55 protein-coding genes and 1 tRNA gene (2 of these 56 cut by a window edge) are annotated in these 56097 nt (G+C 63.4%); 16 read left to right on the top strand and 40 right to left on the bottom strand.

Annotated elements, in window-relative coordinates; translation table 11 throughout:
* On the top strand, positions 1–639 hold the 3' portion of the coding sequence (gene fliR, locus JJB74_RS20630) for a flagellar biosynthetic protein FliR (protein ID WP_200594996.1). 150 nt of this gene lie to the left of the window's left edge; the window shows 639 of its 789 coding nt (coding positions 151–789); the start codon falls outside the window, past its left edge; it ends in the stop codon at positions 637–639.
* 12 nt (positions 640–651) lie between these two features.
* Positions 652–1095 carry a hypothetical protein gene (locus JJB74_RS20625; RefSeq protein ID WP_200594995.1) on the top strand — a complete coding sequence of 148 codons (444 nt, stop codon included), beginning with the start codon at positions 652–654 and terminating at the stop codon, positions 1093–1095.
* Here the strand turns inward: JJB74_RS20625 and flgL are convergent.
* The 7 genes from flgL to flgF form a co-directional block, all read right to left on the bottom strand.
* Complete coding sequence (flgL, locus tag JJB74_RS20620; RefSeq protein ID WP_200594993.1) at positions 1082–2281, bottom strand: flagellar hook-associated protein FlgL; 1200 nt, start codon at positions 2279–2281, stop codon at positions 1082–1084. The two genes, JJB74_RS20625 and flgL, sit on opposite strands and share 14 nt — an antisense overlap.
* 20 nt (positions 2282–2301) lie before the next feature.
* The gene (gene flgK / locus JJB74_RS20615) at positions 2302–4215 is read right to left on the bottom strand and encodes a flagellar hook-associated protein FlgK (RefSeq protein WP_200594991.1); all 1914 of its coding nucleotides are present in this window, start codon (positions 4213–4215) and stop codon (positions 2302–2304) included.
* 229 nt (positions 4216–4444) lie between these two features.
* Complete coding sequence (flgJ, locus tag JJB74_RS20610) at positions 4445–5389, bottom strand: flagellar assembly peptidoglycan hydrolase FlgJ (RefSeq protein ID WP_200594990.1); 945 nt, start codon at positions 5387–5389, stop codon at positions 4445–4447.
* A 13-nt stretch (positions 5390–5402) separates the two neighbouring features.
* Positions 5403–6509, bottom strand: coding sequence for a flagellar basal body P-ring protein FlgI (locus JJB74_RS20605; RefSeq protein WP_407672391.1), 1107 nt, complete (start codon positions 6507–6509; stop codon positions 5403–5405).
* 8 nt (positions 6510–6517) lie between these two features.
* Positions 6518–7213: a flagellar basal body L-ring protein FlgH gene (locus tag JJB74_RS20600; protein ID WP_200594989.1), complete on the bottom strand. Its 696-nt coding sequence runs from the start codon at positions 7211–7213 to the stop codon at positions 6518–6520.
* Positions 7214–7230: 17 nt separating this feature from the next.
* Complete coding sequence (gene flgG, locus JJB74_RS20595) at positions 7231–8013, bottom strand: flagellar basal-body rod protein FlgG (protein ID WP_200594987.1); 783 nt, start codon at positions 8011–8013, stop codon at positions 7231–7233.
* Positions 8014–8309: 296 nt separating this feature from the next.
* Positions 8310–9041: a flagellar basal-body rod protein FlgF gene (flgF, locus tag JJB74_RS20590; RefSeq protein WP_200594985.1), complete on the bottom strand. Its 732-nt coding sequence runs from the start codon at positions 9039–9041 to the stop codon at positions 8310–8312.
* Between the two features lie 44 nt (positions 9042–9085).
* Between flgF and JJB74_RS20585 the strand changes: the two genes are divergently transcribed.
* Positions 9086–9367: a hypothetical protein gene (locus tag JJB74_RS20585; protein WP_200594983.1), complete on the top strand. Its 282-nt coding sequence runs from the start codon at positions 9086–9088 to the stop codon at positions 9365–9367.
* Between the two features lie 633 nt (positions 9368–10000).
* On the opposite strand, the gene flgE is transcribed toward JJB74_RS20585, so the two are convergent.
* From flgE to flgB, 4 genes are read right to left on the bottom strand one after another with little or no spacing between them, the layout of a single operon-like run.
* The gene (gene flgE, locus JJB74_RS20580) at positions 10001–11236 is read right to left on the bottom strand and encodes a flagellar hook protein FlgE (protein ID WP_200594981.1); all 1236 of its coding nucleotides are present in this window, start codon (positions 11234–11236) and stop codon (positions 10001–10003) included.
* A gap of 53 nt (positions 11237–11289) precedes the next feature.
* Positions 11290–11982 carry a flagellar hook assembly protein FlgD gene (gene flgD, locus JJB74_RS20575; protein WP_200594979.1) on the bottom strand — a complete coding sequence of 231 codons (693 nt, stop codon included), beginning with the start codon at positions 11980–11982 and terminating at the stop codon, positions 11290–11292.
* Between the two features lie 14 nt (positions 11983–11996).
* Entirely contained in the window at positions 11997–12401 is a 405-nt protein-coding gene (gene flgC, locus JJB74_RS20570) for a flagellar basal body rod protein FlgC (RefSeq protein ID WP_200594977.1), read from the bottom strand.
* 2 nt (positions 12402–12403) lie between these two features.
* On the bottom strand, positions 12404–12835 hold the full coding sequence (flgB, locus tag JJB74_RS20565) for a flagellar basal body rod protein FlgB (protein WP_200594975.1): 432 nt from the start codon (positions 12833–12835) through the stop codon (positions 12404–12406).
* 220 nt (positions 12836–13055) lie between these two features.
* Between flgB and flgA the strand changes: the two genes are divergently transcribed.
* The 3 genes from flgA to JJB74_RS20550 all read left to right on the top strand — a co-directional run bounded on the left by flgA (position 13056) and on the right by JJB74_RS20550 (position 14593).
* Positions 13056–13700 (top strand): flagellar basal body P-ring formation chaperone FlgA, encoded by a 645-nt coding sequence (flgA, locus tag JJB74_RS20560; protein ID WP_234484401.1) that lies wholly within the window; start codon positions 13056–13058, stop codon positions 13698–13700.
* 110 nt (positions 13701–13810) lie between these two features.
* Complete coding sequence (flgM, locus tag JJB74_RS20555; RefSeq protein ID WP_200594972.1) at positions 13811–14110, top strand: flagellar biosynthesis anti-sigma factor FlgM; 300 nt, start codon at positions 13811–13813, stop codon at positions 14108–14110.
* A 15-nt stretch (positions 14111–14125) separates the two neighbouring features.
* Positions 14126–14593, top strand: a complete 468-nt coding sequence (locus JJB74_RS20550) for a flagella synthesis protein FlgN (protein ID WP_200594970.1) — start codon at positions 14126–14128, stop codon at positions 14591–14593.
* A gap of 112 nt (positions 14594–14705) precedes the next feature.
* Here the strand turns inward: JJB74_RS20550 and JJB74_RS20545 are convergent, their stop codons facing one another.
* A complete protein-coding gene (locus JJB74_RS20545) occupies positions 14706–15182 on the bottom strand; it encodes a hypothetical protein (RefSeq protein ID WP_200594968.1) in 477 nt (158 codons plus the stop codon).
* Between the two features lie 189 nt (positions 15183–15371).
* On the opposite strand from JJB74_RS20545, the gene JJB74_RS20540 reads away from it, so the two are divergent.
* Positions 15372–16886: a DUF1800 domain-containing protein gene (locus JJB74_RS20540; RefSeq protein ID WP_200594967.1), complete on the top strand. Its 1515-nt coding sequence runs from the start codon at positions 15372–15374 to the stop codon at positions 16884–16886.
* Positions 16887–16897: 11 nt separating this feature from the next.
* Positions 16898–18076, top strand: coding sequence for a DUF1501 domain-containing protein (locus JJB74_RS20535; protein ID WP_200594966.1), 1179 nt, complete (start codon positions 16898–16900; stop codon positions 18074–18076).
* 192 nt (positions 18077–18268) lie between these two features.
* Here the strand turns inward: JJB74_RS20535 and JJB74_RS20530 are convergent, their stop codons facing one another.
* On the bottom strand, positions 18269–19231 hold the full coding sequence (locus JJB74_RS20530; RefSeq protein ID WP_325170147.1) for an ankyrin repeat domain-containing protein: 963 nt from the start codon (positions 19229–19231) through the stop codon (positions 18269–18271).
* Here JJB74_RS20530 and JJB74_RS20525 point away from each other — a divergent pair.
* On the top strand, positions 19212–19592 hold the full coding sequence (locus JJB74_RS20525) for a hypothetical protein (RefSeq protein WP_200594962.1): 381 nt from the start codon (positions 19212–19214) through the stop codon (positions 19590–19592). The genes JJB74_RS20530 and JJB74_RS20525 overlap by 20 nt on opposite strands.
* A complete protein-coding gene (locus JJB74_RS20520; protein WP_200594961.1) occupies positions 19593–19880 on the top strand; it encodes a hypothetical protein in 288 nt (95 codons plus the stop codon). It abuts the gene before it with no gap.
* Positions 19881–20195: 315 nt separating this feature from the next.
* Here the strand turns inward: JJB74_RS20520 and JJB74_RS20515 are convergent, their stop codons facing one another.
* The gene (locus JJB74_RS20515) at positions 20196–21605 is read right to left on the bottom strand and encodes an ankyrin repeat domain-containing protein (protein WP_200594959.1); all 1410 of its coding nucleotides are present in this window, start codon (positions 21603–21605) and stop codon (positions 20196–20198) included.
* Between the two features lie 274 nt (positions 21606–21879).
* Here JJB74_RS20515 and JJB74_RS20510 point away from each other — a divergent pair, with 274 nt between their 5' ends.
* A complete protein-coding gene (locus JJB74_RS20510; protein ID WP_200594958.1) occupies positions 21880–22776 on the top strand; it encodes a hypothetical protein in 897 nt (298 codons plus the stop codon).
* Between the two features lie 87 nt (positions 22777–22863).
* On the opposite strand, the gene motD is transcribed toward JJB74_RS20510, so the two are convergent.
* From motD to rimP, 22 genes are all read right to left on the bottom strand, one after another.
* Positions 22864–23640 (bottom strand): flagellar motor protein MotD, encoded by a 777-nt coding sequence (gene motD / locus JJB74_RS20505; protein WP_200594956.1) that lies wholly within the window; start codon positions 23638–23640, stop codon positions 22864–22866.
* Between the two features lie 18 nt (positions 23641–23658).
* Positions 23659–24399 (bottom strand): flagellar motor protein, encoded by a 741-nt coding sequence (locus JJB74_RS20500; protein WP_200594955.1) that lies wholly within the window; start codon positions 24397–24399, stop codon positions 23659–23661.
* On the bottom strand, positions 24381–25115 hold the full coding sequence (locus tag JJB74_RS20495; protein WP_200594953.1) for an RNA polymerase sigma factor FliA: 735 nt from the start codon (positions 25113–25115) through the stop codon (positions 24381–24383). The genes JJB74_RS20500 and JJB74_RS20495 overlap by 19 nt, the downstream gene beginning before the upstream one ends.
* Positions 25116–25118: 3 nt before the next feature.
* Complete coding sequence (locus tag JJB74_RS20490) at positions 25119–25961, bottom strand: MinD/ParA family ATP-binding protein (RefSeq protein ID WP_200594952.1); 843 nt, start codon at positions 25959–25961, stop codon at positions 25119–25121.
* Positions 25954–27438, bottom strand: coding sequence for a flagellar biosynthesis protein FlhF (gene flhF / locus JJB74_RS20485; RefSeq protein ID WP_200594951.1), 1485 nt, complete (start codon positions 27436–27438; stop codon positions 25954–25956). Before flhF ends, JJB74_RS20490 begins: the two co-directional genes overlap by 8 nt.
* The gene (flhA, locus tag JJB74_RS20480; RefSeq protein WP_200594949.1) at positions 27435–29531 is read right to left on the bottom strand and encodes a flagellar biosynthesis protein FlhA; all 2097 of its coding nucleotides are present in this window, start codon (positions 29529–29531) and stop codon (positions 27435–27437) included. Before flhA ends, flhF begins: the two co-directional genes overlap by 4 nt.
* A gap of 307 nt (positions 29532–29838) precedes the next feature.
* A complete protein-coding gene (gene flhB, locus JJB74_RS20475; RefSeq protein WP_200594948.1) occupies positions 29839–30999 on the bottom strand; it encodes a flagellar biosynthesis protein FlhB in 1161 nt (386 codons plus the stop codon).
* Between the two features lie 133 nt (positions 31000–31132).
* Entirely contained in the window at positions 31133–31453 is a 321-nt protein-coding gene (locus tag JJB74_RS20470) for a hypothetical protein (RefSeq protein WP_200594946.1), read from the bottom strand.
* A 472-nt stretch (positions 31454–31925) separates the two neighbouring features.
* Positions 31926–33113, bottom strand: coding sequence for an EAL and HDOD domain-containing protein (locus tag JJB74_RS20465; protein WP_200594945.1), 1188 nt, complete (start codon positions 33111–33113; stop codon positions 31926–31928).
* Positions 33114–33149: 36 nt separating this feature from the next.
* The gene (cheZ, locus tag JJB74_RS20460) at positions 33150–33818 is read right to left on the bottom strand and encodes a protein phosphatase CheZ (RefSeq protein ID WP_200594944.1); all 669 of its coding nucleotides are present in this window, start codon (positions 33816–33818) and stop codon (positions 33150–33152) included.
* A 1-nt stretch (position 33819) separates the two neighbouring features.
* Positions 33820–34218 (bottom strand): chemotaxis response regulator CheY, encoded by a 399-nt coding sequence (gene cheY, locus JJB74_RS20455; protein WP_200594943.1) that lies wholly within the window; start codon positions 34216–34218, stop codon positions 33820–33822.
* A gap of 104 nt (positions 34219–34322) precedes the next feature.
* Positions 34323–35435, bottom strand: a complete 1113-nt coding sequence (locus JJB74_RS20450; protein WP_200594941.1) for a protein-glutamate methylesterase/protein-glutamine glutaminase — start codon at positions 35433–35435, stop codon at positions 34323–34325.
* 13 nt (positions 35436–35448) lie between these two features.
* On the bottom strand, positions 35449–36714 hold the full coding sequence (locus JJB74_RS20445) for an EAL and HDOD domain-containing protein (RefSeq protein ID WP_200594940.1): 1266 nt from the start codon (positions 36712–36714) through the stop codon (positions 35449–35451).
* A gap of 46 nt (positions 36715–36760) precedes the next feature.
* Entirely contained in the window at positions 36761–38524 is a 1764-nt protein-coding gene (locus tag JJB74_RS33960; protein WP_200594938.1) for a methyl-accepting chemotaxis protein, read from the bottom strand.
* Between the two features lie 10 nt (positions 38525–38534).
* Complete coding sequence (locus JJB74_RS20435) at positions 38535–39026, bottom strand: chemotaxis protein CheW (RefSeq protein WP_200594936.1); 492 nt, start codon at positions 39024–39026, stop codon at positions 38535–38537.
* A 181-nt stretch (positions 39027–39207) separates the two neighbouring features.
* Positions 39208–39699 (bottom strand): chemotaxis protein CheW, encoded by a 492-nt coding sequence (locus JJB74_RS20430; protein WP_200594935.1) that lies wholly within the window; start codon positions 39697–39699, stop codon positions 39208–39210.
* Between the two features lie 244 nt (positions 39700–39943).
* Positions 39944–41779, bottom strand: a complete 1836-nt coding sequence (typA, locus tag JJB74_RS20425) for a translational GTPase TypA (protein ID WP_200594933.1) — start codon at positions 41777–41779, stop codon at positions 39944–39946.
* 261 nt (positions 41780–42040) lie between these two features.
* Entirely contained in the window at positions 42041–42958 is a 918-nt protein-coding gene (gene truB, locus JJB74_RS20420) for a tRNA pseudouridine(55) synthase TruB (RefSeq protein WP_200594931.1), read from the bottom strand.
* Positions 42948–43337: a 30S ribosome-binding factor RbfA gene (rbfA, locus tag JJB74_RS20415; RefSeq protein ID WP_200594930.1), complete on the bottom strand. Its 390-nt coding sequence runs from the start codon at positions 43335–43337 to the stop codon at positions 42948–42950. Before rbfA ends, truB begins: the two co-directional genes overlap by 11 nt.
* A 181-nt stretch (positions 43338–43518) precedes the next feature.
* Complete coding sequence (gene infB / locus JJB74_RS20410; RefSeq protein ID WP_200594929.1) at positions 43519–46395, bottom strand: translation initiation factor IF-2; 2877 nt, start codon at positions 46393–46395, stop codon at positions 43519–43521.
* A gap of 45 nt (positions 46396–46440) precedes the next feature.
* Positions 46441–48000, bottom strand: coding sequence for a transcription termination factor NusA (gene nusA / locus JJB74_RS20405; protein WP_200594927.1), 1560 nt, complete (start codon positions 47998–48000; stop codon positions 46441–46443).
* Positions 47997–48479, bottom strand: coding sequence for a ribosome maturation factor RimP (gene rimP, locus JJB74_RS20400; RefSeq protein ID WP_234484399.1), 483 nt, complete (start codon positions 48477–48479; stop codon positions 47997–47999). Before rimP ends, nusA begins: the two co-directional genes overlap by 4 nt.
* 12 nt (positions 48480–48491) lie before the next feature.
* On the opposite strand from rimP, the gene JJB74_RS20395 reads away from it, so the two are divergent.
* A complete protein-coding gene (locus JJB74_RS20395) occupies positions 48492–48845 on the top strand; it encodes a hypothetical protein (RefSeq protein ID WP_200595027.1) in 354 nt (117 codons plus the stop codon).
* Positions 48846–48855: 10 nt separating this feature from the next.
* Here JJB74_RS20395 and rluB read toward each other — a convergent pair whose 3' ends face one another.
* The 3 genes from rluB to JJB74_RS20380 all read right to left on the bottom strand — a co-directional run bounded on the left by rluB (position 48856) and on the right by JJB74_RS20380 (position 51505).
* A complete protein-coding gene (gene rluB, locus JJB74_RS20390; RefSeq protein ID WP_200594924.1) occupies positions 48856–50376 on the bottom strand; it encodes a 23S rRNA pseudouridine(2605) synthase RluB in 1521 nt (506 codons plus the stop codon).
* Positions 50357–51109: an SMC-Scp complex subunit ScpB gene (scpB, locus tag JJB74_RS20385; RefSeq protein WP_200594922.1), complete on the bottom strand. Its 753-nt coding sequence runs from the start codon at positions 51107–51109 to the stop codon at positions 50357–50359. The genes rluB and scpB overlap by 20 nt, the downstream gene beginning before the upstream one ends.
* Positions 51110–51428: 319 nt before the next feature.
* Positions 51429–51505: transfer RNA gene (locus tag JJB74_RS20380), tRNA-Met, on the bottom strand.
* Between the two features lie 239 nt (positions 51506–51744).
* Here JJB74_RS20380 and JJB74_RS20375 point away from each other — a divergent pair.
* On the top strand, positions 51745–52317 hold the full coding sequence (locus JJB74_RS20375) for an NUDIX hydrolase (RefSeq protein WP_200594919.1): 573 nt from the start codon (positions 51745–51747) through the stop codon (positions 52315–52317).
* A 42-nt stretch (positions 52318–52359) separates the two neighbouring features.
* On the opposite strand, the gene JJB74_RS20370 is transcribed toward JJB74_RS20375, so the two are convergent.
* Positions 52360–53562: an ammonium transporter gene (locus tag JJB74_RS20370; RefSeq protein WP_200594918.1), complete on the bottom strand. Its 1203-nt coding sequence runs from the start codon at positions 53560–53562 to the stop codon at positions 52360–52362.
* A gap of 177 nt (positions 53563–53739) precedes the next feature.
* On the opposite strand from JJB74_RS20370, the gene aat reads away from it, so the two are divergent.
* From aat to JJB74_RS20355, 3 genes are all read left to right on the top strand, one after another.
* Complete coding sequence (aat, locus tag JJB74_RS20365) at positions 53740–54474, top strand: leucyl/phenylalanyl-tRNA--protein transferase (protein WP_200594916.1); 735 nt, start codon at positions 53740–53742, stop codon at positions 54472–54474.
* A gap of 73 nt (positions 54475–54547) precedes the next feature.
* Positions 54548–55276: an arginyltransferase gene (locus tag JJB74_RS20360; RefSeq protein ID WP_200594914.1), complete on the top strand. Its 729-nt coding sequence runs from the start codon at positions 54548–54550 to the stop codon at positions 55274–55276.
* A 111-nt stretch (positions 55277–55387) separates the two neighbouring features.
* On the top strand, positions 55388–56097 hold the 5' portion of the coding sequence (locus tag JJB74_RS20355) for a quinone-dependent dihydroorotate dehydrogenase (RefSeq protein WP_200594913.1). 334 nt of this gene lie beyond the right edge of the window; 710 of the gene's 1044 nt are visible here — the first part of the coding sequence; its start codon is at positions 55388–55390; its stop codon lies off the right edge, out of view.

The following is a 56097-nucleotide window of genomic DNA, read 5'->3' as shown; positions in this document are numbered from 1 at the left end:
TCGGCCATCGTCGCGCCTGGCCTGCCGCCGATTGCCTATGCCGATCCGATGTCCTTGTCCGGCATGCTGATCCTCGCGCAGCAATTCCTGATCGGCCTGGCGATGGGCTTCGCGATGCGCTTGATCTTCACCGCGGTGGAGCTGGCCGGCGAACTGGCCAGCATGACCATGGGCCTGGGCTTCGCCAGCTTCTTCGATCCGCAGTCGCAGGGCCGCACCGCAGCCATCAGCTCGCTGCTGTCGCTGTTGACGCTACTGGTGTACCTCGCTTCGAATCTGCATCTGGCGCTGCTGTCGGCACTGGTGGACAGCTTCATCAGCGTGCCAATCACCAGCTCGCCGATTGGCGTCTCCGCCTTTCGTCTCATCGCCGGCTGGGGTGGCCGCATCTTTTCCGCTGGCGTGCAATTGTCGCTGCCGGTGGTTGCCGCGCTCCTGATCGTCAACATGGCACTGGCGGTACTGTCGCGCGCGGCGCCACAGCTCAATCTGTTTGGCGTGGGCTTTCCAGTAACGCTGTCGGTAGGATTGCTGATGCTCGCATTCGCACTACCCTACCTCGCGTTGCCGCTGGATCGCATGTTTGCCGATGGCTTCGGCATGATCCGGCAATTGACCGCAGCACTGCCCAAGACTTGAGGCGGGGCCGCCATGGATTTCGATGCGGTTCATTCCGATTGGAACGCATCCCCGCATCCAAGCACTAAAAGCCGCTCTTTCCCATTACGGCTTCTTTCTGAAGGATTCCATGTCCAATCACATCCCCCGATTGCCAATCGACGTCAACAGCCAACCAGCATTACCGCAAGCGATTCCCAGGACGTCGAAAGGGACTACTCCTTCGATAAGCTTTGCGCGATGCCCATTCCTCCATGTACCGCGAGCGAATATGCAGCCCTCAAGGACAACTTGTTCGTCAACGGCCCTATCGTCTGTTTATCTGATCAGGTCAAGGCAGGTGCGCTGGCGATGGAATTTCTCAGGAATGGCAAGACTACGGTCATGAATGGGCCGTGCAAGCGCTCCCGCCGGCATCAGTCATGGAATCCCTGGTATAAGCCGACACCGTGTCGGCACCGCCTTACAGGTAATTGAACAGCGACAGCCCGGTCACCTTCACGAAGCTTTGCTGAGAAGCCTGCAGCGTGGTCTGCTTCTGCGTGAACTCCGAGATCGCCTTCACATAGTCAACGTCCTGCACCGCCGACAGTTCCTGCGAGTAGTTCAGATCGCGCGCGCTGCCAAAGTCATCGAGATTATCGAGTTCCTTCATGCGCGAGCCCACGGAGGCGCGCGCCGTCAGCACGTTATCCAGCGCATGGTCGATGTTGGAAGTTGCCAGCGACAGGTTCTGTTCCATTGGTGTGGCGCCGCTGGCAACGGACTTGCCGGTCTGCAGCGCGCCAATCAGATCGCTGACGGTTTTGAAGATGCTCTGCGTTGGCTGCGGCTTGACCGTAATGCTGTCACCGTTGGCGGGGGTGCCGGTCGGCGTCAGTTGCAGGCCGTCGAAGGTAATCGGCTGGCCAGCCGCATAGGCGGCGTTCACTAGCGGCGTGCCGGCATGAGCGGGATCGAGCGTTGCGTCAAAGACCGAGTAATTGCCGCCGCTAAACACGATCTCGTAGTTATGGCCGGTCAGCTTGGCAGCGTCGACCACGGCCAGCGATGACACCGTCGCGCCGCCGCTGGCGCTGGTGGTATTGACCCCGGTGGCCGGGATGTTCATGAAAAGCGCGTCGCCGCTGTCGCCCACGGCAATCTGCCGATTCGTGCTGACCTGCAGTGCCTTGTCGCCAGTGTCGCCGACATATTGCGTGGCGCCGCCGCTGCCGGTGAAGGGCTGGCTGCGGTCGCGATAGCCGGCGAACAGGTAGTTGCCGGTGCTGCCCTGGCTGTTGGCCAGGGACACGAGCTGCTCGAGCTGATTCTGCAGAGAAGTGGCGATATCGCGGCGCGAGGCATCGTCGAGCGCGCCGCTACCCGCGGCGATCGCATTGTCGCGGATGTCCTGCAGCAGGCTGGTAACGCTGGTCAGCGAAGTCTCTTCTTCCTGCAGCGCATTGCGCGCGCTGGTGCGGTTGGTCGTCAGCTGCGTGTTCTGGCCCTGCCCCGCGGACAGATCCAGCGCGCGGCCGGCGCCGAGCGGATCGTCGGATGGCGACACGATGCGCTTGCCGGTGGAAAGCTGTTGCTGAATCTTCGACAGATCGGAAGTCAGGTCGCTGATGCGCGAGGTGCCGCTGGAGAAGATCGTGGAGGTGGCGATGCGAAAGCTCATGGGGGTTCTCCGCGCTGGCGCTAGTTGCCGCCCAGCGACATCAATACCTGGAACATGTCGTCGGCGGCCTTCATGACCTTGCCGGCGGCCTGGTAAGCCTGCTGGTACTTCAGAAGATTCGACGCTTCCTCGTCGAGGTTCACGCCCGAGACGCCCTGCTGCGCGGCCAGCGCCGAATCGTATTGCGCATCGGCTGCCGCGCTGGCGGTCTGCACTTCTCTGGCCTTGTTGCCGACCTGGCTCACCAATTGCGAATACGCGCCCTGGAAGCTGACGCCGCCGGTGGTGCTGGTGTTCTGCAGCTTGGCCAGCGCCAGCGCGTTGCGGTTGTCGCCGGTCTTGTCGGCGCCGGTCGGGCCAATAGCGAAGTTGTCGCCCGCGGCCGGATTGCCGCTGATCTGCACCGTCCAGCCGTTGTAGCTGATGTCGCTGCCCGCGGTATAGGTCTGGTTCGCTGCCGGCAGGCCGGGGCCGGTGCCATTGACGGTATAGGTCGTCGGCGAGGTGAAGCTGATCGTCACCGGATTGCGCAGCGTGCCGCTGGGGTCGCCTGACACGGTGCCGGCCGAGATCGTGCCGGTGCCGGTATTGGCGGACGCTGCTGTGACACTGACCGCGCCGGCGGCGGCGAACTTGGCCGGGTCCGAAATCGCAACCGAGATGCCGCCCGCGGCAGAGGCGCCGGCGATCGTCGGCCGGACCAGAAAGCTGTCGCCCGCGGCGAAACTGCCGGTGGAACCGAGGCCGAAGGTCACGCCATCCAGGCTGGTCGGCGATCCGGTGTAAGACTTGTTGTCCGACAGGCGCAGCACGGTCCAGGTCGCCGGTGGGCCACTCGAATCGATCTTCAACTGGTAATCGCTGCCGGTGAGCTGGCTGGGATCGTTGATCGTGGCCGTGGCGGTGGCGGTCTTGTCGGCATTGTGGCTGCTGGCGGTCACCACCGGCTGGGCGACGGTGAAGATGTCGCCGCCGGGCTGGCCATAGGCATCGTTGCCGAGCCGGTTCTGCGCATTGAGCGCGGATCCGACCGTGATGGCGATGCGCCCGAGCGCGTTCTGCGCCGTATCCAGCGTCTGCGCGCGAAAGGCCACGATGCCGCCGAGATTGCCGCCGGTGAGGCTGTTCTCGGCGAGCTGCACCGTCTGGCCATTGCCGCTGGTGTAGGCCACTTCCATGCGCGAGCTGTCGGTGTCCGAAGGGGCGAGCGACAGGTTGTAATTCTTCGCGCCGACAACGATCGGCTGACCGTTGCCGATCATGACGTTGTAGGTATTGCCCTGCTTGACGACGCTGACCTTGATCTCCTGCGCCAGCTGGGCCACCGCCTGGTCGCGCTGGTCGAGCAGATCGTTCGGCGAATTGCCGTTGGCCTCGGCTTTCTCGATGTTGTCGTTCAGCTTGGCAATCTGCTGCGCATAGCCATTGATGTTGGACACGCTGCCCTGCATCGCGCCGTTGATGCCCTGACGCATGTCGGCAAGCTGGGTGTTCATGTCCTGGAAGCGACCGGCCAGGCTGTTGGCCGAAGACAGCGCGGCCTGGCGCGCCGCGGCCGAACCCGGATCAGCGGCCATGCCCTGCATGCTCGAAAAGAAATCCTGCAGCACCGGCGTCAGTCCGCTGGTGGAATCGGCCAGCATGTTGTTGACCTGCGAGATCTGCGCCGAATAGGTATTGCTCTGGCCCTTGCTGATCTGCGCATTCAACACCGCGCTGCTGAGGAACTGGTCATAGACGCGCGCGATGCCGGAGACCTGCGTGCCCTTGCCGACATAGCCGAAACCGGTGTCCTGGCCGACCGCGGCCTGTTGCGTCACCACCTGGCGGGTATAGCCGGCGGTGTTGGCGTTGGCGATGTTGTGGCCGGTCGTGACCAGGCCCGCCTGCGCGGCGTTCAGGGCGCTTTGTCCGACGCTCAGGATGCTGGACATGGATGTGGCTTCCTCGTGTGTGTGATGGTGATTACGGCCGCGCGCGGCGGAACTTTAGGGAAGCGTTGGTTGGGCTCGTAGGTTGGGCTGGCAAGCCCAACGGGAGTCCGCACAAGGGCGAGCTTCATGTCGGGCTTGCCAGCCCAAGCTACCGAAGGAAACTCAACGGGAGTCCGCACGCCATCGACCTTCATGTTGGGCTTGTCAGCCCAACCTACGCATCTCGGCTTCACGCCGACAATGACCCCTTGATGATCCGCGACAGCTTCGCCGCATACTGCGGATCGGTCGCATAGCCGGCGCGCTGCAGTCCCTGCGCAAAGCCGGTGGCGTCGCCGCCGGCGGCAATGACGTTCTGGTAGCGCGGATTGTTCTTCAGCGTGCTGGCGTAATCGCGGAAGGAATCGGCGTAGGAATCGTAGGCGCGAAAGCTTTCCATGCGCTTCTGCGGCACGCCGTGCACATATTCGGTGGTTGCCACCTGCACCGTCTTGCCCTTCCAGCCCGGGCCGGCCTTGATGCCGAACAGGTTGTGGCTGCTGCTGCCGTCGGGATTGCGGATCTCGCGCTTGCCCCAGCCGGTTTCCAGAGCCGCCTGGCCGAGCATGAACTTGGCCGGGATGCCGGTGCTGCGGCTGGCTTCCTCGGCATGCGACATCAGCTTGTCCTGGAACTGCGCCACATGCGCTGGCCGCGGCGGATAAGGCTTGACGCTGTTTGGCGGTAGCGCGGCGGACGCATTGCCCGATGCGGTCTTGCCTGGCGGCGGCGTATCCGACAGCCCGGTCGTGGCCGAGCTTGTGGCTGCGTCAGCCGCATTGCCCGCCGCATTGGCCGCGCCGCCAGCCTTCACCGCATCCGGCGACATGCCGGCATTGTTGGCCAGCTGGCGCATCAGCGCATCCGCCAGGCCCAGGCCGTTGCCGGCGAACTTGTCGCTGATCTTCTGGTCCAGCATCGAGGTGTACATGCGGCTCTGCTGGCTGTCGAAAGGACTGTCCTGAGGCGTCGCGTCGCGCATGCTCTTCAGGACCATGTTCATGAACAGCGCTTCGAACTGATGCGCGGCGGTCTTCAGCGCTTCCGGCGAGTTCTGCTGGGCCGAGCGGCGCAGCGCCGACAGGTCGGCGGTGTCGGTGCTGCCGGCGGAGATGCGGGTGGGATCGATGTTCATGGCGGCACGGGGCTCAGATGATTTCCAGGTCCGCGCGCAGCGAGCCGGCGGCCTTCATTGCCTGCAGAATCGCCAGCAGGTCCTGCGGCGTGGCGCCGATCGCGTTCAGCGCTTTGACCACCTCGGCCAGGGATGCCGAGCGCTTCAACAGCACTACCTTGCCCGGGTCCTTGGTGATTTCGATCTGCGAGTTCTGCACGCCCACGGTCTGGCCGTTGGACAGCGGCGCCGGCTGGCTGACGCTGTTGTTGGTGTTGATCACCACCGACAGATTGCCGTGCGCAACCGCGCAGGTATCCAGCGTCACCGCCTGGTTCATCACCACCGAGCCGGTGCGGGCATTGACGATGACCTTGGCCGCAGTCTGCGCCGGCACCACGTCCAGGCTTTCCAGCGCGCCGAGGAAAGCCACGCGCTCGCTGCTGCCGCCGGGGCTGCGCACGCGGATCACGCGACCGTCCTGGGCCTGCGCGGTGTCTTCACCGAAGCGGCGGTTGATGGCGTCGACCACCTTGCTGGCAGTGGAGAAATCGCTTTCGTTCAATTCCAGCGTGATGCTGTTGTTCGCGCCCAGCGAATTGGCCACGGCGCGTTCCACGGTGGCGCCGCCGGAGATGCGGCCCACCGACAGATGATTGATCTGCGCGCTGCTGCCCGCGGCCGCCGCGCCCACGCCGCCGACCAGCACATTGCCCTGCGCCATGCCGTAGATCTGGCCATCGGCGCCCTTCAGGGGCGTCATCAGCAGCGTGCCGCCGCGCAGGCTCTTCGCATTGCCCATCGAGGACACCGTCACATCCAGGGTCTGGCCCGGCTGCGCGAACGGCGGCAGCGCGGTGGTCACCATCACCGCGGCCACGTTCTTCAATTGCAGCGTATTGGTCGGCGGCAGGTTCACGCCCATGTTCTGCAGCATGCTGATCACGCTTTGCACCGTGAACGGTGTCTGCGTGGTCTGGTCGCCGCTGCCGTCGAGGCCGACAACGAGGCCATAACCGATCAGCTGGTTCTGGCGCACGCCGCCGATGCTGGCCAGATCCTTCAGGCGCTCGGCATGCGCGAGCCCGGCGTTGAGCAGAACGGCGCACAGCAGCGCCCGGAAGAGGAATTTCATAGGCATGGCAAATCTCAGAACGGCAGCACCGACAGGAAGAAGCGGCCGAGCTGCGACACGACTTCGACCGGATCGATGCGGGTATTGGTGCGGTATTCCACGCGCGCGTCGGCGACCTGGGTCGAGGACACCTGGTTGCCGTTGACGATGGTGTCCGGGTTGACCACGCCGGAGAAGCGGATGTACTCCGCGCCCTTGTCGAAGGCCACCTGCTTTTCGCCGGACACCGCGAGGTTCCCGTTCGGCAGCACTTCGTTGACGGTGACGGTGAGCGTGCCGGTGAAGGTATTGCTGGAGCTGGAAGCCGACTTGTCCTCGTACTTGTTGTTGGTGTTGGCGTTCACACCCATGTCGCCGGTCACGGCCGCGCTCAGGCCAAGCAGGTTCTTCACGCCGTAGCTGGCATTGCTGGCCTTGTCGCCGGTGGCGCTGCCGGTCTTGCCCGCGCTGGTTTTCTCGTTGATGACGATGGTTAGCACATCGCCGACCATGCTGGCGCGGCGGTCGCCAAACAGCGGCCGGTAGGAAGCGGCCTGGAAGATCGCGCCATTGGCAACCGGCACCACCGGCGCGGTCTGCGGCCGGGTGCTGGTCGGACGCTGCACGATGGTCTCGGGCACCGAGGTGCAGGCCGACAGCGCCGCAAGCGCTGCGGCGGCGATCAGAACGAGTTGCGCGAGACGGGCGGTATGGCTGGTACGGATGGACATGCTGGCTTCCTGTGTCATCACAGCTGCGTGAGCTTTTGCAGCATCTGGTCCGAAGTGGTGATGGCCTTGCTGTTGATTTCGTAGGCGCGCTGGGTCTGGATCATGTTCACCAGCTCTTCGGCCACATTCACGTTCGAGGTCTCGACATAGCCCTGCGACAGCATGCCGGCGCCGTTGGTGCCGGGCGTGTTGGTGCTCGGATTGCCCGATGCCGTGGTCTCGACATACAGGTTCTCGCCGCGCGACTCCAGGCCGGCCGGATTGATGAAGGTGGCCAATTGCAGGCTGCCGACCTGCACCGGGCTCGCGCTGCCGGGCTGCGTCACCGACACCGTGCCGTCGCGCCCGATGGTCAGGCTTTGCGCATTGGCCGGAATCGTGATCGCCGGCTGCACCACGAAGCCGCTGGAAGTCACCAGCTGTCCCTGGCTGTCGGTCTGGAACGAGCCGTCGCGGGTATAGGCGGTGGTGCCGTCGGGCAGCGTCACCTGAAAGAAGCCCGCGCCCTGGATCGCCACGTCCTTGTCATTGCTGGTCTGCTGCAGATTGCCTTGCGTGTGAATGCGCTCGGTAGCGACGGTGCGCACGCCGGTGCCGATCTGCAGGCCCGACGGCAGCTGCGTCTGCTGCGAGGAATTCGCGCCGGGCTGGCGCAGGTTCTGGTACAGCAGGTCCTCGAACACCGCGCGCGAGCGCTTGAAGCCGCTGGTCGATACGTTCGCCAGGTTGTTGGCGATAGTGTCCATCTGCGTCTGCTGCGCATCCAGGCCAGTCTTAGCGATCCAGAGTGATTTGATCATGGTGAGCGTCGCGGCATCGCCGCCTTGTTCGATTGACGCTCATTTTGACCGGTGTTGCACTCCGGCAAAATGGGGAGCTGATGGGGAATTGCCTGTTACTTCGGGGGATGATGGGCGGCGTGAGGGAAGCGTAGAAGCGTAGGTTGGGCTGACGAAGGAAGCCCAACATGCCCGCGGTCCGCAGGCCGTCGACATTGGCTCGCAGGCTGGGCTGCAAGCCCCACATGCTCTTGACCTGCGGGCGCCCGACGTTGGGCTTGCAGCCCAACCTACGAGCACTACGCATGATGCGCGGATCAGCTCAAGGCGAGCAGCTGGCTGGCCTTGGTCTCGTTGCTCTCGGCGTTCTTCATCAGGTTCATCTGCATTTCGAACTGGCGCGACAGGCTGATCATGTTGACCATGGCATCGGCCGCGTTGACGTTGCTGCCTTCCAGGGCGCCGCCGATCATCACCACGTTGGCGTCGGCATCCACCGCGCTCGCATCCCTGGTGCGGAACAGGCCATCGTCGCCGCGCGCGAGATTGTTTTCCGGCGGATTGACCAACTTGATGCGGCCGAGGATGGTCGGCGGCTGGTTTGCGGCGATGCCGGTAATGGTGCCGTCTTTCGCAATCGACACGGCGGTGTTGGGCGGAATGCTGATTGGGCCGCCGTCACCGAGCACCGCATCGCCGCGCTGGGTCAGCAGCTGGCCGTTCTCGGATAGCTTCAGGCTGCCGTTGCGGGTATAGGCTTCGCTGCCGCTGGCGGTCTGCACCGCGAACCAGCCCTTGCCTTGCACCGCCACATCGAGCGTGCGGCCGGTCTGCTGCACCGAGCCCGGCGTGAAATCGGTGCCGACCGTGGCGTCGACCACGAAGGACTGGGTCGGCAGCGGATTTCCCTGCACCGGCACCGCGCGGAAGGCATCCATCTGCGCGCGGAAGCCGGTGGTGGTGGCGTTGGCGAGGTTGTTGGAGACGTTGGCCTGCTGGTCGAGGATGTGTTTGGCGCCGGTCATGGCGGTGTAGATCATGCGGTCCATACTTTGCTCCCTATCCTGATGTCTTTGATGCCAGGCTGTTCGCCTTGTTGTCGCGGCTCTTGCTGTTGCTGTTGCTGTTGCTGTTGCTGTTGCTGTTGCTGTTGCTGTTGCTGTTGCTGTTGCTGTTGCCTTTAATCCCGTTGATCGCGCCGTGGCGCCGGGCCCTGAAGCGGATAAGGTGCGGCGTCTGTCTGAGCGAAGCGCAGCGTAGCGAGTTTAGCCGCGCCCCGCTTCAGGGTTCGGCGCCACGGGAACCCCGCGCAGCGGGGCGCGATCTCCGGGTCGCCTTTTCTTGGTTACTTCTTTTGGCGAAGCAAAAGAAGTGACCCGGCTGCCGGGCCGGGACCCGGCTAGTTCGCCAAGCAAGATGGCCATATTGGGGCACCGGGCCTCAGCCTCCGAGCAAGCGAGCCTTTCAATCCAAGCCTCAATCACGCGAGGACCAAGGCAAGAGCATGCCCCTTCAACCACATCACTCCGGTGATGCAATACGTCCATCCACTCCTTGACCTAGCCGGGTCTCGCCCCGGCAGGCGAGTCACTTCTTTTGCTTCGCCAAAAGAAGTAACCAAGAAAAGGCGACCCCGGAGATTGCGCCCCGCTGCGCGGGGTCCCCGTGCCGTCGATGCCCGGAGCGGGGCGCGGCTAAACTCGCTACGCTGCGCTTCGCTCAGACAGACGCCGCACCTTTTCCCGCTCCGGGCATCGCCGTCACGGCGCAATCAACGGGGGTTAAAAGCAACGGCAACGGCAACGACAGCGGCAACTGCAACTGCAACTGCAACGACACTACAACAACAACTGCGAATACCTTACCTTGCGGTCAGCAGCTTCGCGTGAAGTGCAAATACCACCAGCCGCTATCGCCACCACCGCGTGGGCTGCGCCCACCCTACGAAACTTGCATGGGCTGCGCATCAACTCGCATGCCCTACCCCTTTGCATGCCCTACCCTTTCATTACCTCAGATTCACCAGCGTCTGCATCACCTGGTCCTGCGTCTTCACAGTCTGCGCATTGGCCTGATACACCCGCTGCGCAGTAATCATGTTCACCAGCTCGGCAGTGAGGTCGACGTTGGAATCCTCTACCGCGGAAGCCTGCAGCTTGCCGAAGGTGCCCGAACCTGGCGTGGCTACCAGCGGCTGGCCGGAGGAAGAGGTCTCGGCCCAGACGTTATTGCCCAGCGGCTGCAGGCCGTTGACGTTGGTGAAGTTGGCCAGCACCACCTGCCCCAGCGTGGCCGACTTGCCATTGCTGTAGCGGCCGGTAATGGTGCCGTCGTCGCCGGTGGTGAAGCCGGTCAGGTGGCCGGCTGCATAACCGTTCTGGGACAGCGAATTGACGGTAAAGGCGGAGCCGTATTGCGTAGTACCGGTGAAATCGATCTGCGGCGAGAAGGCCGCCGCGCCACCGGAAGCCGGGATCGGCGCGGAGAACGGCAGCGTGGCCTTGCTCGCCGCGGTCAGCGCGCCGGTGGTGTCGAAACTCAGCGTGCCGATCTTGCCGCCAGCCGGCGTGGTCACCAGCGGCACATCGTCCGCTACCGCATACACATCCCAGTTGCCGCTGCCGGCATTCACATAGAAGGTCTGCAGCACATGCGAGTTGCCAAGGCTGTCATAGACCGAGACCGAGGTCGCATTGTTGTAGCTGGTCGGGTCGGTCGCCGAAAACGGCGTGGTGGCGGGAATGGCCTGGGTGGAATCGAGATTGAGGGCCTGATTGACCGACTTCGTCACCGCCGGCGGCAGGTCGGCGGTGGAGATCTGCAGCTTCTGCGGCGAGCCGGTGGACAGCACGCCGGCAGCGTTGGCGACATAGCCGGTCAGGTTCGCGCCCTGGGCATTGACGACGTAGCCGTTCTTGTCGAGCTGGAACTGGCCGTTGCGGGCATAGGTCACCGTGCCGTTGCTGTCCATGCGGAAGAAGCCGTTGCCGTTGATGGCGATGTCCAGCGGATTGTCCGAGGCGGTGATGTTGCCCTGATTGAATTCCTGCACCACGTCAGAGATCTTGGTGCCGATGCCGATGTCGGATGCGCCGCCGCCATTGAGCGAGGTCGCATACACATCGGCGAACTGCGCCTGCGCCGCCTTGAAGCCGACGGTGTTGGCATTCGATACGTTGTTGCCGATGACCTCCAGGCTCTTGGAGGCCGCGTTCAATCCGGACAAGCCCTGCTGAAAACTCATGTGTCGCTCCGTTTATCTGTTCGTGTGCCGCGCGTGTGCTGCTCTTGCCGCGATTACAGGATCTGCCGCACGTCGGACATGGCCGCGCTCGATCCGCTGGTGAAGTTGAGCTTGACGCCCGCCGTGCCGGTCGACACGCTGCCCACCGTCGCATACGACAGCGCGGTCGGCGCGATCGATTTGCCAGCGCTGGTGGCAGTCACGGAAAAGCTGTACTGGCCGTCAGCGGCCTTGCCGCCGGCATCGAGCGAGCCGTCCCAGGACAGCGGCACGCTGCCGGCCGCTTGCGCGCCGATGTTCTCGGTGTGCACCACCTTGCCCGAGGCATCCTTGATGTTGACGGTGACCGCGTCGGCGGCCGATGGCAGGTCCACGCCAAACACCGCGCTGCCTTTGGACAGCGTCATGGCGCTGCCCGGCGCGAGCACGCCGCGGCCGATCATGCTGGTAGCGGCCAGCGTCTGGCTGGACTGGTAGCTCGATTGCAGCGAACCCATCGCGGTATTGAGCTTGTCGATGCCGGTGACCGTGGACAGCTGCGCCATCTGGCTGGTGACCGCCGAGTTGTCCATCGGGTTCAGCGGATCCTGGTTCTGCATTTGCGTGACCAGGAGCTTCATGAAGCGGTCCTGGATATCCTGCGCGCTGCTGGTGCTGCCTTTGGTGCTGCCGGTAGTGGCGCTCTTCGGATTCATCGTGGCGGAAAGCGCCGACGAGACCGTGTTGTCGCTGCTGATCGTGGTCATGGCTGGGCTGCGGCTTATGAGCCGATGGTGAGAGTTTTCAGAAGCAGCGTCTTGGCCGCGTTCATGGTTTCGACATTGGTCTGGTAGGAACGGGTGGCCGAGATCATGTTGACCATCTCATCGACCACGTTCACGTTGGGCATGGTCACGTAGCCGTTTGCATCGGCGGACGGATTGCCGGGGCTGTAGACGGTGCGCCCGGGCGAGTTGTCCTCGACCACCTGCTGCACCTTCACGCCGGATGAGGATGGGTCGGTGCCGGCTACGGCTTCGAACACCACCTGCTTGGCCTTGTACGGCTGGCCGTCGGCGCTGGTGACGCTGTCGGCATTGGCCAGGTTGCTGGCCACCACGTTCAGGCGCTGGCCCTGCGCGCTCATGGCCGAGCCGGCGATGTTGAAGATATTGGATAGCGACATGATTACCCCTGGATGGCTGTGAGCATGTTCTTGATCTGCGTATTGATCAGCGTGACGCTGGCTTCATAGCGCACCGCGTTGTCGGTGAAGGCATTGCGCTCGACTTCCATGTCCACCGAGTTGCCGTCCACGCCGCCTTGGGTGCCGGTGCGGTACAGCAGCGGCGCATTGCCGGCGACGAGCGTTCCGGCCGCGCCGGTTGCGATGTGCGCCGGTGCAGTCCGCGCCAGCGCAGGCGCGGGCGTTGCTGCCGCGGCGGCCGGATCGGCGCTGCCGGTGGCCTGTTGCAGCGCACGGGCGAAATCGAAGTCGCGCGCCTTGTAGTTCGGCGTATCGGCGTTGGCGATGTTCGAAGCCAGCACGCCCTGACGCTCGGAGCGCAGTCTCAGGGCCGTCTCGTGAAAGCCAAAGGCCGCATCCAGTTTTCCAGTCATTGCCCGTTCCCCTTTCGGTGGTGGAATTGCATGCTCGACATAGTAGTGATGCAAGGCAATACCCGATCGATCGATAAGGCGGGCAAAATCCTCCCTGTTTGCGGGTTTGGCGGCGGCGCGCGTCCGTAATATGCAGGCTGTTGAAAATCCCCATGCCGCCATGAAGATCCCGTTTCGCCCCGCCCTTGCCCTTGCCGTCGCCTGCTTCTGTGCCAGTCCCATGGCGAGCGCGCAAACCACGGCCCGTCAGGAACATGGCGCGCTGCGCGAGACCATCTCGCGCTTTCTGCAAACACAAGCCGGCGGCATGCCGGGGCAGATTCGTGTTGAAGTCGGCGCTATCGATCCGCGCCTGAATCTGGCCGCCTGCCCGAATCCGGAGGCCTATCTGCCGCCGGGCGGCAAGGCCTGGGGCAAGACCTCGGTCGGCGTGCGTTGCCTGGCTCCCGCCTGGAACATTTATGTATCGGCCAATGTGCACATCGAGGACGATTACCTGGCCGCCGCGGTGCCGCTGGCGCCGGGCCAGACCGTCGGGCCGCAGGACGTGGCCCGGGTGCGCGGCGATTTGACGCTGCTGCCTCCCGGCATACTGACCGACCCCGCGCAGGCAGTCGGCCAGACCGTGACCCGATCGCTGCCCGCGGGCGCTGCGCTGCGCGCCGATGGCTTGCGCGCGAAGGGGGTGGTGACCCAGGGTCAGATGGTGCGCGTGGTTGCTGGTGGCAATGGCTTTCAGGTGACCGGCGAAGGCCGGGCGCTGGCCAATGCCGTCGACGGGCAGACCATCCAGGTACGCACTGCTGGCGGCACGGTGGTTTCCGGCGTGGCGCGCGCCGGCGGTTCGGTCGAGGTGGCATTCTGATTCACGCTTCGAACCCGTTTATTCGGGCGCCGGCATTAAAGTTTTTTCCATACGTGCCGTAAGAGAGGCATCAGCGTGTGTCCGCCGCCCGCACAGACAAGGAATTCGCCATGAAAATCAACGACTCCGGATCGATCAAGAAGCCTGCCACCGCCACGACGGCATCGTCGTCGGGCGCCGCAAAAGGCGCCGACAAAGCCGCCGCAGCAGGCGTGGCTTCGGACAGCGTCAAGCTTTCCAGCCAGGGCCAGGCACTGGCCGCAGGCGCCTCGACCGCCGTCTTCGACGCCAAGAAAGTTGAAGAGATCAAGGCGGCGATCGCCAATGGCAGCTTTCAGGTCGACGCCAGCAAGATCGCCGACGGCCTGATCGATTCGGTCAAGGATTTCATTCCACAAAGACGCAAATAAACCCTCGGACACACCATGCAATCCGCCATTTCCCAGCCGCATATCCAGCTCGCCTCCGAACTCGACGCCGCCCGCGCGCTGCGCGACTGCCTGGTGCAGGAAAGGGAATGCCTGATTCGGGCGGAAATCGCGACGCTCGAGGAATTGGCTACGCGCAAGACTGCGCTGGTCGAGGAAATGAATGCGCTGGCCGCATCGCGCGCCCTGGCGCTTGCGGCGCTGGGCCAGACCGTCAATGCCGCCGGCATGGCAGCCTGGCTCGACACGCAGGCTCAGGGCGAGCGCGACGCCTGGCGCGAATTGCTGGCGCTGGCTGAGGAAGGTCGCGAACTGAACCGGGTCAACGGTCTGCTGATTCATGGCCACATCGGCCGCAATGGCGCGGCGCTGCAGGTCCTGCGTGGCGGCGGCCAGACGGCGGTGTATGGCCGCAACGGGCAGCAGGCGGTGGCAAGTTCCGGGCGGGCTATCGTTGCGGGGTGATGCCTGTAGCATCCGCAGCGGCCGCGAGGTCTAAAAAGTCGAACACCGCCGCATGGCGGTGTTTTGTTTTCAAGGGGCAGCCGTGGACCCTTTTCAGGGCCCATAGCAGCCTCTAGAGCTTGCCGGCGTCGGCCCGGCGCCTGGCGATAAGCGCATGCCGCTCGCCGCGGTCGACGTTGCGCTGCGCCAGGTCGCTTCTGCGCTCGGCGCGCTGTGCATGCACTTCGGCGCGATCACGGCGCAATTCGCGTCGTTCGGCATGCGTCTCGCGCGCCTCGTGTTCGCGCGCCGCTTCGAGCCGCTCGGCGCGCCGCACGTTGCCGTGCGCAAGCGCCGCATCTTCGGCGCGCTGGTCGCGGTGCGCAGCGGCCACGTCGGCGCGCAAGGCGGCGCGGTCATGACCGATGTCGCGCTGCTCGGCGCGGATCGTCGCGGTGTCGCGCCGGATATCGCGGTTCTCAGCGCGAATCTCGCGCGTCTCCTGGCGGATAGCGGCATGGTCAGCGGACAGCGTGCCCGGAACGGTGGATTGGGCGAACGCGCCGGCGCTCAGCAGGGCCAGGGTGGCAGCAAGAATGGACTTGTTCATTCGGAGTTCTCCTCATTGTTGATCGACCAAACGGTGCGTGGTCTATGCCGATAACGCGAGCCAGCACGCGCCGCTGACCGGCGATGTAGTAACAAGAGTAAGCAGTTGTTGCGATGATCGAAACACTATTCGTGTCATCGCACATCGAGGCTGCGGCGTTCAACCCGCATGCGCATTGCACAAGGAGACATGATGAGAAGCCGCCTGCCCCGTCCCGCCGCGTTCGCGCTCATCGCCGGCCTGTTCACCGGTTCCGCTGCCGCCGCCCCGCCATCCGATGCGCCGCTGCCGGAAGCCGCCTTCCTGAACCGCATCACCTGGGGCGTGAATGATGCAAGCTGGCGCGAAGCCAGGCAGGATGGCCTGGAGCGCTACCTGGAGCGGCAGTTGCATCCGGGCGACGACGCTCTGCCCAATGCGGTTGCCGCGCGCATCGCCCAGATGCGCATCAGCCGCGAAGCGCTGCCGGAAATGCTGTTCGCGCTGGAGGACAGGCGCAAACGCATCGCCACGCTGCCGGACGCGGAAAAGGAAGCGGAACACAAGGCGCTGCAGGCTGAGCTCGCCAACCTGGGCCGTGAAGCCGCTTCGCGCTCGCTGCTGCGCGACATCTACTCGAAAAACCAGTTGCGCGAGCAGATGACCTGGTTCTGGATGAACCACTTCCACGTATTCGCCGGCAAGGCCGATTTGCGCGCGCTGATCGGCGACTTTGAGGACAGCGCGATCCGGCCGCATGCGCTGGGCCGGTTCCGCGATCTGCTCGCCGCCACGGTGTTCCACCCGGCGATGCTGCGCTACCTGGATAACGAGCGCAATGCGGCAGGCCACGTCAACGAGAATTACGCGCGCGAACTGATGGAACTGCATACCCTCGGCGTGGACGGCGGCTATGCGCAGCAGGATGTGCAGGAACTGGCGCGCATTCTGACCGGCCTGGGCGTGGCCAGAAGCGCCGAATTGCCGCGTGCGGCGCGCAAGCACGACGGCGATTACGTTCGCCGCGGCCTGTTCGAATTCCAGCCCGCGCGGCACGACTACGGCGACAAGCGCCTCCTCGGCCAGACCATCCGCGGCGCCGGGCTGGCCGAAGTGCAGGCGGCCATCGACCACCTGGCTGCCGACCCGGCGACCGCGCGCCATGTGAGTGCAAAGCTTGCCCGCTACTTCCTCGGCGCGGAGCCGTCGCCGGCGCTGCAAACCGCCCTGGCCGAACGCTACTCCAGCAGAGACGGCGACATTGCCGCGGTGCTCGGCGCCTTGTTCCACAGCGCCGAATTCCGCGCTTCGCTCGCGCATGGCTACAAGGACCCTGTGCATTACGTAGTGTCGGCGATGCGGCTGCTGCACGAGGACACGCCGATCACGGAAGCGCAACCGCTTCTCGGTGCGTTGCAGCGTCTGGGTGAAGCGCCGTATGGCTGGCAATCGCCGGAAGGCTATGCGCTGGATGCGGACTCGTGGAGCAGCCCGGCGCAGATGGGCGCGCGCTTTGAGGTCGCGCGCATGATGGCCGCACGCAACCCGCGCCTCTTCGGCGACGGTGGCGATCAGGCTACGCCGCCGCACATCGCGCCGGCGCTGTATCGCGAAGTCATCGATGCCAGCCTCGGCCCGGCCACGCGCCAGGCGCTGGCGCGCGCCGCATCAAGCCATGAGCGCCTCACTTTCCTGCTGTCTTCCCCCGAATTCATGCAGCGCTGAAGGAGACTTCCATGCAACGCCGCACCCTGTTGACCTCGCTCGCCGCCGCCGCGCTCTCATCCACTGCGGCCCGCCTGTTTGCCGCGCCCGCGGCGCCCGGGCGCTTTCTGCTGGTGTTTCTGCGCGGCGGCTATGATGCGGCCAGCCTGCTGGTGCCGACCGCCAGCGACTTCTATTACGAAGTGCGGCCGAACATCGCGATCCCGCGCCCGCGTCCCGATGCGGCTTCCGCCATCGCGCTCAACGCCGACTGGGGCCTGCACCCTTCCCTCGTCGCCAGCATCGCGCCGCTGTGGCACGCAGGCCAGGCCGCCTTCATTCCATTCGCCGGCACTGACGATGCATCGCGCAGCCATTTCGAAACACAGGACAGCATCGAGCGCGGCCTTGGCGATGCGCGCGCCACCGGCTCCGGCTTCATGAACCGGCTCGCCGCGCTGCTGCAGGGCGTGCCCGCCATCGCCTTCACCGAGCAGCTGCCGCTGTGCCTGCGCGGCCCGGCGCAGGTGCCCAACCTCGCGCTGCGCGACGCCGGCCGGCACGGCATCGATGCGCGCCAGAGCGAGCTGATTGCATCGATGTATGGCGATAGCCCGCTCTCGGGCAGGGTGCGCGAAGCCTTTGCGCTGCGCGCCGAGCTGGAGCGCGATGCCGCCGGCGAGATGGAGCGAGCCGGCCGCAGTGCCATCAGCAGCCGTGGCTTCGAAGCGCAGGCGCGCCAGGTCGCCCGGCTCATGCGCGATCGGTACCGCCTCGGCTTCATCGATGTCGGCGGCTGGGATACCCACGTGGCGCAGGGCGCGACGAGCGGCGCGCTGGCATCGCGCCTTGACGAGCTGGGCCGGGGACTGGCGGCAATCGCCGAAGAATTGGGAAGCGCCTGGCGCGATACCGTGGTGATGGTCGTCAGCGAGTTCGGCCGCACGCTGCGCGAGAACGGCAACCGCGGCACCGACCATGGACACGGCACGGTGTACTGGGTGCTCGGCGGCAGCGTGCGCGGCGGCCGCATCGCCGGCGAGCAGGCTCGCGTGGATGCCGTCTCGCTGTTCCAGGATCGCGATTACCCGGTGCTCAATGAATACCGCGCGGTGCTGGGCGAACTGTTTAGCCGGATGTATGGCTTGAATGCGGCGCAGATCGAGCGGGTGTTTCCGGGGGCGCGCAGGGGGCGGTTGGGATTGGTGTGACGGACGCGGGCTTTGCCTGGCCACCTGCGCATCGATGCGGACGGAATGGTAGTGACGAACTGCTCACTCACCGTCAAATCCGCAACAGGCACTGAACAGGCGCTGAACAGGCACTGGCAAGCCAGGGGCAGGCCAGCGTCGCACGCTGAGGCGTGGCCCCGCGCAGGGTTCACGGCTGCGCGAGGCGCCCCCTCAGAGAATCACGCAGCCAGCGCAACACTTGTTCGCTGGCGCGCGCTGCAGCGTCAGGTCGCCGACCTCGGCATCCACCCAATCCCGCTCATCGATGACCTCCAGCGGCGTGATGCCTTCGTTATCGGCATGATGCACATCGGCGCCGTGCTCGATGAGCAGCCGAGCGCATTTGTCACTACCGCTTTCACCTGCGTACTGCAATGGCGTCCTGCCGTGCCTGTCGACGGCATCGACCTTCGCTTTCGCGTCCAGCAAGGCAGCGACGATTTCGTGATGACCGGCGCTGGCGGCCCTGTGCAGCGCGGTTCGTCCTTCTTTCCCCGCCCGATGGACATCCGCCTTGCGCTCCAGCAGAAGCTCGACAATGTCGAGACTGCCCTTATCGGCGGCGATACTCAGCGGCGCGTCGAGCGCGGCGTCCTTTTCCTCGACAAAGGCGCCCTTGTTCAGCAATTGCTTCACCAGGTCGACTCTTCCCTTCTGGATCGCCATTGCCAGGGCGGTGGTGCCGTCCTCGGATTTCTCATTCACGTTCTTCATCAGCTTGAGTAGATTCCAGATACGGACATCCCGCCCTTCGGCGATCGTCGTCAGCAGGATCGCATGACCACCGGACTGCTTCGCGTTGCGCAAACGGCTCAACAGCTTACGCCCGGCGACTTCCAGTCCGGCATCAAGCGCCATCTCCAGGGCGCAACAACCCTGCGCATCCCGTTGTTGCAGTTGCTCGGGCGTGGCGCTGTCCATCAGCGTGAGCGCGGCAGTCTCATGTCCGTTGGAGATGGCGACCATCAGCGGGGTACGCGCGTCCTCAGGACGCGGCCTGTGCAAGTCGATGGACTTCTGTTTGACAAGCCGCTTCAGTTCAAGGATGTCGCCGCGTTCGGCGGCATCAAATAGTTGAGCGAACGGGCTAGCATTTGCATGCTGAGGCGCTCTGGTGCGCGGGGGGCGGGAAATGCTGGATGTGCTGGATGTGCTGGATGTGCTGGATGTGCTGGACGTGCTGGACGTGCTGGACGTGCTGGACGTGCTGGACGTGCTGAGGGTGCTAGACGAGCTAGCATCACGCGAGCTGGGCGCTGGCGCTACGGTTCTGAAAGCCACTTGCGGGATTTCCCTCAGGCGGATCAATTCCGCAAGATCCGGCAGCGCCGGCGTGGGGCGCTTGGGTCGAGGGGGCGGTGTGGCGCCGGCCAGCCTGGGCGCCGCTGTCGGCGAGGCAATTGAAGACGCCGGCATGCTGCCCAGCACGAGCAAGGGCGCACCGCTTCGGATTTGGACCGACGTGGTCTGTCGCCCGGTTTCAAGCGGATTCTGAGTGGATACGGAGGATGATGCGCTGTATTGGAATTGCGCATTCGTTGGGTCAAACATGTCATTCCTTTCTTTCCGAGATTCAAGTCAGGTGGTGCAAAACTTGGCAACATTCCAATTCAATGGTGCTAAAAGCGTGAGCGAAACTTCGGGCGTCCTGCTGAACAGTGCCGCCGTATTCGCGCCGCCGATCCATCTCGGCGCCGGCAACATGTTGCACGCTTCGCTGCCTTTCCCTGTGCTGCGGATTCCTGTTGGGTCCGCCTGGTGCCCTGCCCCGCAAATTCTTTGAAAAAGAAAAGTTGCGACCTCGTGGCAACGCAAGGAGAAAAGCACAGCAAGGGTGGTCTGCCTGCAATCATTTTCGACGCGTGCATTCGTCCATCCTTGCCGCGATTCTTATCATCTTTCAATCAATGAAGTTGCGGGACAGGACACTGGCAGTTTCTTGCATTAGATTCGATCCATTGGCGCTTGGGCATTCGCAAAGGCAGTCATTAAAAATACGCGAAAGAACTCAAGCTTTGCAGCGCCTTTCTGGCTGGCTTCTGCTTAGCCCCAGGTGATGTGAAACGTTTTCGTCTTTCTACGTACTTGCGGCCAGACACTACACAATCGCGCAGCGGGGTTTGCAACACCTACCGCGGGCGCGATAGTCGCGCAGTAGTCTGCCAACCTCTTCCTCACCCTGGTGTTCGTCGTGGATATCGAGCGCGGTATAGCCGGTGGCGTCGGCATGATTGACATCCGCCTCGTGTTCGAGCAACAGTCGCGCGCAATCGGAACGATTTTTCTCCACCGCATACTGCAGGGGTGTCCTGCCCTGCTTATCGACCGCATCGACGCTGGCGCCGGCATCGATCAGCGCCTTGACTGCGCTGGCATGGCCTGCGATGGCGGCCATGTGCAAGGGAGTGTGGTCCTCGATGTCGGCCAGGTCGACCCGAGCTTGGGCCTCGACAAGTATCGTGATGATGTCCGCATTGCCACAGGAAGCCGCGGCATAGAGCGGCGTGGCGCCGGCGTTGTCCTGAAGGTTTGGATCGGCCCCATGCTGCAGCAGTCTCTGCACCGCCAGTTGATGCCCGCCCCAGGCCGCAAATTGCAACGGCGTGTTGCCATCCTTGTTCTGGCGATCGACATTCGCGCCGCGCGTGCATAGCAGGGCCACGATATCGCCGAAGCCAAAGCGTGCGGCGAAGGAAAGCGGACAATTGCGCTCGCGATCCTGTTCATTGACGAAAGCGCCCTTGTCAAGAAGTTCCGCTGACAACTTCATCATTCCATTCTGGATCGCCATTTCCAGCGCCGTGGTGCGATCGGCCGAGCGCTCATTCACGTTCCGCACACACTTCATCAATTTCGAGATACGAATCTCCATGCGCTCGGCAATCGCAGCCACCAGCGGCGTATAGCCCTTTGGGTGACTGATTCCCGGGGCAGCCTTGTACACGATGTCCGCAAGCAGAACGGTGCCGTGATCCAGCGCCAGGTCGAGCGCGGATGCGCCGCTTTCATCGCGATGCATCAGTTGTTCAGGCTTTGCGTGTGCGGTCAGCAACTGCACCATCTCGACATGGCCCGCGATCACCGCGACCATCAATGGTGTTCGCATATCGTCAACCCGCGGAATGTGCAGATTGATCGAGCCCGTTTCGATCAACTTCTTTATCCCGTCAACATCATTGGATGCGGCATAGCTAAACAAAAGATCCAATGTCCCCAAGGGGATTCTTTCTTTCAGCTTTTCCGCCTTCCTTTGCGACCTTTCGCTCTGCTTGAGCTTTCCCGCCTCATAAAGCGTATCGACGAAATCCGGCGCTGGATTGACATACCCTGGGGCAGTGAAGGGAACTGATGTCCCCGCGCGATTGGCGGGATTGAGCAGACTCGTATCACTTGTGCTGCTTGCGATTCTTGGCGGCAGAGGCTTGCGCGTAGCAGTTAAATCTGATTCATCAGAGCTGGAACTAGAGTAAGTGTCATTGAGCGAGACGTCGTTTATGGTGGCATCCACGAGCTGCAGCCCTTTCCAAGAATGGAAGACAATGCCGCCTCGCTGTTCCGGAGGCGTGTAGGCGCAATTGAGTCACTTCAGGAAACAATTAGTTCGGGCCGCGCGCAACCTTCCGTTGTGCATGAATACGCCATTCGGGACTTCGCATGGGTTTGAAGCGTGGACAGAGCAGCTCGCCTTCAGCACGAGAACGCTTTACTGACTTAGTGATACGAACTCGGTACTTTCGAATTCCTCGCACGCAGCGAAACGTTCCCCTGATAGACCAATTTTCATGGCCACTTCCAAAATACCTTTGTGTCTAAACACCTTGTCGAATTCGACAGCGGTCGACGCTCTTTTCCAGGACGCGAACGCACCGCTGCGAGTCACGCGCGATGAAAGCACACAGATGCTCTACATACGGGTTCGTACCTGGCGCCAATTCGCGAGCGAGACGCTCAATGCACTCACCCACGGGTTGTTGGGTAAATCCCGAAAACAGGCGGAGGCAGAGGCGCTGCAGGCTTTGAACAAAGTGTTCAGCTCTGTCGAACAAATCAGACAATCCAGGGAGCCATTGCTTCGCACCCTGAAAGGCCGTCTGCAACTCGGCATACTCGGCGTTTCGCCGGATCGCGCTGCTGCGGATGTCATTCCGCCTGGCGTCAGCTGCCGTCATGCATGTCCCGCGAGCATCCTCGCGGATGCATACATGGTCGATGAGTCCGCCTCGCGCTTTGCTCATGAGCATGGCGCACTGCTGGGGAAATATGTAGTCACCGAAAAGGACTTCAGGGAATGCGAACAACTCACGGTCAATGGCAGGCGTGAGCGGCTTTCCTACATGAGCACGGATCCCAAGGTCGTAATCCGCTATTACGAAGCCGCCTACCTGCGACAGCTCAGAGTATGCAAGATGCAGATGGATAAGGCAGTCGCAAACGGCGTCTCGACCATCGTCCTTGAGCCGCAACCGGATCCAGGTCTGCGGGATCGTACGGCCGGTCGCGAGAAGCGGATCAGCGAGGAAAACGCAATCGGTCTGGTGCGGGCAATGCGCATTTTCGAGGAGGAATGCCGAAAAGCGGGCAAGCCGATCGGCATCGTCGCGGCATGCCGCGACCGCCTGGACTTCGAAGAAGTCTCGCGCAGGGTCAACGCCCTTCCCTCGACACTTTGGTGCTATTGACGCGCATGCAAGACTGCATCCTGTACGAAGCGCGCCGCGCCGCTCAATGAATCGCCGTGCCGGATAGCGTCGTGCCTGCCACGGTGCTCAGGGCCTGCCTTCCGCCTTCGCATCCTCCGGCAGATTCGACATCACCATCAGCTGCACCCTTCGATTGCGCATGCGCCCTTCCGGCGTGTCGTTCGACGCGATTGGCCGCGTGTCGCCATGACCGATGGCCACCAGGCGCTGCGGTGCGATGCCGCTGTCAACAAAGAGCCGTACCACGCTGCCGGCGCGCACCGCTGACAATTCCCAGTTCGAGGCATACAGCGCATTGGCGATCGGCGCATTGTCGGTATGTCCTTCGACCTGGATCGCATGGCCGTCATTGCGCAGCACCGCTGCCACCGCGAACAATGCATTCACCGCCTGCGGCGACAGCCGCGCCTCGCCGGGCTGGAACAGCATGCTGGCATTGATCTCGACGGTGATGCCGCGCTGGCCCTGCGTCACGCGCACCATGCCGCGCTCGGCCAGCGGATTCAAAGCCGTCAGCAGGTCGCGCGCCATGCTGCTCATCTGCTCGCGCTCGCGCCGCACGGCGTTCTCATTGACGCGACTGCGATAAGGCATCGTGCGCGGCAGCAGCGGCAGCTCGGGCACGATCGAGTCGCGCGGCAGTTCATTGATCACCGGCAGCTTGCCGAAGGCGCTGCCGATGGCGCCCGACACTGCCTGCGTCTTGCGTTCATTGATGGTCGAGCCGGCATACATCACCACAAAGAAGGCGAACAGCAGCGTGATGAAGTCGGCGTAGGAAATCACCCAGCGCTCACGGCTGTCATGGTCGTCGTTATCTTCACCGCGTCTTCTGCGCCGCATCGTTCCGCTCCCCGTTTCCTATGCCGCCCAGGCCGCCATGCGGCTTTCGATCATGCGCGGATTCTCGCCGGCAGCCAGCGCGGCCAGCGCTTCGGTCAGCACTTCGCGGCGCGAGGCTTCACGCGCGATGCGCGCCTTCAGCCTTCCGGCGATCGGCAGGAACACCAGGTTGGCCAGGCCCACGCCATAAATCGTGGCGACGAAAGCCACGGCGATGCCCGCGCCGAGCTTGCCCGGCTCCGACAGGTTTTCCATCACATGGATCAGTCCCAACACTGCGCCGAGGATGCCCACCGTCGGCGCATAACCGCCGGCCGCTTCCCATACCTTCACCGCGGCGCGCTCGCGGTCTTCCCAGACATTGATGTCCTGCTCGAGCATGGTGCGCAGCCGGTCGGCGTCGATGCCGTCGACGATCAAACGCAAACCCTTGCTGGTGAACGCATCCGGCTCCTTGTCGCACAGCCGCTCCAGGCTCAGCAAGCCTTCGCGCCGCGCGATGCTGCTCCAGAACACGAAGGCGCGCGACAGCCGCGCATGGTCGTCGGGCGGCTCGCGAAACACGCTCTTGGCCATGGCCAGCGCGCGCAGGCAGGCCGGCAGGCCCGCCTGCAGCAGCACCGCGCCAACCGTGCCCAGCGCCACGATCAGCAATGCGGCCGGCTGCAACAGCGAGCCGGGGTTGCCGCCTTCGATCCACTGGCCAATCAGCACGCCGCCGATGGCCAGCACGATGCCGATCAGGCTACCCCAGTCCATGCCTGCTCCCGCAGTCGTGCGCGCATGCGGCCGATGGCCTGGCTATGCAGTTGGCAGACCCGCGATTCCGATACGCCCATCACCGCGCCGATTTCCTTCAGATTCATTTCCTGCTCGTAGTACAGGCTCATCAGGATCTTTTCCCTTTCCGGCAGCGCATCGATGGCCTCGATTACCGCTTCGCGAAAGCCGGTGTTCATCAGCGCCTGCAGCGGATCGTCGGACTGGTCGCTGCAATAGCGGTCGAGGAAGTGTTCGCCGTTGCTGTCGTCGTCGTGGAAGTCTTCGTAATAGATCAGCTGATGGCCGCCGGACTCGGACAGCAGCTCCTGATAATCCGCCAGCGACAGCTTCATGTGCGCGGCGATCTCGCTCTCGGCTGGCGGGCGACCGAGCTTTTGCTGCACCTCGGTCATCGCCACCTCGATCTTGCGCATGGTCTGCCGCATGTTGCGCGGCATCCAGTCGCTGCTGCGCAATTCATCGAGCATGGCGCCGCGTATGCGCTGCACCGCATAGGTCTCGAACTGCGCGCCATGGTTGTCTTCATAGCGGCTGACCGCGTCCAGCAGGCCGATCATGCCGGCCTGGATCAGGTCATCGACATCGACGCTGGAAGGCAGCTTGGCGCGCATCATGTGCGCCAGCTTCTTCACCAGCGGCGCATGCTGCGCCAGAAGCTGGTTGCGATCGGTCTTTCCTTGAATCGTGTACATGCGTCAAACCCCAAGCATGGCGTTGCCGGACGCGGCATGACGGCGTCCGGTGGCAGGCGGGCCGCAGCGGGAAAAGCGGCCGGCCAGGTCGCGGAACGCTCTTGCGGCGCCCGCGGTTGGAAATGCGTCGATCACGGTGCGGCCCTGGCGCGTGGCGCGCGCGAGATGCTCGTCCTCGGGAACCGACCCGATGGCATGGACTTCCAGCGCCAGGTAACGGCCGGCGACGGAAGCGATGTTCTGGTAGATCGCGCCGGCGCGCTCGCCTGCCGCGCCGGTGATCAGGATGCCGACCGAACGCTGACCGTAATGCACGCTGATGCGCTTCATCAGCGCGTAGGCGGCGGTGATGGACGCAGCGTTGTCGGCCACATGCAGCACCAGCTCGCCCTGGGCCATGGCCGTCAGCGGCAGCGCATCCTCGTTGTCGAGCTCGGCGTCGGCCAGCAGGATGTCGTTGTTCGCGGCAAGACCGGAGAACAGCGTCTCCATGCGGCTGCGATCCCTGGATGTGAATTCGCTGCGTTCACCTTGACCCAATGCCGCGATGGCAAAGCCCTGCGGCATCGGCAGCACGGCGTCGGCCAGGCGCACTTCACCGCGCGAGGCTTGCAGCAGCGTGCCGGCCTGGATGCGCGCCAAGCCCGCGGCCACGCCACGGGTGCGACGGCAGGCGTCGATCAGCAGCACCGAGGCGCCGATGCCGGCCAGCGAAGCGCCGAAGTTCAACAGCATTGCGCTCTTGTCGGCATCAGGCGCGGCGGACAGAAAGGTCAGTTGGCGCGGCGCCGGCTTTTCGATGAGGCGGCGCAGGCCTTCGGCCTGGTCGATACGGATGCTAGCCAATTGCCACCTCGGAGAGCGATGCGTCCTTCATGGCGCGCGCGGCGCCGCCCACCACCAGCGGCAGTTCCTCGTCCGACAGCTGGAACGGCGCGCCTTCGCGCTTCATGCGAAAGGCGCGGTCGATCAGAAAGCCCGGCCGCGCCAGGTGCAGGTCTTCCGGCACGCGCTGGCCCGTGGCCACGTAATGCAGTTTGAGCTTCTGGCGGATCGCCACGTCGAGCACGTTGCCCAGGGTTGCGGCTTCATCGAGCTTGGTCAGGATGCAGCCCGACAGGCCGTTGCCGCGATAGGCGCGCACGACTTCGTTCAGGGTTTCGCCGGTCGAGGTCGCCGACAGGCACAGCAGGCGTTTGACCGGGGTATCGGCGCCGGACAGCATCGCGATCTGCTCGGCCACCATCTGGTCGCGCTGGCTCGCGCCGGCGGTGTCGATCAGGATGGTGTGCTTGCTCTTCAATTCGGAAAGCGCGATGCGCAGATCGGTTTCATCCTTCACCGAGTGCACCATCACGCCGAGGATCTTGCCGTAGATGCGCAGCTGTTCATACGCGCCGATACGGTAGCCGTCGGTGGTGATCAGGGCCAGCTTGCCGGCGCCGTGGCGCATTACGCAGCGCGCCGCGAGCTTGGCGGTGGTGGTGGTCTTGCCCACGCCGGTCGGGCCCAGCAGCGCGAACACGCCGCCTTCATCGAGCAGCGCATTGTCGTCGGCCACCGCGGTGAGATTGCGCGCGAGGATGGATTTGATCCAGGCCAGGCCGTCGAGGTCGGCCGTTTCCGGCATCTTCTCCACCAGGTAACGCGCCAGGCTGGCCGAGAAACCGGCCGCCAGCATTTCGCGCATCACCGCGGCCTTCATCGGCTCGCGCTTGGCTTGCGCGCCCCAGGAGATCTCGGCCAGCTGCGATTCCATCATGCTGCGCATGGCACGCAGCTCGGTCATCATCTGCGCCATTTCGGCGCGCTGCGACTCGATTGCCGCCGCCTGCGCGACGGGCGCGGCCGGCTTGGGCGCATCGATGCGCGGAAAGCTGGGCGTATGAATCACGGGCTGCACCGGATCGCGATAGCCATCCATGTCCGGCGCGATCTGTGCGGATTCCAGCGGACGCTGCGGCGCGGCCATGCGGCGCGGCGCTTCCTGCGCGGCCGCGCGCTCGGCGAAGGTGGAAGCCGATACAGGCGCAGCCGCTACCGGTGCGATCGGTGCAGCGGGCACGGCGGCCTGGATGGGCGCGGCCGCGCGCGGCACCGGACGGCGCGGCGCGGACAGCGCTTCCACCAGCGGCTGCGGCAGCACTTCCTTTTCCACCGCCGGCTCGGCCAATGACGCCATGTCGCTGGAAGCCAGCGCCAGGATTTCGACGCCGCCATTGACCGAGCGATTCGACAGAATCACCGCATCCGTGCCGAGCGCATCGCGCACCATGCGCATCGCGTCGCGCGCGGTCTGCGCGGAGAATTTCTTTACGTTCATTGCTGGCCTCCCACCAGGGCGGTGACTTTAATGGTTTTGGTTTCCGGAATTTCAGCGTGCGACAGCACCTTGAGCTGCGGCAGGCTGCGGCGCAAAAAGCGCGACAGCAACAGGCGCAGCGGACCCGGCACCAGCAGCACCGGCGTGGCGCCCTGCTGTTCCTGCTGCTGCACCGCCTGCGCGGTCTGCGTGACCAGGGTGTCGGCCAGGCCCGGCTCGATGCCGGCGCCGTCGGGTCCGCCGTTCTGCAGCGCCTGCATCAACAGGCGCTCGAGACGGTGGTCCAGCGCCATCACGGTCAGCTCGCCGCCGTTCGGGAACAGTTGCTGCACGATGGCGCGGCCCAGCGCGATGCGTACCAGCGCGGTCAGATCGGCCGGGTCCTGCATGCGCGGCGCATGCTCGGCCAGCGTCTCGACGATGGTGCGCATGTCGCGGATATGGATGCCTTCGGCCAGCAGGTTCTGCAGCACCTTCTGCAGCGAAGACAGCGGCATGAGTTTCGGCACCAGGTCTTCCAGGAGTTTCGGCGCATCCTTGGCCAGGTGGTCGAGCAGTTGCTGCAGCTCCTGGCGGCCGAGCAGTTCGGCGGCGTGCATCGTTACCAGATGATTCAGATGGGTGGCGACCACGGTGCCGGCATCGACCACGGTGTAGCCCATGGCCTGGGCAGAATCGCGCATCGCGGCATCGATCCACACCGCCGGCAGGCCGAAGGCCGGGTCGGTGGTCTGCGCGCCGGCCAAGGGACCCGTCACCATGCCCGGATTGATTGCCAGGAACTGGCCGGCATTGGCTTCGCCCATGCCGACTTCCACGCCCTTCAACAGAATGCGGTAGCCCGACGGACGCAGTTCCAGGTTGTCGCGGATATGCACCGGCGGCGACAGGAAGCCGACTTCCTGCGCGAACTTCTTGCGGATGCCCTTGATGCGCTTGAGCAGTTCGCCGCCCTGCCCCTTGTCGACCAGCGGAATCAGGCGGTAGCCCACTTCCAGGCCGAGAATGTCGACCGGCTGGATGTCGGCCAGCGTGGCTTCTTCCGATTCCGGCGCCGGCAGCGCGGGCGCGGCTTCCTCGACCTTCGCTTCGGCCGGCTGCTCCGCGCGCTTCTTCAGCATGTACGCGCCGCCGCCCAGCACCGAGGCCAGGAACACGAAGGCGATGTGCGGCATGCCCGGGATGATGCCCATGCCGCCGACGATGCCGGCGGTGATCATCAGCACCTGCGGCTTGGCGAAGAGCTGCGACACCAGCTGGTTGCCGACGTCCTCGTCGCTGGCCACGCGCGAAACAATCACGCCGGCCGCGGTGGAAATGATCAGCGAAGGAATCTGCGCAACCAGGCCGTCGCCGATGGCCAGCAGCGTGTAGTTCTTGATCGCCATCGCGAAGTCGAGGTCGTGCTGCACCATGCCGACGATCAGTCCGCCGATGACGTTGATGAGCGTGACCATGATGCCGGCCACCGCATCGCCGCGCACGTATTTCGAGGCGCCGTCCATGGCGCCGTAGAACTCGGCTTCCTGCGACACGCTGGTACGGCGCTTCTTCGCTTCGGTTTCGTTGATCAGGCCGGCATTCAGATCGGCGTCGATGGCCATCTGCTTGCCGGGCATCGCATCCAGCGCGAAGCGCGCGCCGACTTCGGCGATGCGGCCCGCGCCCTTGGTGACGACGGTGAAGTTGATGATGGTGAGGATGACGAAGACCACGATGCCGACGGTGTAGTTGCCGCCGATGAGGAAGTGGCCGAAGGCTTCGATGACCTTGCCGGCAGCGTCCGGCCCGGTGTGGCCTTCGGTCAGGACCACGCGGGTCGAGGCCACGTTCAGCGACAGGCGCAGCATCGTCGACACCAGCAGCACCGCGGGAAAGGCCATGAAGTCCAGCGGCTTGATGGTGTACAGGCTGGTGAGCAGCACGATCACCGACAGCGCGATGTTGAAGCTGAAGAACATGTCCAGCACGAATGCCGGCAGCGGCAGCACCATCATCGCCAGCATCATGATGATCAACAGCGGCGCAGCCAGGGCCTTGGAATTCGGGCCGGAAAGCCAGGCGGGCATGGTCAGGCCGGCAATACCGTTCATTGCGCCGCCCTCCTCTTTGCCTTTGCCATGGTCATCTTCAAGTATCCGCTCCTGGTTCATCCTGCTGTTGATGCAGGGAAATATGTTCAGGAGAGATTATTGGCGAGGCTGCCACGCGGGCATCCGGGGAAAAGAAGGGGGAAAACCGTGCTTTTGCGGGTTCGGGGCGAAACAACGGCTTCGCGGGCAACAAAACAACAGGTAACAGCAGCCCGTTGCCGCATCGGTGCGTAGGGTGGGCGCGAGCCCACGCGGCAATCGATGAGCCGCGTGGGCTCGCGCCCACCCTACGCGTTGCGACCCATGATCATCCGGCCGCGTCCGGCTGCGCTGGACCATTCAGCGGATCCATCTCCTTCGGCACGTCGAGCTCGGTCGGCGGCTGCGGCCGCATGCCGCCATTGCGGCCGTAGGCGCGCAGCTGGAACACATAGGCCAGCACTTCTGCCACGGCGGTGTACAGCGCCTGCGGTATCTCGTCGCCCAGCTCGGTGTGCCGGTACAGCGCGCGCGCCAGCGGTGGCGCCTCCAGCAGCGGCACGCGGTGCTCGCCGGCGATTTCACGGATCTTGGCAGCGACTTCATCCGCGCCCTTGGCAACGACCTTGGGCGCGCGCATCTTGCCGTCGGTGTACTTCAGCGCGACCGCATAGTGGGTCGGGTTGGTGACCACGACGTCGGCGGTCGGTATCTCGGCCATCATCCGGCGCCGCGCCATCTCGCGCTGCGTGGCACGGATCTTGGCCTTGATCTCGGGATTGCCCTCGGATTCCTTGGCTTCCTGGCGCAATTCCTCGCGCGTCATCTTCAGCTTGTTGGCGTAATGCCAGAGCTGGTAAGGCGCATCGATGGCGGCTGTCACTGCGAGCGATGCGATCAGCAGGATGAACGTGGTCAGCAGCATGTGGCCGAGATGCGTGGAACCGGTGGTCAGCGGCTCGGTGGCCAGCGTCATCGCTTCATCCAGCCGGCCGCGCACCACGACCCAGGCAATGACACCCACCAGCACCGCCTTGGCCACGGCCTTGCCGAGCTCCACCGCCGAATGCGAAGAGACCAGGTTCATGAGGCCGGACAAGGGATTGAGCTTGGCGAAGTTCGGCATGAATGCCTTGCCGCTGAAGACGAAGCCGCCGATGAGCATGGGCGCAGCGATGGCGGCCAGCATGCAGGCGGCGGCGATCGGCGCGAAGGCGATCAACACGTCGACGATGCCGCTGCCGAGGTGGGTCAGCAACAGGCTCATGTCGAAAGCCTGCTCACGTTCAAAGGCGAGGCTGTTGCTGAGCAGCTTGCCGAGCTGGCCGACCAGGCGCGGACCCGACATCCATAGCCCCGCGCCCGCAGCCATCAGCACGGCGAAGGTTGCCAGTTCGCGCGAGCGCGGCACATCGCCGTTCTCGCGCGCTTCATCAAGCCGCTTTTGTGAGGCTGGTTCGGTCTTCTCTAATTCGCTGTCTTCGGCCAAGGCGGCTCCCGTGTGGCGGCCCGGCGCGGGGATTGCGCGGGGCTGCCGGGATTATTCCGCGGCCCGCGGCGCGGCGGTCCGGGGAATAGAAGGGGAATTGGCCGTCAAACAGCCTTCTTTGGCGAGCGGCGGCTTACATGACGCTGCAACTCGGTTTCCAATCGCTCATCGTCCCGTGCAGGAGAGAGTCTTTCAGATCTTCACGCAGTGAGCTTGCGAGCACCGTTTCGCAATACTTTCGGTGCGCCTTGTTCATGTCGGGCCGTCCGGTGCGGTTCGGATAATCAAGACGCAGCACCCGCGCCTTGACCTCGTCGCTGAGCGGGGAATTCAGAATAACGCGCATATAGGCCTCAAGCCCATACTCGGTGCTGTCCCGAAACAGTGAGTCAATGGCGGACACGCCATGGAAACGCGCTTCACACCCTGGGCCGAAACGAACGTTGTTGTGCAAGGGTCGGTACTCCGCAAGCAGCCTTCGTTCAGCAACCGGGGCACGCATGCCTGATGATGTGTTTCAGTTCCCGCGGCAAGAGAAGGACGTTTTGCTCCGGCGGCGATTCGCGCAACTTCGGTGGAGGATCGGAGGGCAGTGTTGCTGCGTCAGTCTGCTGCGGCAAGCTATTGGTATGCGTTGGCGTTGATGCGAAACGCGGTGATGCTGATAAAGACTCGGACATGCTCTGATTTCCTGGGAGAGTTTTAATCGCGGTCGTCCGCGAGCGTGCGGTCACTTAACGTACGCTTGGCGCGGAAAGACCATCACTGGCGAGCCGGCGCCACGCGCCGCTCGTCGCGCGTGCCATCAGGGACCATCAGGGCCCATCAAACACGCCACGCGACAAGGGGAATTGCTGCGAATGAGGGAAGTAACTCCCGGAGCTGGCCAGGTTCAGGCGAACCGTAAATTTCGCCAGCTGCCGCTATCAGAGCTTCAGATTCTGCGCCCAGGCCAGCGCCGCCAAGTGCGCCGCATTTACCTGCTCGGCCGACAGGAAAAGCGCGTCGGCGCAGCCCTGGCTGTTGCCGTCGCTGCGTTCGCAGCTCTCGGCCAGCGCGAGGAAAGGACCGTAGATGCCGGCGCGCTTGGTGAGCGCCTGCGACAGGGCCTCGGAGAGCTGGATCTGCGTCAGCACGTCTTCCATCGGTATGCCGAGCAAGCGATCCAGCAGCGAGAACATGCCGGCCACGAACAGGTTTTCGGCATCGCCCTTCGGCAGCAGGTAATGGCCGAGCAGTTCGGTGAAACGGCCGCGGATGATGGCCGTCTGCATCAGCGCCGCCGCATGCGCGCCGGTGCTTGCGGTGGCCAGCAGCAGCGACAGCCAGCGGTACAGCGTGGAGTAGCCCAGCATGGACACCGCATGGCGCAGCGACGTGATTTCGGCGCCGAGGCCGAAGCCGACCGAATTGATGTAGCGGAACAGCTTGTAGGAAATCGCGGCGTCGCGCTTCAGGACGCCTTCGAGTTCGCGCACGTCGGCATTCCTGCCGACCAGGTTCATCAATTGCAGAATCACCGTCTGCGATGGATTCAAGCCGCGCGCGGCCTGCGCCGGCGCCGGCGCATCGATGAGCCGGCCGGCGTACACATCGAGCCCGGCCCCGGCGCAAACGTCGTAATGCTTCCAGGCCGCGATGTTGCGCACCGCGATGCGCGCGCCGGGGGCGCGCTGCGCCATGGCCCGCTTCAGTTGCGCCGCCAGGTCGCTGGCCGCGCCATCGAGTTCATATCCGGACAACAGCGGCTGCAGCGCGGAATCGATGTCCAGGCCGCGCAGTGCGACGTGAAAGCCCGCGGCGCGCGCGGCAGCAAGCGCATCGGGCTTAATCGCGGCGCCCTCTTCCAGCGTCAGCATGAATGCGGCGCCCGGCAGCATTTGCACCGCCGCGCTTTCAAAGAAGGCAGGTCCCACCGGCAGCACCAGCTTGCCGTCGGCAAGCAGCCAGCCTTCATCGCCGCGATGCAGCTCGGCGGCGAGCAGCAGGCCCAGGGCGACACTGTCGGCGTCTTCGCCGGATTGTGCGCCGGCTTGCCAGCGCAGTTCATGCGCGATCACCTTGCGCGCGGGATCGAGCAAGGGTTCGCGCAGCAGGAAAAGGGAAGCGGACATCAGTGTTGCGTGGTCGGTTAAGGCGAGAGACGAAATTCAGAAGCCGAGGCTGTCGAGCAGATCGTCGACCTGTTCCTGGCCGGCCACCACGTCGGGATTGCCTTCCGGCCGGATCTGCGGGCCATTGAGCAAACCGTCGCCTTCTTCGGCCTCGCGCGGCAGATTGCGCAACTCGCGCATGTCGGCCGGCGCATAGTCGAGCAGCAATTGCACCAGCTGCGTCTCCAGGTCGTGCGCCAGTTCGGTGACGCGGCGGATCACCTGGCCGGTGAGGTCCTGGAAGTCCTGCGCCATCATGATGTCGAGCAGATGCCCGCGCGTGGCATCCGATGCCGTGCCAACGCCATCGAGACAGGCGATGGTGCGCGTGGCCAGATCGCGGCAGCCTTCGGACATGTCCGCGCCCAGCGCCTCGCGCCAGGCAGCAGCCAGCGGCGCTGCCTGGGCGGCGATGTCTTCCTGCAGCGGACTGGCCGCCTCGGTCGCATTCAGCACCCGCTGCGCCGCCTGCTCGGTCATGCGCGCGACGTAATCGAGCCGATCGCGCGCGTCGGGAATGTCATGCGCGGCGCGCGCGATCAGCTTGTCGAAGCCGAGACCGCGCAGGCTGTCGTGCAGCGCGCGCGTCATGTGGCCAACGCGGGTCAGCAGCTCGTCCTGCGTCCGGGACGTATCCGGGATATCGTCGACCCGCTCTGCAGTCATCTCAGGCTCCCGCCTTGTCCATCTTTTCGAAGATCTTGCCGAGCTTCTCGTCCAGCGTGGCGGCGGTGAACGGCTTGACCACGTAGCCGGAAGCGCCGGCCTGGGCGGCGGCGATGATGTTCTCCTTCTTCGCTTCGGCCGTGACCATCAGCACTGGCAGCTTGGCCAGCGACGGTTCGGCGCGGATGCCCTTGAGCATGTCCAGGCCGCTCATCACCGGCATGTTCCAGTCGGAGATGACGAAGTCGAACTGCTCGTTCTTCAGCTTGGTCAGCGCCATCTGGCCGTCTTCGGCCTCGTCCACGTTGCTGTAGCCGAGTTCCTTCAGCAGGTTGCGCACGATGCGGCGCATGGTGGAGAAGTCGTCGACCACCAGGAATTTCATTTTCGGATCAGGCATGTTGCACTCCATCGAGTCTAGTTACCGATAACGCTATATCGGCTGGGGTTTTACAAACTTGAGCCACGATTGGCGCGGCTCTCTTGCGAATTTTCATCAATGCTTCATACGCGCAGCGAGCGGCCGCCATGCCGGTGCAGATGTTCCAGCACCATGCCGGGCAGCGACTTCAACGGTCCGACCTCGTGCGTGGCGCCGACCGCGATTGCTTCGCGCGGCATGCCGAACACCACGCAGCTCGCTTCATCCTGCGCCACGTTCCATGCGCCGGCTTCGCGCATCTCCAGCATGCCGGCCGCGCCATCCTTGCCCATGCCGGTGAGGATCACGCCCACGGCGTTCTTGCCCGCATGGCTGGCGGCTGAGCGGAACAGCACATCGACCGATGGACGATGGCGGTTCACCGGCGGGCCCTGGTCGAGCTGGGTCATGTAGTTCGCGCCGCTGCGCGCGAGCAGCAGATGCGAATGCCCCGGCGCGAGATAGGCATGTCCCGGCAGAACCCGTTCGCCGTGCACGGCTTCGGTCACCGAGATGCGGCACAGATTGTCCAGGCGCTGCGCGAAGGACCGGGTAAAGCCTTCGGGCATGTGCTGCACGATCAGAATGCCCGGACAGTCCGAAGGCATCTGCATCAGAAATTCCTTGATCGCTTCGGTGCCGCCGGTGGAGGCGCCGATGATGATCAGCTTTTCGCTCGAGGTCAGCGGATTCTTCAAGGTCGGCAGCACCCTGCTCTCGGCCTCGGCCGCAGTCGGGGCAGCGGCCGGCGCCTGGCGGCGGATGCGCGCACGCGCGGCGGCGCGGATCTTGTCGGCGATGGTATCGGCGTACTCCTGCATGCCGGAGGAGATCGAAATCTTGGGCTTGGTGACGAAGTCCACCGCGCCGAGTTCGAGCGCGCGCATCGTGATCTCCGAGCCGCGCTCGGTCAGCGTGGACACCATCACCACCGGCATCGGCCGCAGCCGCATCAGCTTTTCCAGGAAGTCCAGGCCGTCCATCTTCGGCATCTCGACATCGAGGGTCAGCACGTCCGGATTGAGCTTGCGGATCATCTCGCGCGCCACGATCGGATCCGGCGCCACGCCGACGACTTCCATGTCCGGCTGCGAGCCGATGATTTCCTTCAGCACGCTGCGTATCAGGGCGGAATCATCCACCACCAGCACCCGTATCTTTGCCGCGCTTGGGCGGCCTGCCAATGTCGCGTTCATCTGTTTCAGTCCTTCATGCCGCCATGAGGATGCGGTTCGCCCATTCCACCGCCTGGCCCTGGGTATGGTTCAGCATGTCGACGGCGCGGTCTTCCCGGTCGGCGACAAAGCGCGATACCGCGGCGCCATCCTGCTCTTCGAGCGCTTCGGCCAGCCGCAGCACGGCGCCCAGCATGCCTTCGCGGCGCAGCAGGGCCGCGCGCAATTCCTCGGCCAGCCCGAGCGCGCCAATGATGGTGGCCATGTCCTGGCCGAGCACCGCATCCATCACCGAGACGATGCCGACGATGAAGGCGCTGTCGGCGGCCGCCGCATGTTCGGGCTCGCGCAGCATCAGCAACTCCATCAGCTTGCCGCGCGTGGCGCCGAGATGCAGCAGCGCCGGGCGCGGCCCCGCGTCGCGACCGCTTCCGGACAGAAGCATCAGCATCAGCCAGCGCTGCAACTGCCGACGGCCGAGCATCAGCACGGCGTTGGCGATCGAGCGCAGCGGCTGCTGCATGCCAAAGGCCGCGGAGTTGGCCAGGCGCAGCAGGTCCACCGTCAGCGCCGGGTGCCGCTTGAAACCGTCCTCGATGTCGCGGACGTCGGCGTCGCCCTGCAGCATGCCGAGCATTTCCATCAGCGCTGCCTGGGACGGCGACAACTGCCGGCCCGCGACGATCTGCGGCCGGGCGAAGTGAAAGCCCTGGAACAGGTGAAAGCCCAGCTCGCCGCACATCGCGAACTGCGCATGGGTTTCTATCTTTTCGGCCACGCGGGTCACGTTCAGGCCGCGCAGCTCGCGCGCTACTGCGTCCAGGCCCACCGGGTCCAGCAGCGATACGTCGACCTTGACGATATCGACGATGGGCAACAAGGCACGGTTGTCATCGGTGGCGCCGCTGAAGTCATCGAGCGCGAAACGATAGCCCTGCGCCTTCAATTCCAGGCAGCGACGCTGCACCTCGATGCTGGCGACGGTGGTTTCCAGCAGTTCGAGCACGACCTTGTCCGCCGGCAGCAGCGCGATGGCGTCGCTCATCAGGAAATCGGCGTCACAGTTGATGAAACCGGGCATGCTGCCGAGCACGCTTTCCATGCCGAACTGCGACAGCGTGCGCAGGATCACCGAGGACGTTGCCGCGGCATGCGATGCCACGTGCGCGCGGTTTGAACGTCCGTCCCGGAACAGCAGTTCGAAGCCGTGCAGTTGCCTGCCGCGGTCGACGATGGGTTGACGCGCAAGATAGATGTCTTGCGCTTCATGCGGCAATTGGTCAGTCAGCAGTGCGTTCATCTGTCAAAGGCGGCGCGTTCTATGCGAACGCGCAGCAGGTCCCGGTTCAGAATTCTTCCCAATCGCCGCCGGCCGCAGCCGGAACAGCGCTTCGCGATACGGCCACGCTGCGCGTGGAGGGAGCGGTGGCGATCCGATGTGGCTTCGAAGGCGTCTCCTTGCTTTGCACGCCTGGCGTGGCGGGAACGCGCCGCAGGCTTGCCACTGGCGGCTGCTTCGTTGCCGGCGCGGCGGCGTGCTGCGCGGACAGCTGGAAGAAGTCCACGACACGCGAGAGTTGCGTTGCCTGTTCCTGCAGGCTGCCAGCGGCAGCGGCGGCTTCTTCCACCAGCGCGGCATTCTGCTGCGTCACCGCGTCCATCTGCGTGACCGCGCCATTGACCTGCTCGATGCCCGCGCTCTGCTCGCTGCTGGCTGCAGTGATCTCGGCCATGATGTCCGTCACCCGGCGCACGCTCTGCACCACTTCCTCGATCGTCGCGCCCGCCTGGTTCACCAGCTGGCTGCCGGTATCGACCTTGGCCACCGAGTCGCCGATCAGGCCCTTGATTTCCTGCGCGGCCGACGCCGAGCGTTGCGCCAGGCTGCGCACTTCGGAAGCCACCACCGCAAAGCCGCGCCCTTGCTCACCGGCGCGAGCGGCTTCGACCGCGGCGTTCAGCGCCAGGATATTGGTCTGGAAGGCGATGCCGTCGATGGTGCCGATGATGTCGGCGATGCGGCGCGAGGCGGTATCGATATCGTTCATCGTGGCCACCACCTGCGACACCACTGCGCCGCCGCGCTCGGCGACTTCCGATGCGGCTACGGCCAGGCCATTGGCCTGGCGGGCATTGTCGGCGTTCTGCCTGACGGTGGAGGTCAGTTCTTCCATCGAGGAAGCGGTTTCTTCCAGCGACGAGGCTTGCTGCTCGGTGCGGGCGGACAGGTCCATGTTGCCGGTGGCGATCTGTGTCGAACCGCTGGCGATGGCCTCGGCGCCCTGGCGCACCTGGGTAACGATGCCGGCCAGTTCATCACGCATGCGGCGCATTGCGAACAGCAGGCTGGCATTGTCGCCGGCTTGCACCTGCACTTCGGTCGTCAGGTCGCCGCCGGCGATGCGATTCGCCACTTCGGCGGCATACGCCGGTTCGCCGCCAAGCTGACGACGCAGCAGGCGAATATTGATCCATGCGGCGCCGACCGCGACCAGGATGGCAAAAACGGCTGCAATGATCATGCCGGTGCGTGCCTTCGCATAGGCCGCGTCCGACGCTTCCATTTCTTCGGCCGACAGCTGGTTCTCGAACTGCAGCAAATCGTTCGTCAGGTCCAGCCAGCGACGCTGTACCGGACGCAGCTCCTTGATCAGGATGTTGGTGGCATTGTCGCGATCATTGCGCAGGCCGGCCTTCGCAGCGCGCTCGATGAGCGGTTGAGCCAGTTGCTGCTGCTCGCGTATGGCCGCAATCAGTTCCTTTTCCTTGGCTGTAAGACCGGTGTCCTTGGCGAACAGGGCGTTGAGCTCGGTTTCTGCTTTTACGTAGGCCTCGGCCTGCTTCTCGACGCGCTCGGCTTCGGGCCGCATGTCCGCTTCCTCTTCCATCAATGCGAGATTGCGCAGGGCAATCATGCGGTCGTAGATGCTGTCGCGCATCGTGATGATCCTGGCCGCCTCCATGTTGTTGAAGCGGGTGATGTGAGTCATGCGCGCCTGCATGCCGGACATGCTGTAGATGCCCATGCCGGCCACCAGCAACAGCAGGAGATTGACGAGGGAAAAACCGATGACCAGTCGCTGGCGTACGGTGAGATTGGCAAAATTCATGGAAGGCTCCTCAGGCTTGCAGCAGCAAGCCCATTTCATCGGAAGACATCAGGCGCTCGATATCGAGGAGGATCAGCATGCGTTCGCCCAGCGTGCCCAGGCCGATCAGGCAGTCGGTATTCAGCGCGGTGCCCATCTCGGGCGCCGGCTTGATCTGTTCCTGCTCCAGCGTGGTGACGTCCGACACGCTGTCGACCACCATGCCCACTACCCGGTTAGCGATCGACAGGATGATCACCACGGTGAACTGGTCGTACGTCGGCTCGCCCAGGTCGAACTTGATGCGCATGTCCACGATCGGCACGATGATGCCGCGCAGATTGATCACACCCTTGATGAACTCCGGCGCGTTGGCAATGCGCGTCACGCTTTCGTAGCCGCGGATCTCCTGAACCTTCAGGATGTCGATGCCGTACTCTTCCTGCCCCAGCTTGAAAGCCAGGTATTCATTGCAGGGAGCGGCGGATTCCTGCTTGTTCGGGTTCAGAACGGTCTGTTGCATGAGCTTTCCTGAGATTCGTTACATGAGACGCGGGGAGCGTTGAAAAGATTAACGACAGCTTAGCGAGTGTCTTGAGGAGAGAAAGCCGGAATTAGACGGGAAAAGGTGGCGCAGATCGAAGCAACACGGCGCATGGCTATACGCGCAGGCTTGCCGGGTGCCGCGATCTGCCGCACATGCCTCAGGCAGCAAGCTTGTCGATCAGACCCATTTCGTCTGAGGACATCAGGCGCTCGATATCGAGGAGGATCAGCATGCGTTCGCCCAGCGTGCCCAGGCCGATCAGGTAATCGGTATTGAGCACCGTGCCCATCTCGGGCGCCGGCTTGATTTGTTCCTGCTCCAGCGTGGTGACGTCCGACACGCTGTCGACCACCATGCCCATCACCCGGCCAGCGATCGACAGAATGATCACTACGGTGAACTGGTCGTACGTCGGCTCGCCCAGGTCGAACTTGATGCGCATGTCCACGATCGGCACGATGATGCCGCGCAGATTGATCACACCCTTGATGAACTCCGGCGCGTTCGCAATGCGCGTCACGCTTTCGTAGCCGCGGATCTCCTGAACCTTCAGGATGTCGATGCCGTACTCTTCCTGCCCCAGCCTGAAGGCCAGGTATTCATTGCTGCGGGTGTCATTGCCGCTGGTTGCGCTGGCGACTGCTTGCATAGTTGCTCCTTGACGAATAATTGGCCCGCACTCTCGGGCGCTTGGCGTTTATCGGACACCAGATTACACGATTTTGGAGAACTATTGAACTGTGGAAAGATTTCTTTGATGAAATTTCCAACACAAAGGGATCCGGCGTCCTCAACTTGACGACAGCAGCGGCGAGCGGACATAAAAAAACCGCGGATGCCACGGATCTCTGTGATCCGGGCATCCGCGGTTTTCGCGGAACAGTCGAAAGACTTTATGCCGCTTCGCGCGACGCGCGCTTGCGCTCATGCTCCTTCAGGAAGCGCTTGCGCAGGCGGATGCTCTTCGGCGTGATTTCCACCAGCTCGTCGTCTTCGATGAATTCGACCGCGTACTCCAGCGTGAGCTGGATCGGCGGCACCAGGCGCACTGCTTCGTCGGTGCCGGAAGCGCGCACGTTGGTGAGCTGCTTGCCCTTGATCGGGTTGACCACCAGGTCGTTGTCGCGCGAATGAATGCCGATGATCATGCCTTCGTACACCGGGTCGTTGTGGACCACGAACATGCGGCCGCGATCCTGCAGCTTCCACAGCGCATAAGCGACCGCGGCGCCGTCATCCTGCGAGATCAGCACGCCATTGCGGCGGCCGACCATTTCGCCCTTGGCATTGTCGACCGGCGCGTACTCGTCGAAGATGTGGCTCATCAGGCCGGTACCACGGGTCAGCGTCATAAACTCGCCCTGGAAGCCGATCAGGCCGCGCGCGGGGATGCGGTAGTCGAGGCGCACGCGGCCCTTGCCGTCCGGCTGCATGTCCTGCAAATCGCCGCGACGACGGCCCAGCTCTTCCATCACGCCGCCCTGATGACCTTCTTCCACGTCCACCGACAGCAGCTCGAACGGCTCGTGGCGCACGCCGTCGACCATCTTGAACACCACGCGCGGGCGGGACACCGCCAGCTCATAGCCTTCGCGGCGCATGTTTTCGATCAGGATGGTGAGGTGCAGTTCGCCGCGGCCCGAGACTTCGAAGGTAGTGTCGTCGTCGGTCGGCGCCACGCGCAGCGCGACGTTGGCCTTCAGCTCGCGGTCGAGACGGTCGCGCAGCTGGCGGCTGGTGACGAACTTGCCTTCGCGGCCGGCCAGCGGCGAGCTGTTGACCATGAAGTTCATCGTCAGCGTCGGCTCGTCGACCTTCAGCATCGGCAGCGCGTCCGGGGTATCCGGCGCGCACACCGTGGTGCCGATGCCGAGTTCTTCGATGCCATTGATCAGCACGATGTCGCCAGCGCTGGCTTCATCGACCAGCACGCGGTCCAGGCCCTTGAACTTCAGCACCTGGTTGACGCGCGCCTTCGTCGGCGTGCTGTCGGGGCCGTTCATGATGATCACGTCCTGCAGCGCGCGCACGCGGCCGCGCTTGATGCGGCCGATGCCGATCTTGCCCACGTAGGAGGAATAGTCGAGCGAGGAAATCTGCAGTTGCAGCGGACCGTCCGGATCGTCGTCGCGCACCGGCACGTGCTCGAGGATGGCATCGAACAGCGGCTGCATGTCGCCACCACGCGATTCCGGGTCCAGGCTGGCGTAGCCGTTCAGCGCGGAGGCATAGACCACCGGGAAGTCGAGCTGCTCTTCGGTAGCGCCAAGCTTGTCGAAGAGTTCGAAGGTGGCGTTGATGACCCACTCCGGACGGGCGCCCGGACGGTCGATCTTGTTGACGACGACGATGGGCTTCAGGCCCAGCGCCAGCGCCTTGCGGGTAACGAAACGGGTTTGCGGCATCGGGCCTTCGACCGCATCCACCAGCAGCAGCACCGAGTCCACCATCGACAGCACGCGCTCGACTTCGCCGCCGAAGTCGGCGTGGCCCGGGGTATCAACGATATTGACGTGCGTGCCCTTGTATTCGACCGCGCAGTTCTTGGCCAGGATGGTGATGCCGCGTTCCTTTTCCAGATCATTCGAGTCCATCACGCGCGTATCGACATGCTGGTTCTCGCGGAAGGTGCCGGACTGGCGCAGCAACTGGTCGACCAGCGTGGTCTTGCCGTGGTCAACGTGGGCAATGATGGCGATATTGCGCAGAGCGCGTTGGGTGTTTGACATGATGTGGAATCTGCTAAGGAGGGAGGCCGATGCGGCAAGCCGCGCATTGTAGCACGGTGAGTTGCACTAACTTGAGGGAAACTCCCGGGATTTCAATGGTTTGGCGGTAGGTTGGGCTGAAAAGCCCAACGGGAGCTCGATCCCGTGCGGGCTTCTGTAGGGCTTCCTTCGGTAGGTTGGGCTGATAAGCCCAACATGAAGGTTGATGGCGTGCGGACTTCCGTTGGGCATCCTTCGTCAGCCCAACCTACGCGTCCGTGTTCAAGCCGCGATCAGCCGCTCCGGCGCAAGCACGCCGTATTCCGCCATGCGCGCCGTGCCGAGCAGTTTGCCGTCACTCGCGCGATAGACGCGTGCCCTGCCCTCGGCCGCGGTTCCCTTGCCCAATGCGAGGCGCTGACCGTGCAGGAAGCGACGCGCCAGTTCGTCGTCGAGCGACACCGATGGGAAGCTCGACAGCAGCGCATCGACCGGCGCCAGCGCCGCGGCGCGTTGCTCCTCCGGCAGGCTTGCCAGTGCATCCAGCGTCATCGCTCCGTGCAATGTCAGCGCGCCGACGCCGATACGTCTCAGCATGTTCAGATGCGCGCCGCAGCCGAGCGCATGACCAATATCTTCGCCGAGCACGCGGATATAGGTGCCCTTGCTGCATCGAACCGCGAGCTTCAGATACGGTGCGCGCCATTCCAGTAAGTCAAGACAATGGATTGTCACGCGCCGCGCTTCGCGCTCCAGCGTGATGCCGGCGCGCGCATATTCATACAGCGGCTTGCCGTCGCGCTTGAGGGCCGAGTGCATCGGCGGGACTTGATCGATCTCACCGCGAAAGGCTTCCAGCGCCGCTTCGATGCGGGCCACATCCAGGCTCGCATCGACGTCGCATTGCCGAACGATTTCGCCTTCGGTATCGCCGGTGGCAGTCGTCACGCCGAGATGCACGATGGTCTCGTATTCCTTGTCGGCTTCGAGCAGGTCTTGCGAGAACTTGGTCGCCTCGCCAAAGCATAGCGGCAGCAGGCCGGTGGCGAAGGGATCGAGCGTGCCGGTGTGGCCGGCCTTCTCCGCGTTCAACATCCGCTTGGCGCGGATCAGCGCATCGTTGGAAGACAGGCCCTCGGGCTTGTCCAGCAGCAGCACGCCGTGCACCGGCACACGCTTGCGCTTGCCTTCACTCTTCATCCGCATCCCTTGCCCGGGTGGCATTGGCTTCGTCGATGAGCTTGGACAACGCCGCGCCGTGGGCAGGCGCGCTGTCGTAATGGAAATGCAGTTCCGGCAGTGTATGGATCTTCAAACGGTGACCGAGCTGGTTGCGTATGAAGCCGGCTGCCTTGGACAGGCCGTGCTGGGTCTGGCGCACCACGTCGGGATTGTCGGCCAGCGTGGTGAAGTAGACCTTTGCATGCGCATAGTCCGGGGTGAGCTGTACTTCGGTGATGGTGACCATGCCGACGCGCGGATCCTTCAGCTCGTAGCTGATGATTTCCGCAAGGTCGCGCTGGATCTGGTCGGCCACGCGCTGTCCGCGTGCCGGCATGCTTTTGCTGTGTTTGGCCATGATCGCTAGCTGGAGAAGATGATGCCGGGCGGCCGGGCAATGCGCGTTTGAGCGCTGCGGGCGGACCGACGAGCCGGGGCGTATCGCAATGACCGCGATGATCGCGCCCATAAAAAAATCGGGATCCAACGGCGCACATCGTACACCCCCGGATCCCGACCGGATTTGACTGACGCCGGTATTACAGCGTGCGCGCCACTTCCTGGACTTCGAACATCTCGAGCTGGTCGCCTTCCTTGATGTCGTTGTAGTTCTTCAGGGTCAGGCCGCACTCGAAGCCGGACTTCACTTCGCGCACGTCATCCTTGAAGCGCTTTAGCGAATCGATCTCGCCGGTCCAGACCACCACGTTGTTGCGCAACAGGCGCGCCGATGCGCCGCGGCGCGCAACGCCTTCGAGCACATAGCAGCCCGCGATCGCGCCAACCTTGCTGACCAGGATGACCTGGCGAATCTCGATCAGGCCGATGACCTGTTCGCGCTTCTCCGGCGCCAGCATGCCCGACATCGCCGCCTTGATCTCATCCACGGCGTCGTAAATGATGTTGTAGTAGCGGATGTCGACGCCGTTGGCTTCAGCCAGCTTGCGCGCCTGGGCGTCGGCCCGGGTGTTGAAGCCGATGATGACGGCCTTCGATGCCATCGCCAGGTTCACGTCCGACTCGGTGATGCCGCCAACCGCCGCATGGACGATCTGCACCCGCACCTCGTTGGTCGACAGCTTCTGCATCGAATGCACCAGCGCTTCCTGCGAACCCTGCACGTCGGTCTTGATGATCATCGGCAGTGTCTTGACTTCGCCTTCGGCCATCTGCTCGAACATGTTCTCGAGCTTGGCGGCCTGCTGCTTGGCCAGCTTCACGTCGCGGAACTTGCCCTGGCGGAACAGGCCGATTTCACGCGCCTTGCGTTCGTCGCCCATGACCATGACTTCCTCGCCGGCTGCCGGCACTTCGGTCAGACCCTGGATCTCGACCGGCAGCGAAGGACCGGCTTCGGCGATGTTCTTGCCGTTCTCGTCCAGCATCGCGCGCACCCGGCCATAGGCCGAACCGGCCAGCACCACGTCGCCGCGGCGCAGCGTGCCGGATTGCACCAGCACGGTTGCCACCGGGCCGCGACCCTTGTCCAGCTTGGCTTCGATCACCAGGCCGCGCGCCGGCGCATCCGCCGGTGCTTTCAACTCCAGCACCTCGGCTTGCAGCAGCACGTTTTCCAGCAGGTCGTCCACGCCCTGGCCGGTCTTGGCCGACACCGGCACGAACGGCGAATCGCCGCCGTATTCTTCCGGCACGACCTGCTCGGCGATCAATTCCTGGGTAACGCGGTCGACGTTGCCACCCGGCTTGTCGATCTTGTTGATCGCCACCACCAGCGGCACGCCGGCAGCCTTGGCATGCGCAATCGCTTCCTTGGTCTGCGGCATCACGCCGTCGTCGGCGGCCACCACCAGGATGACGATATCGGTCGCCTTCGCGCCGCGGGCACGCATCGCAGTAAACGCTTCGTGGCCCGGGGTGTCGAGGAAGGTGATCATGCCGCGCGGCGTTTTCACGTGATACGCGCCGATGTGCTGGGTGATGCCGCCGGCTTCGCCGGAAGCCACCTTGGCGCGACGGATATAGTCGAGCAGCGAGGTCTTGCCGTGGTCGACGTGACCCATCACGGTCACCACCGGCGCGCGCGGCAACTGCGGCGCATCGGTCTGCTCGGCGCCCTCGGTCAGCATCGCTTCCGGATCGTCGAGCTTGGCCGCATGCGCGGTATGACCCATTTCCTCGACCACGATCATCGCGGTTTCCTGGTCCAGCACCTGGTTGATGGTGACCATCTGGCCCAGCTTCATCAGCTGCTTGATCACCTCGGATGCCTTGACCGCCATCTTGTGCGCGAGCTCGGCCACCGTGATGGTTTCCGGAACATGCACATCCTTGACGACGGCTTCGGTCGGTACCTGGAAATTGCTTTCGCGGTCGTCGGCATGGCCGCGGCGACCGCCGCGCGCGCCGGAGCGCCAGCCATCGCGTCCGCCGCCGGCGCCGGGGCCGCGGGTCTTCATGCCGCCCGTGCCGCGCTTCTTGGCGTCGTCCTGCCAGGTCGAGGAGACATTGGCCGACTTGATCGACTTCTTGTCGCCGGTTGCCGGCTTCTTGTCATCCTTCTTCGCTTCGGTCGCGGGCGCCGTCGCCGCCTTCTTCTCGGCGGGCTTGTGCAGCGTGCCTTCGGCCGGCTTGACCGCGGTTTTCGCAGCGACCGGTTCCGGTGCCTTGATCACGCGGCGCGGTGCATTCATCATCGCGCGGATTTGCGCCACCTCGTCGGCAACGGCCTTGCGGGCGCGCTCGATGGCGTCGCGGCGCTCGGCTTCCGCCTTGGCTTCGGCTTCATCACGCTTGCGCTTTTCTTCCTCGGCGGCGCGCTTGGCGGCCTGGGCTTCGGCATCAGCCTGCGGCGAAGCCGGCTGCGGCTTGGCGCCGGAACGCTTTGCCGCTTCCTCGGCCGCGGCCTTGGCGGCAGCAGCTTCCGCGGCAGCGCGGCGCTCGGTTTCCTCGCGTGCACGGCGCTCGGCTTCGATGCGCTCGTGCTCGATGCGCAGACGCTCGGCTTCTTCCCGGGCGGCCTGCTCGGCGCGCTGACGCTCGGCGATCTCGGCCTGGCGGCGCGCCTCTTCCTGGCGCTGCAGTTCGGTCGGATCAATCGCTGGCGCGGCCGGTGCCGCCGAAGCGGTGGCCGGGGCCGCAGCTTCGATCGGCTCGTCGCGTTTGACGAAGGTGCGCTTCTTGCGCACTTCCACCTGGATCGTGCGCGACTTGCCGGTGGCATCCGCCTGCTTGATCTCGGTGGTTTCCTTGCGGGTCAGCGTGATCTTTTTCTTTTCGCTATCTGGCGACACACCATGCGCGCGTCGCAGATGACCGAGAAGCTTGTCCTTGTCTTCCTTGGAAAGCTGGTCGGAGGTCGAGCTCTTGTCGACGCCCGCTGCACGCAATTGGGTCAGCAGCAGGTCGGCCGGCATTTTCAGCTCGGTGGCAAATTGGGCTACGTTGTTACTCGCCATTCAGTCCTCTTTTCTATGTGACGCGTTGATGATGTGTGCCGGAGCTTATTTCGCCGAAGCCAGGCTCCAGGCCTTGGCTTGCAGCGCCTTGGCTCGATCGTCATATTTCATGTCGATCAGCTTCATCTCTTCATCGCTCACATCGTCGAAACCATTGTCTATCAGTTGCCGCGCGCGGTCGGCGGGCAGCGCCAGGATCGCGCCGAACTCATCGTAGGCCAGGCCCGTGAATTGTTCGGCTGTCTTGATGCCGGCCAGGCCCAGCTTGCCCGCGGTGATGCGGTCCATGCCTTCCAGGTTGACCAGCGCGTCTTCCATGCCTTCGAGACCTTCTTCGGAAGCGATTGCCTCGGTCACCAGCGCGTCGCGCGCGCGGTTGCGTAATTCATTGACCGTTTCTTCGTCGAAGGATTCGATTTCCAGCATTTCCTGGATCGGCACATAGGCGATCTCTTCCAGGCTGGAGAAGCCCTCGGAGGCCAGGATGTCGGCGACTTCCTCGTCCACGTCGAGCTTCTCCATGAACAGCGCGCGCACCGCTGCGGTCTCGCGCTCGGCCTTGTCCGCCGATTCCTCGGCGGTCATGATGTTGATCTGCCAGCCGGTCAGCTCGGAAGCCAGGCGCACGTTCTGGCCGCCTCGGCCGATGGCGATCGCCAGGTTTTCCTCGTCAACCACTACGTCCATCGCATGCTTCTCCTCGTCCACCATGATCGAGGAGACGTTGGCCGGCGCCAGCGCGCCGATGACGAACTGCGCCGGATCGTCGGACCACAGCACGATGTCCACGCGCTCGCCGCCGAGCTCGGCGGTGACGGCCTGAACGCGCGAGCCGCGCATGCCGACGCAGGTGCCGATCGGGTCGATGCGCTTGTCGGCGGTGTAGACGGCGATCTTTGCGCGCACGCCAGCATCACGCGCGGCAGATTTGATTTCCAGGAGGCCCTGCTCGATCTCGGGCACTTCCAGTTCGAACAGCTTCATGATGAATTCCGGCGCGGTGCGCGACAGGATCACCTGCGGGCCGCGCGCATTGCGCTCGATCTTCAGGATGTAGGCACGCACGCGGTCGCCGATACGCAGGTTTTCCTTCGGAATCATCTGATCGCGCGGCAGGCGGGCTTCGATCTTGCCGGATTCGACGATCGCGTCGCCGCGCTCCATGCGCTTGATGGTGCCAGTCACCAGCGCGTCGCCGCGCTCGAGGAAGTCGGCCAGGATCTGTTCGCGCTCGGCGTCACGGATGCGCTGCAGCACGACCTGCTTGGTGTCCTGCGCGAAGCGACGTCCGAACTCAACCGATTCGATCGGCTCCTCGATGTAGTCATCGACCTCGATATCGGCAATCTGTTCCTTTGCTTCGAACAGCAGCACTTCCTGGTCGGGTTGCTGCAGGCCGGCTTCGTCGGGGACAACATGCCAGCGGCGGAAGCTCTCGAACTCGCCATTGTCGCGATCGATCGCCACGCGGATATCCACGTCACCCTCGTAGCGCTTTTTGGTCGCCTGCGCGAGCGCATGCTCGAGCGCTCCGAAGACGATTTCCTTATCTACATTCTTTTCGCGCGCCAGCGCATCGACCAACAACAAAATTTCGCGACTCATGCTTTGCGACTCCTAAAATCCACTTTGGGCACCAGGCGTGCCTTATCCACGTCAGCCAGCGTAAACTCCAGCACCGCCGGTCCCTCTTTTCCTTCGAATTCCAGCTTCAGCGTCTCCCCATCCGGCTCCAGCAGGATGCCTTCGAAGGACTTGCGATTGGCCGCGCCCGGCATCGGCATGCGCAACTTGATCAAGGCCTCCTGTCCGGCAAAACGGCGATAATCCGACGCCTTCTTCAGCGGACGATCCAGACCCGGGGATGACACTTCGAGACGCTCGTAATCGACGTTCTCGACCGTCAGCACATGCAGCAACTGATGCGTGACCTTCTCGCAGTCTTCCACCGTGATCGAGCGCTCTTCACCACCTTCCGGGAAGTCGATGTACACCCGCAGCAGGCCACGGCCCGCCGGCTCGAAATCGACCAGCTCGTAATCCATGCCGGCCACGGTTTTCTCTATCAGTTCCAGCAAGCGCAAAACGTTCCTCCGATGATTGCCAGAAACCGCCGCGAAGACGTTCAACAAAAAAAAAATGGGCATGTGCCCATCTTCTTATCGTTGCCGCCGGAACCTTGTTGCGCCCATTACGGCGGAAAGTCCCGGCTTCGCTGCGTCACCGACTGCCCGGAAACCGCTTCCATCTCCCCGCCTTGCTCCCACAAGAATCAGTTCATTGCGATGGAATCCGATGCAGTCTGTTGCGTGCGCCGTCATGGCGGCTTCAATAAACCGCTGCATTATACGCGCTACACCGGCTGCCCGCAATGCAAATACCCATACGCAGCCGCAGGCGGCGTATGGGAAGCGGCTACATCAGGCGCGAAAACGCCGCGCAGTTCTTGATTGCAGCGCTTCAGCCCTTGGCCCGACGCCGCGGCATGCCTTGAGGCGCGCTCAGCGCGAAACGCTGGGATCCCGTGCGCTGCTGCGCGCCGGCATTCATGCCACGTCCGGGGCCATTGCGTCGCTGTTGCGTCATGCCGGGAAAACCAAGCGCGGTCTGCAGCGGATCCGGCTGGCGCGAGCGCTGCTGCTGCCCCTGGCCTTGTCCGCGACGCTGGCCCGGGCCTGCGTCTCCCTGCGCTGGGCGCGCTGGTGCGTCACCACGAGCGCGACCAGTTTCCTTGGCTTGCTTTTCGAGCCCGATTGCGCTCATCAGGCCACGCACAGCATGCTCGTCAAGCTCCTCCCAGCGACCACGCTTGAGGCCACGCGGCAGTGTCATGCTGCCGTAGCGGGTACGAATCAGGCGCGACACGGTCAGCCCGATCGCTTCAAACATCCGCCGCACTTCGCGGTTGCGACCTTCGCCGATGGTTACCCGATACCACTTGTTGACACCTTCGCCGCCGCCGTCAGCAATGCGCGAGAACTGCGCGACGCCGTCGTCGAGTTCCACGCCGGCGAGCAGCTTCTGGCGCATACCCTCTTCGAGCTCGCCGAGCGTGCGCACGGCGTATTCGCGCTCGATGTTATAGCGCGGATGCATCAGGCGATTCGCGATGTCACCGGAAGTCGTGAACAACAGCAGGCCCTCGGTATTGAAATCGAGGCGCCCGACTGCCAGCCATTTGGCGCTTTTCATCATGGGCAGGTGATCGAACACCGAAGGCCGGCCTTCCGGATCACTGGCGCTGACGATTTCACCGGCCGGCTTGTGATACACAAGCACACGCGGCGGCTTCTTGCTGACCTTGCGCTGCAGCGGCTTGCCATTGATGCGCACCTGATCGGTCGGCAGGATGCGCTGACCGATATGCGCCGGCTCGCCATTCACTGACACCCGGCCGGCGATGATCAGCTCTTCCATATCGCGCCGCGATCCGAGACCGGCTTCGGCCAACACCTTGTGCAGCTTGGGCGCATCGTCGTCCGAAGTGAGGTCACGCCGCACCGCCTTGGCCGGCGCCTTGCCGCGCGCCTTCTCCTGCTGGGCGCTGTCGAACTCGCTCGATGTCACAAAGGAAAACACATCATCCGGATCGCCGGCCTGCATGGCCGGGTTCTGACGAGGCGCCTGAGCACGCGCCGGCTTTTGTCCGCCCTTGCGCGCCGGTTTGCGCTCGGCACGATCTGCTGGGCCGCGACCTTCAGCGTTGCCAACGGCATTGTCCTGTCGGCGGTCGCGGCGCTCGCCGCGATTCGGTTGCGCTTCGGCAGCCGGGGCAGCTTCCCGCCCTTGCGACTCTTCCGTTGTTCGCCGCTTGTTACGTGCACGACGCAGCGTGCGCGGACCGCGCACACCGCGCTTGGCGCCACCATCATCCGCGGCATCGCTGCCACCGGATTCAGTACGCGCTGCCGGCTGTTGTGCATCGGCCACTTCATTGATCGGCTCGGTCGCCGCTGCATTTTTAGGGGTGGGCAAGGTCATTTTTCGGTTCTTGATTCTGCTCGCCGGATGCGGTATCTGGCATGGATTGCAAGGAAAGGGAAGCCTCGGTGTCGGGCTCATGCTTGTTCGAAACGACTGCCAGAGTGGGCGCAGCTGCCGCAGGCTGCTCTTCCAACATGCCGGCCAAACCGGCATGCAATGCCGCCGCTTCCGGCGACGGCGCCTCGCCCCCCTCGGGCCGCCCGACTGGCTGCAACGGTGGAAGCTGCTCCAGCGAGGACAGGCCGAGATCGTCGAGGAATTGCCGGGTGGTTGCAAACAGCGCCGGCCTGCCAGGCACATCGCGATGGCCGATGGACTCAATCCAGCCGCGATCCTCCAGCGTCTTGATGATCTGCGAATTGACCGCAACGCCGCGGATTTCCTCGATGTCACCGCGCGTCACCGGCTGCCTGTATGCAATGATGGCCAGCGTTTCCAGGGTCGCGCGACTGTATTTCGGCGGCTTCTCCGGATTCAGCCGGTCCAGGTAAATACGCATCTCCGGACGGCTTTGAAAGCGCCATCCCGTTGAAACACAGACAACTTCCACACCCTTGTCTGCCCAATCTTGCCTTAACTCCTCGATCAGCAATTTGATCGTATCGGCACCGACAGATTCAGGCTCTTCGTCTTCAGAAATGTAAAGCTTCCTGAGTTGGCTGATGGAGAGCGGCTCGGTTGCGCAAAGCAATGCTGTTTCGAGCACCTTCTTCGCCTGGGCAATATTCATGTGCGATAAATCCACCGCGGATCCAATTCAATTCGCAGAGAAAACAAGCGTGGCTTGCAGAGGCCTTCGCTTGGAGGAGTACGTTGACTGCCGCGTTCCGCGTCCGTGTTTATTGTGAGATGAATGTGCCGGACGGGAATCGATGAGGTGGCAATACCACCATATGCCCGCGCTCCGTATCGTCAGAGATCGCTTTTGACGCAGAACGCAGCGGCGCACGGACGGCGAATTATAGGAAAAAACCCTGCGCCTGTCATCGAAAAGCCGGACACGCGAATGCCGCGAAAATAGTAAGGCCCGCTAGTGCGGGCCTGAAATCTGGTTGCGGGGGCAGGATTTGAACCTACGACCTTCGGGTTATGAGCCCGACGAGCTGCCAGACTGCTCCACCCCGCGTCTGAAGGCATGAACTATACACACTCGCGCATGAATTTGCAAACCCCGAATTGCATCCTGACGAAACCTCGGAGCGCTTTGCTTGGAGAAACCAAACGCCACGGCACAAAACTGCGGCGCGCTTAGCCATGCCTGCGACATCAAATCTTGCTTGCCCGCCGCAATCAAGACTCCGGGTCCAGGCGGCGCCCCGGTGTTACACTGCCCGCTTTCCTTTCCACCGCACGCCTACGACTCCAATGAAGTTCTGCTCAGAATGCGCCCATCCCGTCGTCCAGCAAATCCCTCCGGACGATAATCGCCCGAGGTATGTCTGTACACACTGTGGCACCATTCATTACCAGAACCCCAAGATGGTGATCGGCTCGATTCCACTCTGGCAGGAAGGCGGCGAAACCCGGGTGCTGCTGTGCCGGCGCGCGATCGAACCACGCTACGGCTACTGGACGTTGCCGGCCGGGTTCATGGAAAACAATGAAACGACTTCGGACGCGGCAGCGCGCGAGACGGAAGAAGAAGCCGGCGCCAATATCCGACTGCAGCAGCTTTTTGCGATGCTCAATGTTCCGCATGTGCACCAGGTGCACATGTTCTATCTCGCCGATCTGCTTGACCTGAACTACGCAGCCGGCGTGGAAAGTCTGGATGTGCGACTGTTTTCCGAGGCCGAGATACCCTGGGAAGAAATTGCCTTCCCGACGATCACGCAAACCCTGCGCCTGCTGTTCGAAGATCTCGCACGGATTCGCAATGGCGAGGGCGATTTCCGTTTCCACACCCGCGACATCACCAGGCCTATGCGTCAATCGTGAATTTCGTGCGGACGGATCACCGTCCGCACCTTCCTTCTACCTCTACCAGCTGGTTTCACGCTCTGCCGTAGCGGAAATGCGGTGTATCGACAGATCCGCGCCGTTGAATTCCTCTTCCGGATCCAGGCGGATGCCGACGATTTTCTTCAGCAGTCCATAAACGATCGCTCCGCCGGCCAGCGCGATGGCGATGCCGAGCACCGTGCCGGCAAGCTGCGACAGCAGTGAAACACCGCCGATGCCGCCAAGCGCGCGCAAGCCGAAGATGCCCGCGGCGATCCCGCCCCAGGCGCCGCACAAGCCGTGCAGCGGCCATACACCCAGCACATCGTCGATCTTCCACTTGTTCTGAGTGAGCGTGAACATCCAGACGAAGATCGCACCTGCAATGCCGCCGGTCACCAACGCGCCAAGTGGATGCATCAGATCCGATCCAGCACACACTGCGACCAGCCCGGCCAGGGGACCGTTGTAGGCAAATCCCGGATCGTTCTTGCCCATCAGCACGGCCACCAGCGTGCCTCCGACCATGGCCATGAGCGAATTGATGGCAACAAGGCCGTTCATCTTGTCCAGCGTCTGCGCGCTCATCACATTGAATCCGAACCAGCCGACGGTCAGAATCCACGCGCCCAGGGCGAGAAAGGGAATGCTCGAGGGCGGATGTGCGGCGACCGCACCATCCTTGCCGTAGCGCCCCCGACGCGCGCCGAGCAGCATCACCGCCGGCAGCGCGACCCAACCGCCAAATGCATGCACCACGACCGAGCCGGCGAAGTCATGAAACTCGGCGCCGAACATTGACAACAAGGCGGCCTGAATGCCGAAACGCTGATTCCAGGCGATACCCTCAAACAGCGGATAGAACAGGCCTACCAGGCAAGCAGTGGCGATCAATTGCGGATGGAACCGCGCCCGTTCCGCAATGCCGCCGGAGATGATCGCCGGAATGGCCGCCGCAAAAGTCAGCAGAAAAAAGAACTTCACCAACTCAAACCCGTTATGCGCGGACAGCGTCTGCGCATCGGCAAAGAAGCTGACGCCGTAAGCGATGGCGTAGCCGATGAAGAAATACACAATGGTCGAAACCGCGAAATCCACTAAGATTTTGACCAGCGCGTTGACCTGGTTTTTCTTGCGAACCGTTCCTAGCTCGAGAAAAGCGAAACCGGCATGCATTGCCAGAATCATGATTGCGCCAAGCAGAATGAATAGCGTGTCGGCGCCGTACTTCAGTGATTCCATTAAAACTCCCGTTTGAAGTGCAAGATTGTGGATTGACGGCAGGAAAAAGCAATTTTCATTCCAATTTGGTGCAAATATCAAGTGATTGAATTTAAAAGATATTTTTAAATGCCTTCAGGTTCAGAACGAAGCACGCACCAAATGTGCGCATCAATCTAGTGCAAAGTGTGAGGCAGAATGATTCCATGGCTTGATTTGGACACGCCGTTCCCCGATGTTTCGCTGGCCTTGACCGAGGCTGATGGCGCGCCCGGCCTGCTCGCTGCAGGCGGCGACTTGTCGCCGCGTCGTCTGCTGCAGGCTTACCGGCGCGGCATTTTTCCCTGGTTTTCCGAAGGCCAGCCGATTCTGTGGTGGAGCACCGATCCGCGTATGGCGCTCTACACTGATCGGCTCAAGATTTCGGCCAGCTTGGGTAAGACCTTGCGCAAGGCGCAGAAAAGTCAGATCGAAGGTGGCCCGTTGCAGGTGCGCTTCGACTCTGCGTTCGAACAAGTCATGCTCGGCTGCGCCGAACCACGCCGCGACAGCGCCGGCACCTGGATTTCCGACGACATCCTGCGCGGCTATACCGGCCTGCATCGCATGGGTTATGCCCATTCATCCGAGTTATGGCGCGATGGCCAGCTTGTCGGCGGGGCCTATGGCGTCTGTATCGGACGCATGTTCTTTGGCGAGTCGATGTTCGCTAGAGAGACGGATGCATCAAAGATCGCCCTTGCCTATCTGGTACATTTTCTTAAGATGAATGACGTTTCGATGATCGACTGCCAACAAGAAACTTCACACCTTGCTTCCCTGGGTGCCGTCCCCATACCGCGGACAGAATTCCTTGCGCATGTGCGGCGTGCCGTTGAAGCGGAACCGATTACCGATTGGCAGCCTATCGATTTTTTGCAAACGTCGCGCTAGTCGGCTTGGTTTCGATACAGCGAAACGGTAGATTGATCGCATTGACGATGTTTGTTGTGGACTGGTATGCAAGATGACGCATCTTAAAGACTTGCCTTTTTCGACACTGCAGTTCTACGCGACTGCGCCCTATCCCTGCAGCTACCTGGAACATCGCCAGGCCCGCTCCCAGGTGGCCACGCCCTCGCACCTGATCAATGCCAATGTCTATTCGGAGCTCGTCAGGAATGGATTTCGCCGCAGCGGCATCTTCACCTACCGCCCCTATTGCGACGGCTGCCAGGCTTGCACACCGGTCAGGGTCAATACCGCGGCATTCCAGCCAAGCCGCAGTCAACGGCGCGCGTGGACCAGACACGGCCATTTGCAGGCTTTGGTGACCAACCTGGCCTATGTGCATGAGCATTACGAGCTTTATCTGCGCTACCAGTCGGCACGCCATGCCGGCGGCGGCATGGATCAGGACAGCCGCGATCAGTACGCGCAATTCCTGCTGCAGAGCAAGGTCAACACCCGCTTGGTGGAATTCCGGGAGCCGGATGGCAAGCTGTCGATGGTCAGCATCATTGATGTGCTCGAGGATGGACTGTCCTCGGTCTATACCTTCTATGACCCGGATGTGCCGAGTTCAAGCTTTGGCACCTACAACGTGATGTGGCAGATTGCGCAGGCAAAGTCGCTCGGCATGCCCTATGTGTATCTGGGTTACTGGATCGAGCGCAGCGTAAAAATGGCCTACAAGACCAACTTCCGCCCGATTGAAGCGCTGCGCGACGGCAAATGGACGGTGATGGAAGGCTGAAGTGTCGGCATCAAAGCGGTTAGCGGCGCAATCGGACCGACGAAGACCGCCCACGCTGGAAGGCTTGCGGCCGGGATACAATACCGGCCGCCTTCATTACCGAGTCCCGCCGTGTTCGACAATCTCCTCTATTCCCTCGCCCGCCCCCTGCTGTTCTCCCTCGACGCCGAAGAAGCGCACAACCGCACGCTGCCAGCGCTGCGACGCGCCGCCGCGCTGGGCATGACCGGCCTGCTGGCGAAGCCGGCGAGTGATCCGCGCAGCGTGATGGGCATCAAATTCCCGAATCCGATTGGTCTTGCCGCCGGCCTGGACAAGGATGGCGCCTACATCGACGGCCTGGCTGCCCTTGGTTTCGGTTCCCTCGAAATCGGAACCGTCACGCCGCGCGCCCAGCCCGGCAATCCGAAGCCGCGCATGTTCCGCCTGCCCGAAGCGCGGGCGATCATCAACCGCATGGGCTTCAACAATGGCGGCGTCGATGCTTTCGTGGCCAATGTGCAGCGTTCTCGCTTTTACCAGGAAGGCCGGGGCGTGCTGGGCCTGAATATCGGCAAGAACGCCGACACGCCGATCGAACGCGCGGCGGACGATTATCTGCTCTGCCTGGACAAGGTGTATCCGTATGCGACCTATGTCACCGTCAACATTTCCTCGCCGAACACCAAGAATTTGCGCCAGTTGCAAGGTGCGTCCGAGCTGGACGGCCTGCTCGGCACGTTGAAGGATGCGCAGCAGCGCCTCGCTGACCGGCACAAGCGCTACGTGCCGATTGCGCTGAAGATCGCGCCGGATGTGGATGGCGAACAGGTAAAGAACAT

Source organism: Noviherbaspirillum pedocola, assembly GCF_016632335.1.
GTDB classification, from domain to species: domain Bacteria; phylum Pseudomonadota; class Gammaproteobacteria; order Burkholderiales; family Burkholderiaceae_D; genus Noviherbaspirillum_A; species Noviherbaspirillum_A pedocola.
Note: the sequence above shows the minus strand (reverse complement) of the source record. Positions and strands in the feature narration are given on the sequence as shown.

What these genes read in the sequence shown, in the direction of transcription:
- JJB74_RS20625 (WP_200594995.1), top strand. Translation starts at nt 652, where the DNA reads ATGGATTTCGATGCGGTTCATTCCGATTGGAACGCATCCCCGCATCCA.
- flgL (WP_200594993.1), bottom strand. Translation starts at nt 2,281, where the DNA reads ATGAGCTTTCGCATCGCCACCTCCACGATCTTCTCCAGCGGCACCTCG.
- flgK (WP_200594991.1), bottom strand. Translation starts at nt 4,215, where the DNA reads ATGTCCAGCATCCTGAGCGTCGGACAAAGCGCCCTGAACGCCGCGCAG.
- flgJ (WP_200594990.1), bottom strand. Translation starts at nt 5,389, where the DNA reads ATGAACATCGATCCCACCCGCATCTCCGCCGGCAGCACCGACACCGCC.
- JJB74_RS20605 (WP_407672391.1), bottom strand. Translation starts at nt 6,509, where the DNA reads ATGCCTATGAAATTCCTCTTCCGGGCGCTGCTGTGCGCCGTTCTGCTC.
- JJB74_RS20600 (WP_200594989.1), bottom strand. Translation starts at nt 7,213, where the DNA reads ATGTCCATCCGTACCAGCCATACCGCCCGTCTCGCGCAACTCGTTCTG.
- flgG (WP_200594987.1), bottom strand. Translation starts at nt 8,013, where the DNA reads ATGATCAAATCACTCTGGATCGCTAAGACTGGCCTGGATGCGCAGCAG.
- flgF (WP_200594985.1), bottom strand. Translation starts at nt 9,041, where the DNA reads ATGGACCGCATGATCTACACCGCCATGACCGGCGCCAAACACATCCTC.
- flgE (WP_200594981.1), bottom strand. Translation starts at nt 11,236, where the DNA reads ATGAGTTTTCAGCAGGGCTTGTCCGGATTGAACGCGGCCTCCAAGAGC.
- flgD (WP_200594979.1), bottom strand. Translation starts at nt 11,982, where the DNA reads ATGACCACGATCAGCAGCGACAACACGGTCTCGTCGGCGCTTTCCGCC.
- flgC (WP_200594977.1), bottom strand. Translation starts at nt 12,401, where the DNA reads ATGTCGCTATCCAATATCTTCAACATCGCCGGCTCGGCCATGAGCGCG.
- flgB (WP_200594975.1), bottom strand. Translation starts at nt 12,835, where the DNA reads ATGACTGGAAAACTGGATGCGGCCTTTGGCTTTCACGAGACGGCCCTG.
- flgA (WP_234484401.1), top strand. Translation starts at nt 13,056, where the DNA reads ATGGCGAGCGCGCAAACCACGGCCCGTCAGGAACATGGCGCGCTGCGC.
- flgM (WP_200594972.1), top strand. Translation starts at nt 13,811, where the DNA reads ATGAAAATCAACGACTCCGGATCGATCAAGAAGCCTGCCACCGCCACG.
- JJB74_RS20550 (WP_200594970.1), top strand. Translation starts at nt 14,126, where the DNA reads ATGCAATCCGCCATTTCCCAGCCGCATATCCAGCTCGCCTCCGAACTC.
- JJB74_RS20545 (WP_200594968.1), bottom strand. Translation starts at nt 15,182, where the DNA reads ATGAACAAGTCCATTCTTGCTGCCACCCTGGCCCTGCTGAGCGCCGGC.
- JJB74_RS20540 (WP_200594967.1), top strand. Translation starts at nt 15,372, where the DNA reads ATGATGAGAAGCCGCCTGCCCCGTCCCGCCGCGTTCGCGCTCATCGCC.
- JJB74_RS20535 (WP_200594966.1), top strand. Translation starts at nt 16,898, where the DNA reads ATGCAACGCCGCACCCTGTTGACCTCGCTCGCCGCCGCCGCGCTCTCA.
- JJB74_RS20510 (WP_200594958.1), top strand. Translation starts at nt 21,880, where the DNA reads ATGGCCACTTCCAAAATACCTTTGTGTCTAAACACCTTGTCGAATTCG.
- motD (WP_200594956.1), bottom strand. Translation starts at nt 23,640, where the DNA reads ATGCGGCGCAGAAGACGCGGTGAAGATAACGACGACCATGACAGCCGT.
- JJB74_RS20500 (WP_200594955.1), bottom strand. Translation starts at nt 24,399, where the DNA reads ATGGACTGGGGTAGCCTGATCGGCATCGTGCTGGCCATCGGCGGCGTG.
- JJB74_RS20495 (WP_200594953.1), bottom strand. Translation starts at nt 25,115, where the DNA reads ATGTACACGATTCAAGGAAAGACCGATCGCAACCAGCTTCTGGCGCAG.
- flhF (WP_200594951.1), bottom strand. Translation starts at nt 27,438, where the DNA reads ATGAACGTAAAGAAATTCTCCGCGCAGACCGCGCGCGACGCGATGCGC.
- flhA (WP_200594949.1), bottom strand. Translation starts at nt 29,531, where the DNA reads ATGAACGGTATTGCCGGCCTGACCATGCCCGCCTGGCTTTCCGGCCCG.
- JJB74_RS20465 (WP_200594945.1), bottom strand. Translation starts at nt 33,113, where the DNA reads ATGTCCGCTTCCCTTTTCCTGCTGCGCGAACCCTTGCTCGATCCCGCG.
- cheZ (WP_200594944.1), bottom strand. Translation starts at nt 33,818, where the DNA reads ATGACTGCAGAGCGGGTCGACGATATCCCGGATACGTCCCGGACGCAG.
- cheY (WP_200594943.1), bottom strand. Translation starts at nt 34,218, where the DNA reads ATGCCTGATCCGAAAATGAAATTCCTGGTGGTCGACGACTTCTCCACC.
- JJB74_RS20450 (WP_200594941.1), bottom strand. Translation starts at nt 35,435, where the DNA reads ATGAACGCGACATTGGCAGGCCGCCCAAGCGCGGCAAAGATACGGGTG.
- JJB74_RS20445 (WP_200594940.1), bottom strand. Translation starts at nt 36,714, where the DNA reads ATGAACGCACTGCTGACTGACCAATTGCCGCATGAAGCGCAAGACATC.
- JJB74_RS33960 (WP_200594938.1), bottom strand. Translation starts at nt 38,524, where the DNA reads ATGAATTTTGCCAATCTCACCGTACGCCAGCGACTGGTCATCGGTTTT.
- JJB74_RS20435 (WP_200594936.1), bottom strand. Translation starts at nt 39,026, where the DNA reads ATGCAACAGACCGTTCTGAACCCGAACAAGCAGGAATCCGCCGCTCCC.
- JJB74_RS20430 (WP_200594935.1), bottom strand. Translation starts at nt 39,699, where the DNA reads ATGCAAGCAGTCGCCAGCGCAACCAGCGGCAATGACACCCGCAGCAAT.
- typA (WP_200594933.1), bottom strand. Translation starts at nt 41,779, where the DNA reads ATGTCAAACACCCAACGCGCTCTGCGCAATATCGCCATCATTGCCCAC.
- truB (WP_200594931.1), bottom strand. Translation starts at nt 42,958, where the DNA reads ATGAAGAGTGAAGGCAAGCGCAAGCGTGTGCCGGTGCACGGCGTGCTG.
- rbfA (WP_200594930.1), bottom strand. Translation starts at nt 43,337, where the DNA reads ATGGCCAAACACAGCAAAAGCATGCCGGCACGCGGACAGCGCGTGGCC.
- infB (WP_200594929.1), bottom strand. Translation starts at nt 46,395, where the DNA reads ATGGCGAGTAACAACGTAGCCCAATTTGCCACCGAGCTGAAAATGCCG.
- nusA (WP_200594927.1), bottom strand. Translation starts at nt 48,000, where the DNA reads ATGAGTCGCGAAATTTTGTTGTTGGTCGATGCGCTGGCGCGCGAAAAG.
- JJB74_RS20395 (WP_200595027.1), top strand. Translation starts at nt 48,492, where the DNA reads ATGATTGCCAGAAACCGCCGCGAAGACGTTCAACAAAAAAAAAATGGG.
- rluB (WP_200594924.1), bottom strand. Translation starts at nt 50,376, where the DNA reads ATGACCTTGCCCACCCCTAAAAATGCAGCGGCGACCGAGCCGATCAAT.
- scpB (WP_200594922.1), bottom strand. Translation starts at nt 51,109, where the DNA reads ATGAATATTGCCCAGGCGAAGAAGGTGCTCGAAACAGCATTGCTTTGC.
- JJB74_RS20375 (WP_200594919.1), top strand. Translation starts at nt 51,745, where the DNA reads ATGAAGTTCTGCTCAGAATGCGCCCATCCCGTCGTCCAGCAAATCCCT.
- JJB74_RS20370 (WP_200594918.1), bottom strand. Translation starts at nt 53,562, where the DNA reads ATGGAATCACTGAAGTACGGCGCCGACACGCTATTCATTCTGCTTGGC.
- aat (WP_200594916.1), top strand. Translation starts at nt 53,740, where the DNA reads ATGATTCCATGGCTTGATTTGGACACGCCGTTCCCCGATGTTTCGCTG.
- JJB74_RS20360 (WP_200594914.1), top strand. Translation starts at nt 54,548, where the DNA reads ATGACGCATCTTAAAGACTTGCCTTTTTCGACACTGCAGTTCTACGCG.